Annotated in this window: 47 protein-coding genes and 1 tRNA gene (1 of these 48 only partly in view); 22 read left to right on the top strand and 26 right to left on the bottom strand. The window is 71.4% G+C overall.

Translation table 11 applies throughout. The features are described 5' to 3' along the window. Positions 1-2,573: the 5' portion of a glycoside hydrolase family 3 C-terminal domain-containing protein gene (locus ACFXOA_RS26110; RefSeq protein WP_385033305.1), read on the bottom strand. The gene continues 331 nt to the left of window position 1, outside the view; the window shows 2,573 of its 2,904 coding nt (coding positions 1-2,573); the start codon lies at positions 2,571-2,573; its stop codon lies off the left edge, out of view. Between the two features lie 412 nt (positions 2,574-2,985). On the opposite strand from ACFXOA_RS26110, the gene ACFXOA_RS26105 reads away from it, so the two are divergent. Genes ACFXOA_RS26105 through ACFXOA_RS26075 form a run of 7 tightly spaced genes read left to right on the top strand, consistent with a single transcriptional unit; the run spans position 2,986 to position 13,852 of the window. Then, positions 2,986-4,659 carry an extracellular solute-binding protein gene (locus tag ACFXOA_RS26105; RefSeq protein WP_385033302.1) on the top strand — a complete coding sequence of 558 codons (1,674 nt, stop codon included), beginning with the start codon at positions 2,986-2,988 and terminating at the stop codon, positions 4,657-4,659. A 1-nt stretch (position 4,660) separates the two neighbouring features. Then, positions 4,661-5,680, top strand: coding sequence for an ABC transporter permease (locus tag ACFXOA_RS26100; protein WP_385033299.1), 1,020 nt, complete (start codon positions 4,661-4,663; stop codon positions 5,678-5,680). Between the two features lie 5 nt (positions 5,681-5,685). Then, positions 5,686-6,621, top strand: a complete 936-nt coding sequence (locus ACFXOA_RS26095; protein WP_385033344.1) for a carbohydrate ABC transporter permease — start codon at positions 5,686-5,688, stop codon at positions 6,619-6,621. A gap of 44 nt (positions 6,622-6,665) precedes the next feature. Continuing rightward, entirely contained in the window at positions 6,666-8,903 is a 2,238-nt protein-coding gene (locus ACFXOA_RS26090) for a WD40/YVTN/BNR-like repeat-containing protein (RefSeq protein ID WP_385033296.1), read from the top strand. A gap of 15 nt (positions 8,904-8,918) precedes the next feature. Next, positions 8,919-10,895 carry a beta-galactosidase gene (locus tag ACFXOA_RS26085; protein WP_385033293.1) on the top strand — a complete coding sequence of 659 codons (1,977 nt, stop codon included), beginning with the start codon at positions 8,919-8,921 and terminating at the stop codon, positions 10,893-10,895. Further along, entirely contained in the window at positions 10,892-13,111 is a 2,220-nt protein-coding gene (locus ACFXOA_RS26080) for a glycoside hydrolase N-terminal domain-containing protein (protein ID WP_385033290.1), read from the top strand. The genes ACFXOA_RS26085 and ACFXOA_RS26080 overlap by 4 nt, the downstream gene beginning before the upstream one ends. Positions 13,112-13,144: 33 nt before the next feature. Then, the gene (locus ACFXOA_RS26075) at positions 13,145-13,852 is read left to right on the top strand and encodes a hypothetical protein (protein ID WP_385033287.1); all 708 of its coding nucleotides are present in this window, start codon (positions 13,145-13,147) and stop codon (positions 13,850-13,852) included. Between the two features lie 100 nt (positions 13,853-13,952). Here ACFXOA_RS26075 and ACFXOA_RS26070 read toward each other — a convergent pair whose 3' ends face one another. From ACFXOA_RS26070 to ACFXOA_RS26045, 6 genes are all read right to left on the bottom strand, one after another. Next, positions 13,953-14,960: a LacI family DNA-binding transcriptional regulator gene (locus ACFXOA_RS26070; protein WP_385033284.1), complete on the bottom strand. Its 1,008-nt coding sequence runs from the start codon at positions 14,958-14,960 to the stop codon at positions 13,953-13,955. A 258-nt stretch (positions 14,961-15,218) separates the two neighbouring features. Beyond that, positions 15,219-16,307 (bottom strand): pectinesterase family protein, encoded by a 1,089-nt coding sequence (locus tag ACFXOA_RS26065; RefSeq protein WP_385033281.1) that lies wholly within the window; start codon positions 16,305-16,307, stop codon positions 15,219-15,221. A gap of 261 nt (positions 16,308-16,568) precedes the next feature. Continuing rightward, entirely contained in the window at positions 16,569-18,023 is a 1,455-nt protein-coding gene (locus tag ACFXOA_RS26060; protein WP_385033278.1) for a family 43 glycosylhydrolase, read from the bottom strand. After that, on the bottom strand, positions 18,005-18,925 hold the full coding sequence (locus ACFXOA_RS26055; RefSeq protein ID WP_385033341.1) for an arabinan endo-1,5-alpha-L-arabinosidase: 921 nt from the start codon (positions 18,923-18,925) through the stop codon (positions 18,005-18,007). Before ACFXOA_RS26055 ends, ACFXOA_RS26060 begins: the two co-directional genes overlap by 19 nt. Positions 18,926-19,457: 532 nt before the next feature. Beyond that, positions 19,458-20,681, bottom strand: a complete 1,224-nt coding sequence (locus tag ACFXOA_RS26050; RefSeq protein ID WP_385033275.1) for a cytochrome P450 — start codon at positions 20,679-20,681, stop codon at positions 19,458-19,460. After that, positions 20,678-21,967, bottom strand: a complete 1,290-nt coding sequence (locus ACFXOA_RS26045; RefSeq protein ID WP_385033272.1) for a cytochrome P450 — start codon at positions 21,965-21,967, stop codon at positions 20,678-20,680. The genes ACFXOA_RS26050 and ACFXOA_RS26045 overlap by 4 nt, the downstream gene beginning before the upstream one ends. 208 nt (positions 21,968-22,175) lie before the next feature. Between ACFXOA_RS26045 and ACFXOA_RS26040 the strand changes: the two genes are divergently transcribed. Next, complete coding sequence (locus ACFXOA_RS26040; RefSeq protein WP_385033269.1) at positions 22,176-23,072, top strand: hypothetical protein; 897 nt, start codon at positions 22,176-22,178, stop codon at positions 23,070-23,072. 39 nt (positions 23,073-23,111) lie between these two features. Here the strand turns inward: ACFXOA_RS26040 and ACFXOA_RS26035 are convergent, their stop codons facing one another. Then, positions 23,112-23,492, bottom strand: a complete 381-nt coding sequence (locus ACFXOA_RS26035; RefSeq protein ID WP_385033267.1) for a hypothetical protein — start codon at positions 23,490-23,492, stop codon at positions 23,112-23,114. A gap of 120 nt (positions 23,493-23,612) precedes the next feature. Between ACFXOA_RS26035 and ACFXOA_RS26030 the strand changes: the two genes are divergently transcribed. Beyond that, the gene (locus ACFXOA_RS26030) at positions 23,613-23,972 is read left to right on the top strand and encodes a helix-turn-helix domain-containing protein (protein ID WP_385033338.1); all 360 of its coding nucleotides are present in this window, start codon (positions 23,613-23,615) and stop codon (positions 23,970-23,972) included. 107 nt (positions 23,973-24,079) lie between these two features. After that, positions 24,080-24,490, top strand: a complete 411-nt coding sequence (locus ACFXOA_RS26025) for a VOC family protein (protein ID WP_385033264.1) — start codon at positions 24,080-24,082, stop codon at positions 24,488-24,490. Between the two features lie 157 nt (positions 24,491-24,647). On the opposite strand, the gene asnB is transcribed toward ACFXOA_RS26025, so the two are convergent. Beyond that, on the bottom strand, positions 24,648-26,222 hold the full coding sequence (gene asnB / locus ACFXOA_RS26020; RefSeq protein ID WP_385033261.1) for an asparagine synthase (glutamine-hydrolyzing): 1,575 nt from the start codon (positions 26,220-26,222) through the stop codon (positions 24,648-24,650). Positions 26,223-26,299: 77 nt separating this feature from the next. Here asnB and ACFXOA_RS26015 point away from each other — a divergent pair, with 77 nt between their 5' ends. Both ACFXOA_RS26015 and ACFXOA_RS26010 read left to right on the top strand, forming a co-directional pair. Further along, positions 26,300-27,061, top strand: a complete 762-nt coding sequence (locus ACFXOA_RS26015) for an IclR family transcriptional regulator (RefSeq protein WP_385033258.1) — start codon at positions 26,300-26,302, stop codon at positions 27,059-27,061. Positions 27,062-27,247: 186 nt separating this feature from the next. After that, complete coding sequence (locus tag ACFXOA_RS26010; protein WP_385033255.1) at positions 27,248-28,510, top strand: hypothetical protein; 1,263 nt, start codon at positions 27,248-27,250, stop codon at positions 28,508-28,510. A 120-nt stretch (positions 28,511-28,630) separates the two neighbouring features. Here the strand turns inward: ACFXOA_RS26010 and ACFXOA_RS26005 are convergent, their stop codons facing one another. Next, on the bottom strand, positions 28,631-30,682 hold the full coding sequence (locus ACFXOA_RS26005) for an FG-GAP-like repeat-containing protein (protein WP_385033252.1): 2,052 nt from the start codon (positions 30,680-30,682) through the stop codon (positions 28,631-28,633). A 280-nt stretch (positions 30,683-30,962) separates the two neighbouring features. Continuing rightward, positions 30,963-31,820, bottom strand: coding sequence for a DUF6461 domain-containing protein (locus ACFXOA_RS26000; RefSeq protein WP_385033335.1), 858 nt, complete (start codon positions 31,818-31,820; stop codon positions 30,963-30,965). Positions 31,821-31,911: 91 nt separating this feature from the next. Here ACFXOA_RS26000 and ACFXOA_RS25995 point away from each other — a divergent pair, with 91 nt between their 5' ends. Continuing rightward, positions 31,912-32,247, top strand: coding sequence for a cupin domain-containing protein (locus ACFXOA_RS25995; RefSeq protein WP_385033249.1), 336 nt, complete (start codon positions 31,912-31,914; stop codon positions 32,245-32,247). A 487-nt stretch (positions 32,248-32,734) separates the two neighbouring features. Here the strand turns inward: ACFXOA_RS25995 and ACFXOA_RS25990 are convergent, their stop codons facing one another. Next, positions 32,735-33,112, bottom strand: coding sequence for a hypothetical protein (locus ACFXOA_RS25990; protein WP_385033246.1), 378 nt, complete (start codon positions 33,110-33,112; stop codon positions 32,735-32,737). Between the two features lie 167 nt (positions 33,113-33,279). Then, positions 33,280-33,783, bottom strand: a complete 504-nt coding sequence (locus ACFXOA_RS25985; protein ID WP_385033243.1) for a hypothetical protein — start codon at positions 33,781-33,783, stop codon at positions 33,280-33,282. Between the two features lie 36 nt (positions 33,784-33,819). On the opposite strand from ACFXOA_RS25985, the gene ACFXOA_RS25980 reads away from it, so the two are divergent. From ACFXOA_RS25980 to ACFXOA_RS25970, 3 genes are all read left to right on the top strand, one after another. After that, positions 33,820-33,948, top strand: coding sequence for a hypothetical protein (locus ACFXOA_RS25980; RefSeq protein ID WP_385033347.1), 129 nt, complete (start codon positions 33,820-33,822; stop codon positions 33,946-33,948). A 229-nt stretch (positions 33,949-34,177) separates the two neighbouring features. Continuing rightward, positions 34,178-34,834 carry a YceI family protein gene (locus ACFXOA_RS25975; protein WP_385033240.1) on the top strand — a complete coding sequence of 219 codons (657 nt, stop codon included), beginning with the start codon at positions 34,178-34,180 and terminating at the stop codon, positions 34,832-34,834. A 132-nt stretch (positions 34,835-34,966) separates the two neighbouring features. Then, positions 34,967-35,716, top strand: a complete 750-nt coding sequence (locus tag ACFXOA_RS25970) for a rhomboid family intramembrane serine protease (protein ID WP_385033236.1) — start codon at positions 34,967-34,969, stop codon at positions 35,714-35,716. Positions 35,717-35,853: 137 nt separating this feature from the next. On the opposite strand, the gene ACFXOA_RS25965 is transcribed toward ACFXOA_RS25970, so the two are convergent. Further along, positions 35,854-37,173 (bottom strand): aminotransferase class I/II-fold pyridoxal phosphate-dependent enzyme, encoded by a 1,320-nt coding sequence (locus tag ACFXOA_RS25965; RefSeq protein WP_385033233.1) that lies wholly within the window; start codon positions 37,171-37,173, stop codon positions 35,854-35,856. A 118-nt stretch (positions 37,174-37,291) separates the two neighbouring features. Here ACFXOA_RS25965 and ACFXOA_RS25960 point away from each other — a divergent pair, with 118 nt between their 5' ends. Continuing rightward, a complete protein-coding gene (locus ACFXOA_RS25960; protein ID WP_385033230.1) occupies positions 37,292-38,563 on the top strand; it encodes an MFS transporter in 1,272 nt (423 codons plus the stop codon). Between the two features lie 223 nt (positions 38,564-38,786). Beyond that, positions 38,787-39,587 carry an SAM-dependent methyltransferase gene (locus ACFXOA_RS25955; RefSeq protein ID WP_385033227.1) on the top strand — a complete coding sequence of 267 codons (801 nt, stop codon included), beginning with the start codon at positions 38,787-38,789 and terminating at the stop codon, positions 39,585-39,587. 103 nt (positions 39,588-39,690) lie between these two features. On the opposite strand, the gene ACFXOA_RS25950 is transcribed toward ACFXOA_RS25955, so the two are convergent. The 3 genes from ACFXOA_RS25950 to ACFXOA_RS25940 form a co-directional block, all read right to left on the bottom strand. Next, a complete protein-coding gene (locus ACFXOA_RS25950) occupies positions 39,691-40,710 on the bottom strand; it encodes an alpha/beta fold hydrolase (RefSeq protein WP_385033224.1) in 1,020 nt (339 codons plus the stop codon). A gap of 311 nt (positions 40,711-41,021) precedes the next feature. Then, positions 41,022-42,548, bottom strand: coding sequence for a hypothetical protein (locus ACFXOA_RS25945; RefSeq protein ID WP_385033221.1), 1,527 nt, complete (start codon positions 42,546-42,548; stop codon positions 41,022-41,024). A gap of 203 nt (positions 42,549-42,751) precedes the next feature. After that, positions 42,752-43,255 carry a DUF1772 domain-containing protein gene (locus tag ACFXOA_RS25940; RefSeq protein WP_385033218.1) on the bottom strand — a complete coding sequence of 168 codons (504 nt, stop codon included), beginning with the start codon at positions 43,253-43,255 and terminating at the stop codon, positions 42,752-42,754. Between the two features lie 505 nt (positions 43,256-43,760). Between ACFXOA_RS25940 and ACFXOA_RS25935 the strand changes: the two genes are divergently transcribed. From ACFXOA_RS25935 to ACFXOA_RS25925, 3 genes are all read left to right on the top strand, one after another. After that, complete coding sequence (locus ACFXOA_RS25935) at positions 43,761-44,639, top strand: septum formation family protein (RefSeq protein ID WP_385033215.1); 879 nt, start codon at positions 43,761-43,763, stop codon at positions 44,637-44,639. Positions 44,640-44,759: 120 nt separating this feature from the next. Next, positions 44,760-45,575, top strand: a complete 816-nt coding sequence (locus ACFXOA_RS25930; RefSeq protein ID WP_385033212.1) for an N-formylglutamate amidohydrolase — start codon at positions 44,760-44,762, stop codon at positions 45,573-45,575. A 598-nt stretch (positions 45,576-46,173) separates the two neighbouring features. Continuing rightward, positions 46,174-46,920: a pentapeptide repeat-containing protein gene (locus tag ACFXOA_RS25925; protein WP_385033209.1), complete on the top strand. Its 747-nt coding sequence runs from the start codon at positions 46,174-46,176 to the stop codon at positions 46,918-46,920. 143 nt (positions 46,921-47,063) lie between these two features. Here the strand turns inward: ACFXOA_RS25925 and ACFXOA_RS25920 are convergent. Next, positions 47,064-47,148, bottom strand: a tRNA-Leu gene (locus ACFXOA_RS25920). 181 nt (positions 47,149-47,329) lie between these two features. Between ACFXOA_RS25920 and ACFXOA_RS25915 the strand changes: the two genes are divergently transcribed. Beyond that, a complete protein-coding gene (locus tag ACFXOA_RS25915) occupies positions 47,330-48,631 on the top strand; it encodes a DUF2254 domain-containing protein (protein ID WP_385033206.1) in 1,302 nt (433 codons plus the stop codon). Positions 48,632-48,678: 47 nt separating this feature from the next. Here ACFXOA_RS25915 and ACFXOA_RS25910 read toward each other — a convergent pair whose 3' ends face one another. From ACFXOA_RS25910 to ACFXOA_RS25875, 8 genes are all read right to left on the bottom strand, one after another. Next, a complete protein-coding gene (locus tag ACFXOA_RS25910) occupies positions 48,679-49,764 on the bottom strand; it encodes a sugar phosphate isomerase/epimerase family protein (protein WP_385033203.1) in 1,086 nt (361 codons plus the stop codon). A gap of 2 nt (positions 49,765-49,766) precedes the next feature. Beyond that, positions 49,767-51,197 carry an alkaline phosphatase family protein gene (locus ACFXOA_RS25905; protein ID WP_385033200.1) on the bottom strand — a complete coding sequence of 477 codons (1,431 nt, stop codon included), beginning with the start codon at positions 51,195-51,197 and terminating at the stop codon, positions 49,767-49,769. Continuing rightward, positions 51,194-52,369: a metabolite traffic protein EboE gene (eboE, locus tag ACFXOA_RS25900; RefSeq protein ID WP_385033197.1), complete on the bottom strand. Its 1,176-nt coding sequence runs from the start codon at positions 52,367-52,369 to the stop codon at positions 51,194-51,196. The genes ACFXOA_RS25905 and eboE overlap by 4 nt, the downstream gene beginning before the upstream one ends. A 3-nt stretch (positions 52,370-52,372) precedes the next feature. After that, positions 52,373-53,221, bottom strand: a complete 849-nt coding sequence (locus ACFXOA_RS25895) for a TatD family hydrolase (RefSeq protein WP_385033194.1) — start codon at positions 53,219-53,221, stop codon at positions 52,373-52,375. Further along, a complete protein-coding gene (locus tag ACFXOA_RS25890) occupies positions 53,221-53,844 on the bottom strand; it encodes an EboA domain-containing protein (RefSeq protein ID WP_385033192.1) in 624 nt (207 codons plus the stop codon). The genes ACFXOA_RS25895 and ACFXOA_RS25890 overlap by 1 nt, the downstream gene beginning before the upstream one ends. Further along, positions 53,838-54,701, bottom strand: a complete 864-nt coding sequence (locus tag ACFXOA_RS25885) for a sugar phosphate isomerase/epimerase family protein (protein ID WP_385033189.1) — start codon at positions 54,699-54,701, stop codon at positions 53,838-53,840. The genes ACFXOA_RS25890 and ACFXOA_RS25885 overlap by 7 nt, the downstream gene beginning before the upstream one ends. Continuing rightward, positions 54,698-55,627, bottom strand: a complete 930-nt coding sequence (locus tag ACFXOA_RS25880) for an SCO3242 family prenyltransferase (RefSeq protein WP_385033186.1) — start codon at positions 55,625-55,627, stop codon at positions 54,698-54,700. The genes ACFXOA_RS25885 and ACFXOA_RS25880 overlap by 4 nt, the downstream gene beginning before the upstream one ends. Before the next feature lie 137 nt (positions 55,628-55,764). Beyond that, the gene (locus ACFXOA_RS25875; protein ID WP_385033183.1) at positions 55,765-56,883 is read right to left on the bottom strand and encodes an inositol-3-phosphate synthase; all 1,119 of its coding nucleotides are present in this window, start codon (positions 56,881-56,883) and stop codon (positions 55,765-55,767) included. Positions 56,884-57,036: the final 153 nt, after the last annotated feature.

Here is a 57,036-nt window from a genome sequence, read left to right as displayed (position 1 = left end):
TGCTGCAGGTCGTAGTCCGCCGCCTCCAGGCCGCGCCCGGCCACCGGGCGCGGCCCCTCGGGGCTGCCTTCGACGACCGTCGTGGCGGTGAGCCGGATGTCGGCGCTGGAGGCGCCGGCGAGGAGTTCGTACGTGCCGGGTCCGACGGTCCAGCGGCCGTGGGCCACGCTCCAGTGGCCGAGTTCCTCGGTGGGCACGAGGAGTTCGACCTCCTGCGAGGCACCGGGCGGGAGGTACAGCCTGCGGTGCCCGACGAGTTTCCGGGACGGGAGTTCCGGGTCCGGGCCGTCCGCGGCCCCGGTCCCCCCGGCGGCGGCGCGTACGTAGAGCTGGGCGACCTCGTCCGCGGCGCACGTGCCGTCGTTGGTGACGGTCAGGGTCACCCGCAGCCGGTCTCCGTCGGTCTCGGCGCGCAGTCCCGAGTAGGTGAACCGGGCGTAGCCGAGGCCGTGCCCGAACGGGAAGAGCGGGGTGCCGCCGAAGTAGAGGTAGGTCTGCCGGGACCCGATGATGTCGTAGTCGAGCAGACCGGGCAGGTCGGCGTCGCTCGCGTACCAGGTCTGCGGGAGGCGGCCGGCCGGTGAGACGTCACCGGCGAGGATCCTGGCGAGCGCCGTGCCCGCTGCCTGGCCGCCGTGAGCGGTCCAGAGCAGGGCGGGGAGCGTCTCCGCCGCCTCGGTCACCGCGTAGGGGTATGCCGAGGTCAGGGCCAGGACGGTGCGCGGGTTGGCCGTGTGCGCGGCGCGCCAGAGCCGGTCCTGCTGGGCGGGAAGGGCGAGGGTCGTGCGGTCCTCGGTCTCCCGGCCGTTGATGTGGGGGTCGTTGCCGGCGACCACGATCACGGTGTCCGCCTCAGCCGCGACCCGGGCGACGGCGTCGGCCCCGTACTCGACCGTCTCACGCACGAAGACCGTGGCGTCCGCGGGTGAAATCTTTTCGCCTGATTCGGCAACCTTCGCGCCTCCGGCGGCGACAGACACGTACCCACCGGTCCCGATGTGCAGAAGGCGGTGCCCGCCGTCATGTCCCTCCACCGCCTCCAGGCGGAAGGTCTCCTGGACGACCCAGCCTCCCGGCTCGTCCGCGGAGGCCCTGACGTAGCCGTCGTCGGCGACCGAGAGGTACAGGCCCTCCCCGGTGCGAAGGGTGAGGACTCCGTCGCCCCAGTCGACGAGTGCCAGGTCGGTGGCCTCGTCGCCGCAGGTCAGCGGCGGCAGGTCGGTGCGGCCCGCGAGGAGGGCGGGGTCGAGGGCGCCCTCGGCGCCTCGGGCCTCGCCCACGGCCGCGTCGTCCGCCGGGGGCACGTGCAGCCATCCGGCGGAGCTCCTCAGCCTGATCCGGTCGACGCCCTCGACGAAGACGACGTTCTCGGCGCCGTAGCGTTCGCGGATGCCGTCGAGGGGCGTCGAGCGGTGCATGAGGGTGCCGCTGTACCAGTCGAGCTTGCACTCGTCGGCGAGGAGGCCGACGACGGCGACGGTCCGGCCCGCTGCCGGGGCGAGGGGGAGGATGCCGTCGTTCTTCAGGAGGACGACGGCCTGTTCCGCCGCTTCGAGGGCCAGGGCGCGGTGTTCGGGCGTGTCCAGGGAGCCCGTCCGGGCGTACGGGTCGAGGTCCGGGTCGAACTCGCCGAGTGCGAAGCGCATGGCGAGCAGCCGGCGGACGGCGGTGTCGATGTCGCTCTCGTCGAGGAACCCCTTGGCGAGGGCGTCGCGGATGCGGCCGGTCATGACCGTGGAGTCGGTGCCGTGGTCGGTGAAGCTGTCGACGCCGGCCTTCAGCGAGGCGGCCGTCGCCTCCTCGTGGGTGTCGAAGTAGTGCTCGGAGTCGACCAGGTTGGAGGGTGCTCCGGCGTCGGAGCAGACCACCAGCGGCTGGTCGGTCCAGCTCCGCAGCTGCTCTCCGAGCAGGGGCGACACATGGTTGGGGCGGCCGTTGACGAGGTTGTACGCGGGCATGACTCCGGCGACCGCCCCGGCCTTGACCGCGTCGCGGAAGGCCCGCAGGTCGTACTCGTGCAGGACGCGCGGCCGGACCGAGGAGGAAGCCGTGTCGCGGTTCGTCTCGTTGTTGTGCGCGAGCCAGTGCTTGAGCACCGGGGCCGTCCGCCAGTAGCGGGGGTCGTCACCGCGCAGCCCGCGGGTGTAGGCGACGGCGATGGCGGAGGTCAGCGCGGGGTCCTCGGAGTACCCCTCCTCGCCGCGGCCCCACAGGGGGTGGCGCAGCAGATTGACCGTGGGGGCCCAGACGTTGAGGCCGACCCGGTCGTCCTGTGCGCGCTTGGCTCGCACCTCGTTGCCCACGGCTTCGCCGATCCGGCGTACCAGGGCGTCGTTCCAGGTGGCGCCGAGGCCCACGGCCTGCGGGAACACGGTGGCCGGTCCCATCCAGGCCACCCCGTGCAGGGCTTCCTGTCCGGTGCGGAAGGGGCCGATGCCCAGCCGCTCCACCGCGGGGGCGAACTGGTGCAGCATCGCGATCCGCTCGTCGAGCGTGAGCCGTCCGAGGAGGTCGTCGGTGCGCCGGGAGAAGGACAGCTGCGGGTCGCGGAAGGGAAACGGATGGTCCGTCACGTGCGGGTCCCCTTGGAGAGGTGGGAGGTTTTCCGGGCCTGTGGCGTCGAAGAGGCCTTCGATGCGAGACAGAGGATCTTCGAAGCGCTTCGATGCTCGATGGCCAACCCTGGGGGTGTCAAGGGTGCTACCGCCGCAAAGAGGTGCTTCCGGACGAACCAATGCCTCACCGGACCAGGAAACGGTTCGGAAACAGGTCGGAGGAATCTGGAAATGAACTCTTGTGTGGCCGGGACCCGTCACTTAACCTCGCTGCAACATCGAAGCGCTTCGACGAAGCAGCCCGTTGACCGCTTCAGCTCAGCCGGTGCAGTGCCACCGGCTCGGCCGGTAACGCCCCCTACCTCAGACACAGGGCCGAGCGGCAGTCGCCGCCGCGGGCCGTCCTGTTGCACCACGAAGGGTTGAAGCAATGACGCCGAACTCCCCCTCCGTTCCCAGCCGGAGACGATTCCTGGCCTCTTCCGTGGTCGTCGCGGCAGCCGTGGGAGGAGGGTTGCCCCTCCTCACCGCGTGCGGCGGCGGATCAGGCGGCTCGAAGAACGAGGGCACGACGACGGGCAAGTCGCTGAAGGACATCCTTCCGACCTTCGTGCCCTCCGAGTCGGTCACCCCGGACATCCCCAGCAAGAACGGTTCGGCGGCAGGCTTCACCACCGCTCTCCCCGCGGACCAGCTCGCCGTCTCGGTGCCCAAGAAGCTCGGCAAGGGCAGCGAGATCAAGATCATGGCGCCGCTGTGGGGAACCTCGCCGGGTGAGGGCAACCCGTACTGGACGGCGATGGACGAGGCGGCCGGCGTCAAGGTCAAGTGGCAGAACCAGGACGGAAACGTCTACGGCCAGAAGCTCGGCGCGGTGCTCGCCTCCAGCGACATCCCGGACGCGGTCGTCGTCCCCGGCTGGGAGCTGGGCGGCAAGATACCGAGCGCCATCGCCAACAAGTTCGCCGACCTCGGCCCCTACCTGTCGGGCGACAAGGTCAAGGACTACCCCAACCTGGCCGCCATCCCCACCGGCGCCTGGCAGCGGGGTGTCTTCGCCGGCAAGCTCCGCGGACTGCCGATGCCCGCGGAGTCGACCCCCAACATCACCCCCTTCTACCGCGCGGACATCTTCGAGGAGAAGGGTTACGAGGTCCCGACCACCACGCAGGAGTTCTACGACCTCTGCAAGGAGATCAACGCGCCCAGGAGCAAGGTGTGGGCGTGCAGCGACATGACCTGGTCGGCCTGGGTGTTCTTCGGAGTGCTGCCGGAGAAGCCGTACTACTGGAAGCTCGTCGACGGCAAGCTGGTCAACCGCTACGAGACCCCCGAGTACCTCGAGGCGCTGGAGTGGTCGCGCTCCCTGTACTCGGCCGGCTTCGTGCACCCGGACGCCAAGGCCGAGACGGGTGACATGCGCACCACCTTCTCGTCGGGCAACGTCCTCATGTACAACGCGGACATCTCCGACTGGTACGCGGCGACAGCGGTCCAGCGCCTGGACAAGCCGGAGTTCCGCATGGGGGCGATGGACTTCTTCGCCCACGACGGGGGCGCCCCCACCATCTACGAGGCCGCACCCTCCAACATCTGGTGCTTCGTCAACAAGAACGCGGACAAGAAGACGGTCCAGGACGTCCTCGCCCTGGCCAACTTCACCGCCGCGCCGTACGGCACCAAGGAACAGCGTCTGAAGGCCTACGGCATCGAGGGCAAGCACCACACCCTCAAGGACGGGGTCCTCGTCAAGACGGAGCTGGGCAACAACCAGGTCTTCGCCACCTACGAGTACGTGGCGTCCCCCGCCCCCTTCCGCGCCTACCCGGACTTCCCGGACGTCGCCAAGGGCGTCATCGAGTGGCAGCAGCGTCAGGGCGCGCACCTCAAGAAGCCCCTCTTCCACGGGATGCAGATCCAGGAGCCCTCGCGCTACACGGAGCTGAACGCGCAGTTCGAGGACCTGGAGAAGGACATCGTGCGCGGCCGTAAGAAGGTCAGCGACATGCAGCAGGCGGTCTCGGACTGGAAGACGAAGGGCGGCGACAAGCTTCGCGACTGGTACAAGAAGCTGCTCGACGAGACCGGCGAGTCGGCCTCCTGACATGGCACTGAGCACAGACGACCGGCGGCGCGCGAAGGACTCGGGGACGCCGCCGGTCAAGGACGGGGCGGCCGACGGCCCGCCCGTCACCAGGACCATGCCACTGCGCCACCGGCTGCGCCGCGACCGCACGCTGCTCCTGATGACCCTCCCCGCGATGCTCCTGCTGCTGGTCTTCGCGTACGTCCCCCTGGCGGGCAACGTCGTGGCCTTCCAGGACTACGACCCGTACATCGCGGACAACGCGTTCCAGGCGATCGCGCAGAGCCCGTGGGTCGGTCTCGAATGGTTCCAGCAGATGGTGCACGACCGGCTGTTCTGGTCGGCGCTGCGGAACACGCTCGTGATCTTCCTCCTCCAGCTCACCCTGTTCTTCCCGGTGCCGATCCTGCTCGCGCTGTTCATCAACAGCTTCGTGCGGCCCCGGGTGCGGGCCGTGGCGCAGGCGATCCTCTATCTGCCGCACTTCTTCTCCTGGGTCCTCGTCGTCACCGTCTTCCAGCAGATGTTCGGCGGTGCGGGACTGATCGCGCAGACGCTGCGGGAGCACGGCCACGAGGGTTTCGACCTGATGACCGACCCGGGTCTGTTCAAGTTCCTGATCACCTTCGAGATGATCTGGAAGGACGCCGGCTGGGGGGTCATCGTCTTCCTCGCCGCCCTGGCGGCGGTGAGCCCGGACCTCTACGAGGCGAGCGCCATGGACGGCGCGAACCGCTGGCGCCGGATGTGGCACATCACGCTGCCCGCCCTGCGCCCCGTGGTCGCCCTGCTGCTGGTGCTCCAGGTGGGCAACGCGCTGACCGTCGGCTTCGAGCAGATCCTGCTGCAGCGCACCGCGGTGGGCCCCGGCGCGTCCGAGGTACTGGACACCTACGTCTGGAACGTCGGCATCACCAACGGCGGGTTCAGCTACGCGGCGGCCGTCGGCATCGTCAAGGGAATCGTCGGTCTGCTGCTGGTCCTCGGGGCCAACAAGGTCACCCATCTCATGGGTGAGCAGGGGGTGTACAAGAAGTGAGCAGCCTGCTCTCCGGCCTCACCGCGATCGGCGGAGTCAAGCCGGGCACGCGTGGCCGTCTGCGCCCGGTCTGGGAGGAGGAGCCCTCGAGGGCGGGGCTCGCCACCAAGGGCGTGACGCTGGTCCTGATCTGCCTGGCGGTCCTCTTCCCTCTCTGGGTCGTGATCGTCACCAGTCTCTCCTCGGTGAAGACCATCACCGACGCGGGCGGGCTGGTGGTGATCCCCCGAGGTGTCACCTTCGTCGCCTACCAGGAACTGCTGGGCGGCGGCCAGGTCACCAGGGCCGCCCTGGTCAGCATCGGTGTGACGGTGGTCGGGACCCTCTTCAGCATGGCGGTCTCGATCCTGTGCGCCTACGGGCTGTCGCGGACCGGTTCGGTCCTCCACCGTCCCCTGCTGATCTTCATGCTGGCCACGATGTTCTTCGGGGCGGGTCTGATCCCGACCTACCTGGTGGTGCAGGGGCTCGGTCTGACCGACTCCTACCTCGCGCTGATCCTCCCGAGCGCGCTCAACGTGTTCAACATCCTGGTGCTGCGGGCGTTCTTCATGAGTACGGCCCAGGAGCTCATCGAGAGCGCCCGGATCGACGGGGCGGGCGACTTCCGCATCCTGTGGCAGATCATCATGCCGCTGTCGCGCGCGGTGATCGCCGTGATCACCCTCTTCTACGCGGTGGGTTACTGGAGTGCGTGGTTCAACGCGTCGATCTACATCAGCGACCCGGGCATGCTGCCGCTGCAGAACGTCATGAACCAGCTGGTCCTCAAGCAGGAGCGGCCCACCGGCCTGACCCAGGTCATCAACACGGGTCATCTCTCGCTGCTCGCCGTCCAGATGGCGGTCATGGTGCTGGCACTGATCCCGGTGGCGTTCCTGTCGCCGTTCGTGCAGAAGCACTTCAAGGAAGGCATGCTCACCGGCGCCGTCAAGGGCTGATCCCGCTCCGCCGTCACTGTCGCTCCCACCGGAGGATCCCCGCCATGCCCGCTTCGTCCGTGCCTCAGCCGGGCCCTGCCCCGTTCCCCCGCCGCCGGACCGTCCTGGCCGGCGCGGCCGCGGTCGCAGCGGCCGCCACCGTGCTGCCGTCCGCGGCCACGGCCTCGGCCGCCCGGGGTCCCGCGCGGACCCAGCCGCACCGCTGGCGCACCGCGGCGATCGGCGGGACGGGGTTCGTCACCGGCCTGCTGTTCCACCCGGCCGTGCGGGGCCTCGCCTACGCCCGCACCGACATCGGCGGCGCCTACCGGTGGGACGACAGACGGTCGCGCTGGACGCCGCTCAACGACGGCATCGGCTGGGACGACTGGAACCTGCTGGGCGTGGAGGCGATGGCCGTCGATCCGGCGCACCCGGACCGGCTGTACCTGGCACTGGGCACGTACGCGCAGGACTGGGCCTCCCCGGGCGCCGTGTTCAGGTCCGAGGACCGGGGCGCGACCTGGGCGCGTACGGATCTGACGGTGCGCCTGGGTGCCAACGAGGACGGCAGGGGCTGCGGCGAACGGCTCCTGGTCGATCCGCGCGACAGCGGCACGCTCTGGCTCGGGACCCGCCACGACGGGCTGCTCCGGTCCGGGGACCGGGGTGCGACCTGGGCCGCCGACACCTCCTTCCCGGCCACTCCCACGGCGGGCGGGCAGGGCGTCACCCTGCTGGTGGCAGCCGGAAGGAAGGTGTACGCGGGCTGGGGCGACGGCGGGACGGCGCTGTACCGCACGGACGGGAGGGGCGGCTGGGAGGAGGTGCCGGGCCAGCCGGCGTCCGGGGCGTCCGCGAAGGTACCCGTCCGCGCCGCGTACGACGCGCGGAGCGGTGCGCTGTACGTCACCTACGCCGACGGGCCGGGGCCGAACAACCAGTCCGACGGGTCGGTGCACCGGCTCGACACGGGGACGGGCGTCTGGACGGACGTCACCCCCGTGGCTCCCGGAGCGGGCGACGCCTTCGGGTACGGCGGCGTCGCGGTGGCGGCGGGCCGGGCCGGTACCGTCGTCGTCTCGACGAACAACCGCTGGGGCGCGGTGGACACCCTGTTCCGTTCGACGGACGGCGGCAGGAGCTGGACCTCGCTCAAGGACACGGCGGTTCTCGACGTGTCGGAGACGCCGTACCTCGAGTGGGGCGGGGAGCCCAAGTTCGGCTGGTGGATCCAGGCCGTGGCCGTCGACCCGTACGACTCCCGGCACATCGTGTACGGCACCGGCGCGACCGTCTTCGGGACGCGTGACCTGGTGCGCTGGTCGCCGGAGATCCGGGGGCTGGAGGAGTCGTCGGTGCGCCATCTCATCGCACCGCCCTCGGGAGCACCACTGCTCAGCGGCCTCGGCGACATCGGGGTCATGTACCACGACTCGCTGACCGCCTCCCCGTCGCGCGGCATGGCGTCGAACCCCGTGTTCGGCACGGCGACCGGGCTCGCCCTGGCCTCCCGGAAACCCTCGTACGTGGTGCGCACGGGGTGGCCCTCCGGCTCGCAGTCGGCGGGGGCGTACTCCGAGGACGGCGGGGCGACCTGGCAGCCGTTCGCCTCGCAGCCGGAGATCGCGCCGTCCGCACCGGGCCCGGTGGCGGTATCGGCGGACGGGGCCGTACTGCTGTGGTCGTTCGTCCACTGGGACGGCACGAAGTACCCGGCGCACCGCTCGACCGACGGCGGTGCGACCTGGGCCGAGGTGCCGACGTTCCCCAAGGGCGGCGCACCGGTCGCCGATCCGGTCGATCCGAAGCGGTTCTACGTGTACGACACCGACACCGGAACGGTCTTCGCGTCGTCCGACGGTGGCGCGACCTTCACCGGTGGCGCGTCGGGACTCCCTTCGGGGGACGTGCAGTTCCGTATCGCCGCTGCCCCCGGGCGTTCCGGCGACCTGTGGCTCTCGGCCAAGGACAACGGGCTGCTGCGCTCCACGGACGGCGGCCGCACCTTCGCCCCGGTGGCCGGCTGCCAGGCGTCGCACGCCCTCGGCTTCGGGAAGGCCGCCCCGGCCAGGGGCCGGAAGGGCTATCCGGCGGTGTTCCAGACCGGCCGGGTCTCCGCGACGTACGACGGCGTGGCCGTGCTGCGGTCCGACGACGCGGGGGCGACATGGGTCCGCATCAACGACGCGGACCACCGGTGGGGCTGGACCGGTGAGGTCATCACCGGTGACCCCCGTGTCCACGGCCGTGTCTATCTGGGCACCAACGGCCGCGGCATCCAGTACGCAGACCCGAAGTAGAGGAACGAGACGTCCATGCCGTCCCTGCACGACGCCACCCGTGGCCGGATCCTCTTCGGCGGCGACTACAACCCCGAGCAGTGGCCCGAGGAGGTGTGGGCCGACGACGTCCGGCTGATGAAGGAGGCCGGGGTCAATTCGGTGACCGTCGGCGTCTTCTCCTGGGCGACGATCGAACCTCGCCCGGGAGCAAGGGAGTTCGGCTGGCTCGACCGGCTGATGGACCTCCTCCACGCCCACGGGATCGGCGTCGTCCTGGCCACCCCGACCTCCTCGCCGCCGCCGTGGATGGGAGCGCTCCACCCGGAGACCCTGCCGCGCGCCGAGGACGGCACGGTCGTCTCGTACGGGTCACGCCAGCACTTCTGCCCCAGCTCCCCCGTCTACCGGCGTTACGCCGCCGCCCTCACCGAGGACCTGGCGGCACGGTACGCGGACCATCCCGCACTCACCGTGTGGCACATCAACAACGAGTACTGCACCCACTGCTGGTGCGACGAGACCGCCGCCCACTTCCGCCGCTGGCTGGCCGACCGGTACGCGGGGCTGGACGCGCTCAACGACGCCTGGGGCACCGCCTTCTGGAGCCAGCGCTACGACAACTGGGCGGAGATCCTGCCCCCGCGCCGCGCGCAGTACCTCCGCAACCCGGCGCAGGAGCTCGACTTCAAGCGGTTCACCTCGGACGCGCTGCTGGAGTGCTACACCGCCGAACGCGACATCGTGGCCAGGCACACCCCGCACATCCCGGTGACCACCAACTTCATGCCCCTGTGGGCCGGACAGGACGCCTGGGCCTGGGCCGAGCAGGAGGACGTCGTCTCCGTCGACGTCTATCCCGATCCCGCCGACCCGCGCGGCGGGCAGTACAACGCGATGATCGCGGACATGACCCGCTCCCAGGCCCGGGGCCCCTGGATGCTGATGGAACAGGCCGCCGGTGCCGTGAACTGGCGGCCCGTCAACCACCCCAAGCCCGCCGGTCTGAACCGTCTCTGGTCCCTGCAGTCGGTGGCGCGGGGAGCGGACGCCCTCTGCTACTTCCAGTGGCGGCAGTCCCGCCAGGGAGCGGAGAAGTTCCACTCCGGGATGCTGGGCCACGCCGGTGAGAACGGCCGCACCTTCCAGGAGGTGAAGCGGATCGGGGCCGAACTCTCCCTCATCGGTGCCGAGGTGACCGGCACCGGGGTCCTGGCCGAGGTCGCGGTGCTCCACGACTGGGACGCATGGTGGTCGGGCACCCAGGACGGCCGGCCTTCCTCACTCGTCTCGTACACGGAGCTGCTCCGGGCCTGGCACGGCGCCCTGTGGGACAGCGGCATCAGCACGGACTTCGCCCGCCCCGAGGCGGACCTCGGCGCGTACCGCATGGTGCTCGTACCGCAACTGCAGCTCCTGAAGGACGCGGCGGTCGACAACCTGGTGTCGTACGTGCGGGGCGGCGGCACCCTGGTGTGCGGGTTCTTCACCGGGGTCGTGGACGAGGACGACCGGATCAGGGAAGGCGGCATGGACGGCCGGCTGCGCGAGCTGTTCGGCATCCGCACGGTGCACGAGTGGTGGCCGCTGGACGCCGGGGCGACGGTGGAGTGCGACGGCTTCGGCGGCACCCTGTGGTCGGAGGAGCTGGAGGCCGGCGAAGGCGCCGAGACCGTCTCCGCCTACCAGGGCGGCGCACTCGACGGCCTTCCGGCGGTGCTCCGCAAGGGAACGGCCTGGTACGTGTCCACGCTCCCCGAACCGGACGCCCTGCGCTCCCTGCTCGAACGGGTGGCTTCCGGGGCGGGTGTGCGCCCCGCGCTGGAGGGCCTGCCCGCCGGTGTGGAGGCGGTACGGCGCGGAGACCTGCTCTTCCTGCTCAACCACGGTGGTCCGGCTGCCTCGGTGACACTTCCGGGCCGCTTCCGCGACCTGCTCAGCGGTGACGTCGCCGACGGCGCCTTGGAGCTCGGCCGCCACGGCGTGGCCGTACTCGGGGAAGCACTCGCATGATCCACGGCACATGGGAGCCCTCCCCCGCGTCCCGCTGGGAGGACGCGTTCCTCAGCGGCAACGGCCGGCACGGGGCCATGGTGTTCGGCGACCCGGCGGACGACCGGGTCGTCGTCACCCACCACACCCTGGTGCGTCCCAACGGCAGCGAGGACCTGAGGCCCCCGGAGCTCGCCGACCGGCTCGGACGCCTCCAGGACGCGCTGCTGTCGGGGGACACCGCGGCGGCCGAGCAGTTCGGCGCGGGGCGCGACCTCGCGTGGGTGCAGCCCTTCCATCCGGCCTTCCAGTCACGTGTACGCCGCTCCCGGGGGCTCCACGAGGCCGTGGCCGGCTTCCGGCGTGAGGTCGACTTCACCACCGGGGAGGTGTCCGCTGCGTACGAGGCCTGGCGCAGCACGGTCTTCGTGTCGCGCGCCGACGACGTCGTCGTGCAGCGGGTCACCGATCCCGGGATGGACGCCGAGATCTCGCTGGACCACTCCCTGCCCGGCGCCCCGGCGCAGTTGGCGGTGGGCCGCTCGACCGTCCTGACCGCGGACGGGGCGCATCTGGCGCTGCGCGTGGGGTATCCGGGCAGCGACCTCGGCTACACGGGGGTGACCCGGGTACGGGTGGACGGCGGCCAGGTGTCCGTGGCGGGTGACGGCGTCCGGATCGAGGGGGCCCGCGGGGTCACCCTGACCACCCGGGTCGTCCGTGGCGCCGGTCGTCCCGACCTGCCCGAGCTGTGGGCGGCCCTCCCGCAGGAGGAGTACGCCGCGCTGCTCGACCGCCACCGCCCCTTGCACCGGACGGCGTACGGGCGTGCCTCCCTCACCCTGCGGGACGCCGCTCCCGAGCGCGATCTGCCGGGCAGCGAGCTGCTGCGCGGGCCGAAGTCCCCCGCGCTGCTGGAGCGGCTCTTCGCCGCGGGCCGCTACCACCTGCTGTCGTCCTCGGGAATGCTGCCGCCGCGGCTGACCGGGCTCTGGACCGGTGACTGGGACACCGCGTGGTCGGGGGCGTTCACGACGAACGCCAACCTCAACCTCCAGGTCTCCTCCGCCGCCGCTGCCGCCCTGCCGGAGGTCTCGCAGGCCCATGGCTCGTTGGTGCAGGGCCAGTTGGAGGACTGGCGGGACAACGCCCGGGCGATCTTCGGAGCGCGGGGCGTCGTCGCGCCGTCCCACACGGACGGGATGTCCGGGCACACCAAACACTTCCAGCGCGCCTACCCCCTGCACCTGTGGACCGCGGGGGCGGACTGGCTGCTGCAGCCCCTCCTGGAGCACGCCGAGGTGTCGACGGGCGCCCCGGACGCGGCGCTGACCGCCGTCCTCGTCGAAACAGCCCTGTTCTACGAGGACTTCCTCACCCGCGAGGACCCCGACGGGAACGTGGCCGTGGTCCCCTCGTACTCTCCGGAGAACCGTCCCGCCAACGCGAGCTGGGGCACCGTCAACGCCACCATGGACATCGCCGCGGCACGTCACGCGCTGACGGTGGCCGCCGCGCACGCGCCAGGACACCCCTCGGCGGATCACTGGCGCGCCCTCGCGGCACGGCTCCCTGCCTATCTGGTGAACGAGGACGGGGCGCTCGCGGAATGGGCGTGGCCGGGGCTGCTGGAGACGTACGACCACCGCCACCTGAGCCACCTGTACCCGGTGTGGCCGCTGGACGAGATCAACCCGTACGACACCCCGGAGCCGGCCCGGGCCGCCCATCGCGCGCTGGAGCTGCGGGGCTCGGAGAACGACTCCGCGCACGGGTACCTTCACCACGCGCTGGTCGCCGCCCGGCTGCGGGATCCGGCCCGGGTGTCGGCGGCCCTGGACGCGGTGCTGGGCGGCGACTTCTTCCACGACTCGCTGATGAGCGCGCACTACCCGTCCCGGAACGTCTACAACGCCGATGCCGCCCACGCCCTGCCCGCGGTCGTGATCGAGTCGCTCGTCCAGTCGGCACCCGGCCGGCTGGTGCTGCTGCCGGCGGTTCCCGAAAGCTGTCCGGCCGGTGAACTCCGTGGCGTGCTCACCCGGTTCGGGGCGCAGCTCGACCTGCGGTGGTCGCAGGACGGCGCCACCGCGGTGCTGCGCCCCACCCGCGACGCCCGCGTCGATCTGCGTACGGGCGAAGGGTTCGCCCTCACAGAGACCTCCGCCGGAAACCCGTCGGCTCCGCTGGAGCTGACGGCCGGCGTGGACCGCGTCCTCACCCTGGGGCCGCGGTAGCAGTCCTCCATCCCCACATGGAAGGAACATCCCATGGCACGAACCACCCTGACCAGGCTGCTGCTCGCCCCCACGGCAGCGGTCGCGGCCCTGATCGGCTTCGCGGCGGCGCCCGCCCACGCGGCGGTCTGGACGTCGTCGGAGCAGTGGGGCAACTACACCACCTCCGACGGCTACATCCTCTACAACAACATCTGGGGCTCCGGGGCGGGCAGCCAGAGCATCTGGGCCAACTCGTCGTCCAACTGGGGTGTGACGGCGAACCACCCGGACACCGGTGGCATCAAGTCGTACCCGAACGCCAAGAAGGTCGTGAACAAGCCGATCACGTCGCTCTCGTCGCTCACCAGCGACTACAACGTGACGGTCCCGTCGTCCGGCGCGTACAACACCTCGTACGACATCTGGGACACGGACTACGACTACGAGGTCATGCTCTGGGTGAACTACAACGGTGCGGTCGGCCCGCTCGGCACCTCCCAGGGGACGGTCTCGCTGGGCGGCCACACCTGGGAGGTCTACAAGGGCGACAACGGCGCCAACGAGGTCTTCTCGTTCCTGCGCACCTCGGACTCCTCGTCGGGCACGGTGGACATCCTGCCCATCCTGAAGTGGATCAAGGACACCAAGGGCTGGTGGGGCAACGAGACCATCGGTGACGTGCAGTTCGGCTACGAGATCACCTCGTCGTCCGGCGGGCTGGACTTCACGACCAACGGGTTCAAGGTCTCTTCCAGCTGAGAGTCCACCTGAGTACGGCTGAGGCCGGCGGAGTGCAGCCGGCACCGGCTGAGACCTGACGTGGCGGGGCCGGGAGGACGCTCCCGGCCCCGCACCCGGTTCACACCGGCGCAGGCCCGGAGCTCGTACGCACCGTCAGGACCGGCTCCAGGAGCTCCACTTCGTCCGAGTCCCGGCCCGCGAGCTTCGCCATCACCTGTTCCACCGCACGGCGTCCCATCTCCTGGGCCGGGATGGACACGGAGGTGAGTCTCACCGACGCCTGCGTCGCGACCTGTTCGGGGCAGACGGCGACGACGGAGACGTCCTCCGGCACGGCACGGCCCTGCTGCTGGAGGAGGTTGAGGAGCGGCTCGACGGCGGCCTCGTTCTGGACGATGAAGCCCGTCGTCCCCGGCCGCTCGTCGAAGACCCTGGCCAGGGTGCCCGCCATGGCGGCGTATCCGCCCTCGCAGGGCCGGTGCAGGATGCGCACCCCGGCCTCCTGCGCCTTCGCGCGGATGCCGTCGAGGGTCCGCTCGGCGAAGCCGGTGTGCCGTTCGTAGACGGCGGCGGCCTCGCCGATGACCGCGACCTCCGTGTGTCCGAGGCCGGCGAGGTGGTCCACGCAGAGTGCACCGGTCGCCTCGAAGTCCAGGTCCACGCAGGTGACCCCTGAGGGGTCGACGGGCAGGCCGATGAGCACGGCGGTCCGGCCGGAGTCCCGCAGGAGCGGCAGGCGTTCGTCGTGGAGTTCGACGTCCATGAGGATCATGGCGTCGGCCAGCGAGCTGCCCGCGATGCGTCTGACCGCCGCCGGACCCTCCTCGCCGGTCAGGAGCAGCACGTCGTAGCCGTGGGTGCGCGCCGTGGTGGCGACGGCGATGGCGATCTCCATCATCACCGGGACGTACATGTCCGTGCGGAGCGGCACCATCAGCGCGATGATGTTGGACTTGCTGCTGGCCAGGGCGCGGGCCCCGGCGTTCGGGTGGTAGCCGAGCTGCTGGATACTCTCCTCGACGCGCTCCCGGGTGGAGGCCGAGATCGACCGCTTCCCGCTGAGGACATAGCTCACGGTGCTCGCGGACACTCCGGCGTGCTGGGCGACCTCGGCAAGCGTGACCATTCGGCTTCTCCCCTACGGATGGTGCCGCAAGGGGAAAAGCGGGTGAAGCGCTTCGACAGCGCGCCTCCGCGCTCCCCTTTGCACTCTGACATGCACAGACGCAGTCGAGCCTAGACTCGCCCACAGGCACTGTCCATAGTCGTGTCGAAGCGCTTCGACCACCCACTGCCGCCCGTCATGGCCGGCCCGCCGCGAGCGTCGGCCGACAGGGCCGGGGGCTGACGCCCCCGGTGGTCGCGCCGCGTCTCCCAGCCTGTGTCAGGACGCCGAGGGTGTCCAGCCCGCCAGCCAGTCCGCCGTCTCCTGCCCCGCGGCCTGGGAGTCACTGAGCTGCGGACGGTTGCTGCTCGCGGAGCCGGCGCCGGGACCGGTGTTCCTGTACTCCGCGAAGCGGTCGTCCTTCCAGGAGAACCCGCTCATGTCCGTCCAGGGGGCCGACTTGACCGCGGAGCTCAGCGTCGTCTCGCGGAAGGTGGCCATCGGGTCGAGCGAGGCGTCCCCGCCGGCGTGCCACGGGCGGCCGAGGTAGAAGGACGACGCCGAGACGTCGCCCTTGACGGTGGACCCGGTGATCAGGAAGCCCTTGCGGTCGGCCGCCGTGCTCGGTGCGGTGATGTAGCCGCCGGAGCTGCCGTCCCATCGCTTCTTCAGGGTGATGACGGAGGAGTCGATGACGGCGGTGGCACGTCCGAAGATGAAGTCGACGTTGCCGGTGATGGTGGCGTCGGTCATGTAGACACGGCCGAGCGTCGACTTGGACGCGGTGTCGAGCAGCAGGGTGTCCTGGTCCCCGTTGACCGCCACGGACTCGAGGAACACCTTGTCGGCGGCGGTGCGCAGCGCGACGGCCTGCCGGTCGGTCATGTTCTGGTTCGCGGCCTCGTCGAAGTCGTTGGAGATCGTGAGGTTGCGGGCCTGGAAGCCGTTGCCCTCGGCCGCGACGGTGGCGCTGCCGCCCGTCCCGTAGTTGCCGGAGCCGTCGGGCTTCTTGGTGCCGGAGGCGTTGTTGTAGACGATCACGGTGTCGCTGCGGCTGGAGCCGGTGCCCTGGATGGTGACGTTCTGCTTGTTCGACGGGATCTTGACCAGTTCCCGGTAGGTACCCGGCTTCACCGAGATGACCACCCGTGAGGTGTTGCCCGAGGGGACGGCGTTCACGGCGGCCTGCACGCCGGTGTACTGGCCGCTGCCGTCCTTGGCGACGGTGATCGTCGTCGCGGCCTCGGCGTCCGACGCCGAGCCGACGGCCCAGAGGGAGGCCGCGGCCACGATCGCCGCCGCTCCGGCGGACGTGGCCCTGCGGTGAACTCCGTGGCGGGAGGTGGTCTGTCGTCGGCTGGCTGCCATCGGCTGATCCGTTCGTCGGGAAGAGGTGGGGTTCCGTAAGTCAGTCGCCGCCGTGCCGTCGAAGGTTGCCGGTGGGGCACGTCGTCGACGCCGGAACCGCTCGTTCCGCCCCCGCGCGGCCGGGCCCGCAGCGCGCGGGAGCTCGACGGGGCGACCGCGCCCACGTCGCTGAGGCAGCCGTGCGCAGGGCAGAGCAGGGCCCTCCGGGAGCCTGGGTGGCTTCCGGAGGGCCCGTGGGAGGTCTCGCGAGGCGGGGAGACCTCAGGAGACCGGGACCAGCTTGAACTGCTGGCAGGTGTTGTTCAGCCAGGTCCACTGGCGTACGTCGGCGCCGTCGGCCGGGGAGCAGTCGGCCACGTCGGCGACCTTCCCGGTGGCCTGGTTGACGATGCGCACCCACCCTCCCGCCTCGGTGGTGACGAAGCGGAACCGCTGACAGGTGTTGTCGAGCCACGACCACTGCCGGAGGTCGGCGCCGTCGGCCGCGGAGCAGTCCGCGGTGTCGAGCACCTTGCCCGTCGCGGCGTTCACGAGGCGGCTGGTGTCGTCGCCCCGGTCCTCGACGCGCCACCGCTGCTTGGCGCTGCCGTCACACGTCCACTGCTGGACGTTCGCCCCGTCGGCGGTGGAACCGGCGCTCACGTCGAGGCACTTGCCCGACGCCCGGTTGACCACGGTGTACGCCGTGGGGGTGGCCGCGGTCTCGCCGGAGGGTCCGGCGAGGCTCTTCCCCAGCGCGACGGGGGTACCCAGGTTCGGGGTCCCGTCGGAGTTCCAGCCGAACTTCTGCGCCCGTGCCGTACGGCCGTTGTCGCACCCGTCGGACGCCGAGTCGTTGGCGTGGTAGACGATCCAGCTCTCGGTGCCGTCCGGGGAGGTGAAGAAGCCGTTGTGTCCGGGCCCGTAGACGCCTGCGGCGTCGTTCCGCTGGAAGACCGGGCTCGACTTCTTCGTCCATGAGGACGCGGAGAGCGGGTCGGTCCCGGTCAGTGTCAGCAGACCCAGCTTGTAGTCAGGGGTCCAGCACCCGCTCGCGGAGTAGACGATGAACGTCTTCCCCCCTCTCTGGAGCACCTCGGGGCCCTCGTTGACCGTGCCGCCCGACTTCTCCCAGTCCCGGGTGGGCGTCGAGATGGTCGAGAAGGAACCGCTGAGGGTGTACGGGTTCGACATGGGGGCGATGACGAGGTTCTGCGTGCCGCCGCCGCTCGCGCTGCCCAGCAGGTACATGGAGCCGTTGACCGTGAGGATGCTCGGGTCCAGCATCCAGGTGCTGCCCAGCTGGTTCCTGTACGTGTAGGGCCCCATCGGGTCCGACCCCGCGCTCTGGAGCACGTGCACACGCTGCGTCGGGTTGTAGTCGGCGATGTTCTGGCCGGCCACGTAGTACAGGTACCAGCGGCCGCCCGAGTAGTGGAGTTCGGGCGCCCAGATGTTGCAGCAGCGCGACGCCGCGTCACCCTGCCACACCTGGACACTGGGCGCGGTGGCGAGGCCGGCCAGCGTGGGTGACTTCCGCATGGTGATGACGTCGGTCCAACTCGTCGACACCAGGTAGTAGTTGCCGTCGTGGTACGAGATCCAGGGATCGGCCCCCTTCTGTGTCTTGACCGGGTTGGTGAAGGGACGGCCCTCGGCCGCCGACGCGGAGGCCGGCTGTCCCAGGGCGAGCGCCAGCAGCAGGGCGCTCAGCAGGGTCAGTAGGCGACGGGCCATCCGCTGCTCCAGTTCAGAAGGTTGACGCCGAGCTTCGGGGCGCCGTTGTCCTGGCCGTCGTAGTAGTGGTAGACGAGGAGGTCACCGTCGGAGTCCGCCAGGACCGACTGGCCGCCGGGACCGATGTAGCGGCCGTGGCTCTCCAGGACGGGTGTTCCGCCGTTGCTGAGCATGCTGACGCCGTTCTTGTCCTTGTAGGGACCCGTGACGCTGGTGGCCCTGCCCACCTTGATCTTGTACGTCGAACTCGTGCCGGCGCAGCAGGTGTCGTACGAGGCGAAGAGGTAGTAGTAGCCGTTCCTCTTCACGATGTAGGGCGCCTCGACCGCCTTGGTGCCGGTCGGCCGGGAGGCGAGGGAGCGCCTGCTGGTGTCGCCGGCGTACTGCTTGCCCGTGGAGGGGTCGATCCGGATCATCTTGATCCCGGTCCACCAGGAGCCGAACGACAGCCACCACTTCCCGTCGTCGTCCACGAACAGGTTGGGGTCGATGGCGTTGTAGTCGCTCGACGAGCTCGACGTGTAGACGGTGCCGTAGTCGGTCCAGCTGCCGGCCTGGCCCGTGGTGGACCCGGCCAGGCCGATGGCCGATGTGTTGGAGCCGAACGACGAGACGGCGTAGTACATCAGGTACTTGCCGCCGTGGTAGGAGATGTCCGGTGCCCAGGGGTCGGACGCCGATGAGTACTTCTTCCACCAGCTCGGCTTGGTGGTGAAGGCGTTCCCGGAGCGGCCGAAGGCGGTTCGGTCGGTGGAGGTGCGCAGTTGCAGTCCCTCGCCGGTCGAGTACAGGAGGTATTGGCCGGACGTGCTGCGGACCATGCTGGGGTCGTGGACGGCGATGTCGCCGTTGACGACTCCGGGGTTGGGGTAGGCGGAGGCGCTGCCCGGCGCCAGGGCCATCAGCAGCGCGACGGGGATCGTCGCGAGGGTTCTCCTCAGAGTGCGGCTCACGAGGGGACCTCCTTGAGTCGGGGGTGGGGAGTGCACCTCGCAGTCGCCGCCGGGGCGTCGTGGGGTTGCCGGACGGCCCCCACTTCTTCGAGAAACCGGACGTCGTTCGGGATCCCGGACGGCATGTTCGGGATCCCGGTCAGCGCGTGCCCGACAGCGCGTACGACGCGTGCCCCGGAGCCTGGTCCGTGTCCCGCGGCCACGGGCGCGCGGCCTCGGCGCCGGCGTCGGGATCGCAGGCCCGGCACCCCGGGGCGCGCCAGGAGCTCCGCCACCGGGCCGGTCACGTGCTCACACCGCCCGCACCCGGCCTGCCACCGGCTCGGGCACGGCCCCGGACGACCGTCGAACGGCCGGAGCCGGGACTCGCCGCCCGCCCGGGACTCACCGGACGCCCGGGCCGCACCGCCCGGGACTCGCCGCCCGCCCGGGACTCACCGGACGCTCCGGACGGGTGAGCGGTGCCCCGGCGGCCGCTTCCTCAGCCGTGGAGCAGGACCGGGAAGGACTCCATGTCGTTCTGGGTCATCACCGGCAGCTTGCGGATCTCGTCGTCCGCTATCGCGAGCCTGAGGTCCGGGAAGCGGCCGAAGAGCGCCGGCAGTGCGATGCCCGCCTCGACCCGGGACAGGGCGGCCCCGGGGCAGATGTGCGGCCCGTGACCGAAGGTCATGTGACGGATCGGGGTCTGCCGCGTGATGTCGAAACGGTCGGCGTCGTCGCCGTGCTGGGCGGTGTCACGGCCGATCGCACGGTAGGAGATGACGACGCCCTCACCCTTGGCGATCACCTGGCCCCCGACCTCGACGTCCTCCGTGGCGAACCGCATCAGCAGGTGCGTGGTCGGGGTGTCCCAGCGCAGCGTCTCCTCGATCACCGTGTCCCAGGAGATCTCCCCGTCGAGCACCTTCCGCAACTGGTCGGGGTGGGCGAGCAGCGCGCGTACGGCGTTGAGGATGAGGCCGATGGTGGTCTCGTGCCCCGCCGCCACCATGGCCTTGAGGTTGCCGACGACCTCCTCCTCGGTGAGGGGGCGGCCGCCTTCCTCGGCGAGGATCAGCGCGCTGGTGAGGTCGTCCGTGGGATGTGCGGTCTTCTCACGTACGAGCTCCGCGTAGAAGACGTCGAGCTCGGCGAGCAGGGCCAGCCGGTCCTCCTGCGGGGTGAGCATCGAGAAGAACGCCTTGTACTGCCTGGTCAGCATGGGGTGCAGCGCTTCGTCCACCCCCATGAGCAGCCCGACCACCTTCATCGGCAGAGGCTGGGCGAACACCGCCTTGAGGTCGACGACACCGTCGGCGCCCTGCGCGGCGAGCGCGTCGAGCAGTCCCTCGGTGAACTTCTCGATGTCCGGTCTGATCGCCTCCAGCCGACGGGGGGTGAGCGCCTGCGAGGTCTTGGTGCGGAGCCGGCGGTGCTCCTCGCCGTCCACCGTGAACATCGAGCGCCCCGCGTCGATCATGCCGATGAGCGGCCAGTCGTGGGTGACCTCTCCGCTCTGCCAGAGGCCCCAGGCGTCCAGGTCCTTCACGAGCCGCGGGTCGACGAGGAGCCGTCGCGCCTCGGCGTGACTCGTGACGGTCCAGGCGGGGACCCCGAGGAGCTCGATGCGGGCCAGCGGCACGGACGCGCGCAGCCGCTCGGTCTCGCCGTCGAGGTCCTGGACGAGGGGATCGATCACCACGGTCGCGTGCGGGCAGGTCACAGCAGGTCTCCTGTCGTGTGTACGGGGGTGAACCGGACGGGAAGCGCGTTCATCCCGCGCAGGAAGGGGGACGGGCGCCGCACCAGGTCCTCGACGGGCACCGACAGCTGGAGGTCCGGCAGCCGGTCGAGGATGACCTCGATGGCGGTACGGGCGATGATCTCGGCGATCTCCTGGGCCGGGAAGGGGCAGCGGTACTCCCCGTGGCTGAAGGCCAGGTGCGCTCCGTTGCCGGCCTGGTGACCGGGGGCGCCCGAGCCCGTCCCCTGGCGGACCAGCGGGTCGGTGTTGGCAGCCCCCAGCCCGAGCAGCAGCATGTCCCCGGCACGGATGGTCCGGCCACCGAGCTGGGTGTCACGGACCGCCCACCGGCCGGCGAGGATCTGGGTGGGGGTCTCCTCCCAGAGCACCTCGTTCATCGCGTCGCCGACACTGCGGTGGCCACCGGCGAGGGACTCGGCGAACTGGTCCTCGGTGAGCATCAGCCGCAGCGAGTTCCCGATCCAGTCGGCGGTCGTCAGATGCCCCGCCGCGGTGATCGCCATCAGGTCGAGGGCGTACTCCTCGTCCGTGAAGGGCGCCGGATCGGCGAGCATCCGGGAGATGACGTCGTCGCCGGGGGCGTCCCTCTTCACCGCGACCAGCCGCGCCATGTGCTCACCGAATCGCGCGTACGCCTCTTGCGCGCCCGGCCCGCCGTCGGCGAGGTCCTTCAGGACGCGGGCGATGTCCCGCCCCTCCTCGTCGGGGAATCCGACCAGCCGGGCGAGGACGAGGACGGGCAGCGGCTCGGCGAACTCCGCGACGAGGTCGGCGGAACCGCGGGCGCCGATGCCGTCGATCAGGCGGTCCGCCAACTGCTCGCAGTGGTCACGGATTTCGAAGGGGTCGACCGCTTCGAGCGCCGGCACCACCATCTCGGAGTGCCGCCGGTGCTCGGCGCCGGCGGTGAAGTAGATCGAGGGCATGGGCTGTCCGACCATCGGGAGCAGCGGCCAGTCCGCCGGTATGTGCTCCCACTGGTTCCACAGGGCGACGTCCCGGGGGAACAGCTCCCCGTCGCTGGTGACCTGGTGGAGCTCGCGGTAGCCGACGACGAGCCAGGCCGGGAAGCCCCCGTGGAGTTCGACGGGCACCACGGGGCCGTGGGACCGGCGTATTCGCCGGTACAGGGCCTGCGGCTCGGTGTGGAACTCCGGCCCGCTGAGTTTCACCGGTGCGTCGGCATGGCGTACCGGGCAGCCAACACCCCTTGCGGACGCGGCTGATAAGGGCTGGGTCGTCATCGTACGGACTCCTGAGGACGGCTTCGCGCGTTGCGGCCATACGATCAACGCGGCACCACTATAGGGAGGTTGAGTGAAGCTTTGGGCAGCGATGGAAGGATGCAGGGGGATGACCGGCTGCACCTCCGGCGGCCGGATCCTCACCTCGTCCGGATCTGCGAAGGGTTGACGCAGATGCCCTTCGTGGGCCGGTATACCCTTCGGCATCATGCCCATATCAGCGCGCAGACCCGCATTCGGCGCCGCGGTCCTCGCCCTCGCGGCCCTCACCGCCTGTTCGTCCGCCCCGGAAGAGGCCGACGGTGACTCCGAGCTGCTCTCCGGGCTCGGCACCCTCGCCGCGGACGCCGGATCGAAACAGGTCACCTTCCTGGACGCCGCGGCCGTACGCGAGCTGAGCAAGGACGCCCCGAAACGGTTCGCCGCCGTCTCGCAGCCGGCCGGGCTCCTGCTCAACGACCCGGGCTCGCTGGGAGCCGGGTTCGAGCAGGCCCAGATCGACACGGCCGTCGACACTCCCGAGGCCGGTCACTGGGACGGGTCGTTCGACGCCGCCGGGATCACCGCGGCGCTGAAGTCGAACGGCTACAGCAGGACGGAGAAGGACGGACAGGAGTTCTGGGCGCGCCCCGAGGGCGACGGGGCCTCGATCCAGGTGTCGGACGACGCTCTCTCCTACTCAGTCCGCGATTCCGACCCGATGGCTCTCGTCGACCCGCAGGAAGGCTCCTCGCTGGCCGACGACAAGGACTTCCGGCGGGCCGCCGAGTGCCTGGGCGACGTCTACCGCGCGGACTTCAACCCGCTCGAATCCTCCGGCGTCGCGCGCTTGGCCTCCCTCGGCCAGCGGGCGTCCTCCGCGTCGAAGAACACCGAGGTGCTCTGCTTCGTGGCGAAGGACGACGCGGCTGCCGCAGACCTGCAGTCCGAACTGCGGGAGATCGTCCGCACCGGGTCACCGAAGTTCGACGGCACGAAGGTGACGGTGGAGAAGGGCGAGCGGCCCGTGGTGCGGGCCGTGGTCCCGGACTCGGCCGATCAGCGCCCCGGCCGGCTGCTCGTCACCGACGTGGAGCTCTGGACGGCTCCGGCCGGGGACGGGTGAGCGCCCGGCACCCGTCCAGATGCGCGGGACCGAATCGGCTCAGTGGCCTTCCGGCTCGGCGGCGAGGTCCGTGTCGCGCATTCCCGGAAGCGCGTATCCGTCGTCCTCGTCCCACGGGATCTCCAGGTCGTCCAGGTGCACGTGCCACCGCGCGCCCGGCAGTGCACGGCGCAGCTCCGTGACCGAGTCCAGGACATGGCAGATCACCGTCAGCACGCGGCTCGGGTCGAACGGCATCTTGGTCGATCCCTCGAGGAGTCGTGAGGGTTCGCCGTCGTCGCCGTCGCAAAGGTGGAGGCTCTCCTCGTCCCCGTAGGGGAAGGAAGCCGAGTGGGCGGCGACGATGCGCTCGACGGCGGCCGACTCGGTGTTCGTGGGCCGAGCCGGCCGGGAGGCGCGGTAGTAGAGGGAGACGCTCATGTCCCCGAACCTAGCAACGGGGTACGACAGAGCCGCCCGAGCCGGAGGACGGGCATCATCAAGTCCGGTCCGTGATGGGATGTCCCGGTGAGCCGTAGCGTGGAAGAGACCAACCGCCGCATGCTCCGGGCGCGTGACGCGATGGACCGCGCGTACGCGCAGCCACTGGACGTCCCGTCCCTCGCCCGCATCGCCCACGTCTCCCCCGCGCACTTCGCCCGCACCTTCCGGGCCACGTTCGGCGAGACGCCCCACCGCTATCTGCAGCGCCGGCGCGTGGAGCGGGCGATGTACCTGCTGCGGGAGAGCGACCACAGCGTCACGGACATCTGCTACGAGGTCGGCTTCGGCAGCACCGGCACCTTCAGCCGTACGTTCCGCGACATCGTCGGCCTTCCGCCGCGGGCGTACCGCAAGGAGGCGGGCGCCGTGGACGTACCCACCTGCTTCACGAAGGCGTGGACGCGGCCGAGCGCCTGAACCCCGGCGCGGCCCTTCCGGCGGTACGCCCGCACGCCGCCGTCCGTCCGGGCGATCGAGCAGTTCTGGATAAGTTCTCGCCGGGTCCGCCGACTAGCGTGAAGCACATGTTCAACGCGATCACACACTCACAGATCTACGTCCTCGACCAGGACGAGGCCCTCGACTTCTACGTGGGGAAGCTCGGACTCGAGGTCAACGCCGATGTCGACATGGGCTTCATGCGCTGGCTGACCGTGAACGTCCCCGGTCAGCCGGACCGCCAGGTCCTGCTGGAGAAGCCCGGTCCGCCCGCCCTCTCGGAGGGGACGGCCGCGCAGGTCCGCGACCTGGTCACCAAGGGCGCGATGGGCGCGGCGCTGATCCTCACCACGGACGACTGCCGGAAGACGTACGAAGCGCTGCGGGCCAAGGGCGTCGAATTCACCGACGAGCCCACGGAACGGCCTTACGGCATCGACTGCGGGCTCCGCGACCCCTTCGGCAACCACCTCCGCTTCACCCAGCTGAAGGGCTGAGGAAGGGAACCGCGGGGCGGGCCCGACAGCCAGGTGCTCCACCGCCGTCCGCCCCGCCCGGGTCGGCCCGGGTCCGTCACGGTCCGTCCGGGTCCGTCCGCCCCGGCTTCCGCCCCGGCTTCGGCCCGGAAGCCGGGGCGCAGGCCGGGGCGGAGGCTCAGGCCGTCGCGAAGCGCGTGAGCACCGACTCCGGCCGGATGCCCGGCAGGGCCTTGCGGAAGGTGCGGTAGTAGCCGAGTTCCTCCTTGCTGCGGAGCTCCGGAGTCCCCTCACCGGACACGGCGTCGGCGAACTCCTCGTCCGCGATGCGGCTCTCCCATACCGGACTGAGCAGACCTTCCGCCCCGCTGCCCGTACCGAACTGCTCCTTGCGGCGCCACAGCAGGTGCTCGGGCAGCCGGCCCGTGAAGGCGCGGCGCAGGTGCCCCTTCTCCATGCCGTCGTCCTCCAGTCCCTTCATGTGCGCGGGCAGGGACATGGCGTGGGCCATGACGTCGTGGTCGAGGAAGGGAACCCGGGCCTCCAGCCCGTGTGCCATGGTCACCCGGTCGCAGCGCTGGAGGTTGAGGCCGTGCAGTGCGCCGACCGTGCGCCGGAGCTCCGCGTCCAGGGCGCCGGGGGCGGTGTGCTGTTCGTGGTAGTAGCCGTATCCGGCGAACAGTTCGTCTGCGCCCTCCCCGGTCAGCACCACCTTGACGTGCCGTGCGGCCAGCTCGGACAGGAACCAGTTGGGCACGGCGCTGCGGATGAGGCTGGCGTCGAAGGACTCCACGCAGGCGACGACGTCGTCGAGCGCCTTCCGCGACGCCTCGGCGTCCAGCAGGACCTCGTGGTGCTCGGTGCCGAGGAACCGGGCGGTCTCCCGGGCCGCCCGCAGATCGGGCGAGTCCTCCGTGCCGACGGAGAAGGTCTTCAGCCTGCGTCCCTGCCGGGCGTAGGTCTCGGCGGCGACCGCGGCCACGACGCCCGAGTCCAGACCTCCGGAGAGGAACACCCCGACCTCGACGTCCGCCATCAGATGCCTGCGCACGGAATCCGCGACGACCTCGAACGTCGCCTTCTCGACGGTCTCATCCGGTACCGCGCTCCAGTCCGTGGCCGCGCCGGGTGCCGGCACCGGCTCGGCGAAGCGGTTCAGTCCGTCCTGCGGCGACCACCAGTGGCCGGGCGGGAAGATCTCCGCGCTCGGCTGCACCTCGGGCGCGAAGGCGCGCAGCTCCGAGGCGAAGTGCACGGCGGTGTCCGTGTGCGCCCAGTACAGGGGCTTGATGCCGACGGCGTCGCGGGCGGCCACGAAGCCGCCGGTGGGAGTGGCGGCGCAGAGCGCCCACATCCCCCGGAGCCGGTGCAGCCCGCCGGGGCCGTCGGTGCGGAGTACGGCGAGCGCGGCCGCGGAGTCGGAGGAGGAGCCGAACGCGGTGGCAGGCATCTGTTCCCGGAGGGCCGCGTGGTTGTAGATCTCGCCGTTGCAGACGAGCGACCAGTCGTCGTCGCGCTGCGTGCCGCCCAGGGGCTGGTGTCCGCCGTCGAGGTCGACGATGGACAGTCGCCGGTGTCCCAGCCAGGTGTGGTTTCCGACTGTTCGCGTTCCGCTGTCGTCGGGGCCCCGGTGGGCGAGCCGGTCGAGCATGGCCTCCACGGCCGTCCCGGGCGCCGCGCCTCGGGCGGTCGGCGTGGAGTGGCCGGTACCGATGGACGTGTGGGCGCTGTGTATCGCTGCTATTCCGCACATGTCTCGACCGTAGAGAGGTTCGTGCACCAGCGACAATCGGAGTTGCTGTATACGCACGACGAGTGGATCATGGCCGTATGACGAGCGAGAACCTGAGCAGCGTGCACCGGGCGCTGGACGTGCTGCGTGCCCTCGGACAGGGCCCGATGGGCGTCCAGGAGGTGGCCACGGCGGTGGGCCGGGAGAAGACCCAGGTGTCCCGGACCTTGAAGGTGCTGGCCCAGGAGGGGTTCCTGGAGCGGGACCCGCGCAGCCTGCGCTACCGCATCGGCTGGCAGTTGCTGGCGCTCGCGTCGTCGGCCGGCGAGGACCGGCTGCACCGTGAGGCGCCACCGGTCCTGCGCGAGTTGGTGCACCAGGTGGGCGAGCCCGCGTACCTGACGGTGCTGTCCGGTCACGGTGTCGTGACGGTGCTGACCGAGCGGACCTCCAGGACCCTCCAGGCCCACGAGTGGGTGGGCCGCACCTCGCCGTTGAACTGCACGTCGGCCGGGCGCGCCCTGCTGTTCGGCCTCGCCGAGGAGCAGGTCGAGGCACTGCTGGTGAGCCCGGAGGGTGCGCGCCTGCCCGGCACGGACGCCGCGCCGCGTGATGTGCCCGCGGTCCTGGAACGGCTGCGTACGGAGCGGGCGCGGGGCTACGCGGTGGCCGCCGAGGAGATGGAGCCGGGGCTGATCGCCGTCGCCGCCCCCGTGCACGACCACCGGGGCGATGTCGTCGCGGCACTCAACGTCTCGGCGCCCGTCTTCCGTCTGCCGCCGGACGCGGTTCCACAGGTGGTGGACGCGGTCGTCGCAGCCGCCCACCACCTGTCGGCCCGGCTCAACGGGGCGGGGTGACGGGGCGGGGTGACGGGCCGCCGTCCCCCGCCCGGAGCCTCGTTCGGCAGGGCGTGGACAGGGCTCGCACACTGCCGGGAGCTGGCAATATTCGGACGGTATGCTTGCCGGGTTCCTCGCTGGTGACGCGTGGACCGGGAGGGGCACACTTCGGCGTGCCGGTATGGACGGCCGAAGGAGACCTCGATGCGGCACACGCCGTTCTTCCGATGGGTGGTGACGCTCGGAGCGATCCTCATAGCCGCTTCGGCCTGCGTCTACATCAGCGTCCCGGGGCCTCCGGAGCTCCGCCAGGTCGACCTGACCGTGATCGAGGAGGACGCGAACGGGCGGTGCACGGTCCGGTGGACCGATCCGTTCGAGCACCGCACTCACGAGGATCTCCACCTGTGCGACATCGAACGCGACCCGATACTGAAGGCGCCCGGCTACGACCCTGACACCGGCTTCGGATGGGACACCGGCTTCGTGGTCGCCGAGGGCCGGGACAAGGGGCAGCTCTACCAGCTGGAACAGGACGACGAGGCGTCCGAGGGACGGATGATCGAGCTTTCCGACGCACTGCTCGTCTGCGGCCTCCTCCTGACTGCAGCCGGTCTCGTCGGCGGCAACATCCGCGCGCTGGCCCGGCTCCGCGGAGTGCGGCCGGGGGTCGTCCGGCAGGCGGAACGGCTGGAGCGGGCCGCCCTGCACGTGGCGGAGGATCACGACCGGGCGGTCGAGACGCTCCGCGCGGCGTGGGAGGCGTGGCACTCGGATCAGGTCGAGCTGGAGCTGAGCCGCACGCCCGTGGCGCGGCTGCGCAGCACGCTCCGGGAGCGTCTCCGGACCGCCGAACTGGAGGACGCGGGGGTTCGGACGGTGCAGCAGGTGCTCGCCGCCGGGGTGTCCGGGCTCGAACGGCTTCCCGGCGTCGGCCGGCGGACCGCCGTGTGGTCCGTCGCCGTTGCCGCGGAGGCGGCCGCGCAGGTGAGCACCGACGTGATCCCGCGGGTCGGGACGGGCCTCCCCGACCCCCGGACGACGGCTGTGCTGGCTGCGGCCAAGGTGCTGGTGGAGGCGGGTCACGGGGCAGTCGAGGCGGCGGAGACCGGAAGGGCGCTGGCCGTGCGGCTGCGGCCCCTTCTGGAGCAGGCGGCGCCGGCCTCGGGGTACCGGGTGCGGCTGGCCGCCGGCCCGGCTGAGCGCCGCAGCGCCCGTGCGGCCGTGGTGACATTGCGTCGGGTTCTCGCCGAGGCTGAACGGGACGGGGTCGCCGACCGGTTCCGCCAGGCGTCCGTCGATCTGTTGCGCGGCCAGGACGGCGACCCTTCCGGTCTGGACGCCTGGGCCGACTTCGAGAGCCGCCCCGCCGAGTACCACCGTCTGCTGGCGGAGCTCACGAGCGGGGCCCAGGCCGCCTACGGCCCGGGGCGCGAGGATCCGCGTCACCGCTCGCCCGCTCTCTGACCCGTACGCCCGATCCTCCCCGGCCTCTCGGAACGGGCGGACCGGGCGGACCGGGCGCGGTACGGAACGGCGTCGCGCGGGGGACGTCGGCGCCGACGACCCCCGCGCCCGCTGTGGGCGTCAGGCACACCTTCCGCTGAGCCAGGACTTCAGTTCCTTCGGCCAGGTGGTGGCCATCGGCACCGAGGTGGTCGGCAGACCGTACCGGTTCAGCCTGTTCAGCCACCCCGCGTAGTTGCCGGAGGCCGCCGGGGCGGGCTCCTCCCAGCCGATCGTGTCGACCCAGCGGGGGTGGTCCGTGAGCGTGGCGCCGAGGCCCGCGGCCTTGATGCGCTTCTCGAGTTCGGCCTTCAGATCGGTGTTGTCACTTCCCGTGTAGATCATGATCTTCTGGGAGCCGACGCGTTCCTTGATGGGGTCGATGACCTCGGCCCACGCGGTCTCGCGGATGGACGCGCTGCTGTTGAGCAGGGACTGCCCTGCCTCCCCCTTGAGCTCCACGAACGCGGCCATGTTCTGGTTCCTGGCGCTTTCGAGCCACTCCCGGAAGGTGTACACGGTCTCTCCGGCGTACGGACCGTGGTCGATGGTGCGGCCCTTGAGCTGGTCGGTGCCGGTGGCCCACCAGATCTTCGTCACGTCGGCCTTCGGCCCTGTCAGGCCCCTGGTCGTGCTGTTGTGCCACATCACGCCCTTGGTGCCGTCCTTGGTGAGCTGGAGGTCGGCCTCCACACCGGCGGCTCCCCAGCTCTTCTGCTGGGCGAGCGCCTTGGGGTTGTTCGGCTGGCGGACCTGGTCGCGGTCCCATGCGTCCGCCTCGGTGGGGTAGCCGCCGTGGCCGTAGACCGTGGGGCAGACGGGGAGCCCTTCCGAGTGGCGCTCGACCAGACGCATCCTGTCGAAGGTCCAGCCCGTCTCCGTCTCCCAGCCGTGCAGGTCACCGGCGAGGGTTCCGTCCGACTGAGCGGTGAAGGTGATGGTCTTCACCGTCGGCAGCCGAAGGTCGGTGTAGCCGTAGACCGTGGCGAGATCGTCGCGGCCGTCACCGTTGTAGTCCCCGGTGACGATCTTCATACGGGACCGCTCGTACCAGCCCGCAGGCCTGTTCAGGATCTCCCGGCGGTTGCCGAACGTGCCGTCGGCGCCCAGGTCGAAGCCGATCAGGGCGTCGTGCCCGTCTGCGTAGTCGTACCAGGCGGCGATGGAGTCACGGCCGTCACCGTCGAAGTCGCCGGAGTGCACGGTCGCCCGGCTGAACGTCCAGCCGGTGGCGGACTCCCAGCCACGGACGGGCTCGGCGAATCCTCCTCCGGGCTTGCCCGCGAAGGACATCAGCGTGACGGTGCCGGACGCGTATCCGTACAGGACGCCCAGGTCGTCGCGGCCGTCACCGTCGTAGTCACCGGTGGCGAACTTCATGCGCCCGACCTCCCACCCGTCGGCGTCGGTGCGCGCGAAGGACGAGAAGGGGGTGGCGAATCCGCCGTCGGTTCGGGCCAGGAACGTGAACAGCTTGTCGTCGCCGTTGCGGTAGTCGTACCAGGCGGCGATGTCGTCGCGGCCGTCGCCGTCGAAGTCCCCGGCCTCGGCGGTGATGGCGTCGAAGGTCCAGTTGCCGGGGTCCACGGTCCAGGAGGTGAGGCGCGTGCCGAACTTCCCGTCCCCCTTGCCGAGCCAGGTGAAGAGGGAGACCTTGCCGTCGTCGTAGCCGTAGAAGGCGGCCACGTCGCCAATCCCGTCACCGTTGAAGTCGCCGGTCACGTACTTCATGTGCTCGGCCCAGTAGTTACCGTCGGCCGCTTCCCACCCCTTGAGGGGTGCGGACAGGCTGCCGTCGGACTTGGCCGCGAAGGTGTGCATGGCGTCGCTGCCGTCGGAGTAGTCGTACCAGTCCAGCAGGTCGCTTCGGCCGTCGCCGTTGTAGTCATGGCGGGCGCCTCCGGCAGCTGCCCGTACGGTGGCCACGCGTGCCCCGCCGTCGGCCGTCTGCGCCTTCGCCGGAGCGACGCCGCCGACCTGGGGAAGTTCGGCCGTCCCCTTCGACGCCGCCCCTGTCGGAGCGACCGCCGCCGCCTCGCCGCGCACCTGCGCGCTCGCACTGCCGGCACCCGCCTGCAGGCCGAGCAGGGCGCACACGACGGCGGCGCAGACTATGCCCGTGGGTCGTTTCATTCGGTTGTCCATCCCCCTTGTTGCTGCTCACTGCTTCTGCCACTCGGGGAGGAGAGCGCACCCGCGACCGCGGATGAACTGCTCGCCCAGCCGCCCGGAGGCATCCCGTCCCAACGGGAGCACTCACGTTCGATTCGACTGCCCCGGCGCTGATTTGACCATCTGTCCGCCATGAATGGCCAGTGCATCCGGTCGCGATGTCCGGACAATGGCTGAAGACCGACTGGTACCCGTGTCCGAAGGGGAGCTCGCGAGCCGCCCTGGGCGCCGACGCATCCGCTCAGCCGCCGTGCGCCCCTCCGCCATCACCTCGGCCACGAGCGGAACGATCCGTCGGGGACGGATCGTTGCAGGTGATCACGACGGGCGCGTCCGCCTCCGCCCGTGCGCGCTCGGAGGCCGCCGCGATCTCCTCGTAGGTCCATTCCTTGTACAGGCGCTGCCCGTGGGCGTCGGTGATGTCGATGACCAGGCCGGTCCACTCCTCCGCGGGCTGTTCGGGGACCAGCCCCAGTTCGTACGTGGCGTCGCGGAGGAAGGGTTCCGTGACACGGACGCCCGTGAGCCTCTCGGCGAGCGCGAAGACCGCCGCCTTCCCGTCGACGTCCGTGGCGCTCTCGTCGTGCTCTCCCTCGGGAGTCAGGGGGAAGCCGACTGCGCGCAGCAGCGGGACCAGTTCGTCGGGGGTGCTTCCGTCGCGTGCCGAGGGGCCCTCGAACGTCGTACGGAGCTCACCGTCCTCGAACCAGTGGAAGAGGTGGATGGGCTTGCCGCCGTTGCTCGAGTGCACGACGACCCGGCCGCCTTCCGACAGCGTCTCCACGCGCGGCAGCCCCAGCCCTCCGTCGAAGCCGAGGACGACCGTCCAGTCACCGTCGTCGCCCGGGGCGCTGAACGCGCCGGCGACGTAGGACTCGTCCCAGTAGTCGTAGCCGGTCCCGGCGCGGTGGGCGTCGTCCGCCTCGACCAGTCCGGCCGTGCCCTCCCCGGTCCCGCGGGGCTCCGCCTCGACCGCGCGGAACACCTCGCGGGGGCTCCGCCCCCGAACGAGCGTCAGGGTGTACCCGCTCTCCCTCATGTGCCGGAAGAGCTGCGAGGTACGGATCCAGGCATGGTCGTGCGCGGTCACCGAGTTCATACGGCGCAGTGTGCCCGAGGCCACCGACATCGATGAACTGGCTGCCGCTCTGCCGCTGTTGAACTCACGGACGTGCCCATAGGGTCCCTCCATGGAGATCATCGAGGGCGCAGGCGTGTGGGCGCCGCCCACCGAGTCGGGTGACGACTGGATCGAGCAGTTGCGGACGCCGGACCTGTCGGTGGGGACGTACTGCATCCCGGTCGACGGGACCGACACCCAGAGCCCGCACACCGAGGACGAGGTCTACATCGTCACGGCTGGACGCGCCAGGATCGAGACGCCCGGCCGGACGGCCGAGGTGGGCCCCGGGACGGTGATCTTCGTGCCGGCCGGCGAAGAGCATCGGTTCAAGGACGTCACCGAAGACCTGGTGCTGCTGGTGGTGTTCGGACCCGCGTTCAACTCGCGCTCGCCCCGGTCGTAGGGGGAGGCGGGTGCCGTTGCGCCGGAGGGCGCGGTGTGCCCGGCGGGGTGGCCGGGCGGATGATCAGCCGTGAGGAGAACGTGGACGATTGCCATCCTCGCCGCCCTGACGGGCACAACGGATCCGGTCCGGCTCGCACTTCGCCGGTTCCGTCGGCGTCGTACCGCTGAGCATCGTGAAGCAGCACATCGAGCAGCAGAATCGGCCGCTCCGAACAGGGACGAGGTGAACAGTGCGGATCCGCGCACACGGTCAAGGCCGGAGCAGCCCTCGCTTGAACCGCTCGCGGCCCTGTTCAGAACGGGACCGCGGGATCGAACACCGCGTCCGACCACATCACCGCCACCCAATTGGCACCTTGGCCCAGTAGCCGAAGGAGTACCGGCGCGGGCGCCGGGCCCTGATCCGCATCGACTCCGCGGGTGACACCAACGACTTCGCCGCCTGACTCGCCCAGCGAGGACGGTGGTTGTCCTGCTCGATGAGATTAGATGCCCCCTTGGCGATTGTGGGGGCACCGCACATCAAGACCGGGCCACGTCTCGGACTTGAAGCGACCGCCCCATTTCTGCGCGGCTTGAGCGTCCTTCATCCACGTGGCGCTGCATATGAGCTTGCCCTCGGGACCGGAGTCATCAGAAATCACGATGGTGACCCACTCTGATCCGTTGATAGTGCGGGCGTAGTCGCGGATTGCTGCTTCCGCTTCGTCGTCGGTGGCGTCAGGCAGGGCCAAGTAGGCCATGGCCGAACCATCCTTGTTGCGATCCAGGCGGACGGTGTACGACGGGTCACCACTACCGCACGCAGTGAGAGAGGCGAGCAAGCTTGCTGCGGTGATGGCAGTGATGAAGCTGGTACGCATGGGGTCCTCGGAGCGTGGTGTCAGGAGAGATCACCATGATGCCCGTGAGGGCAAGGCGAAGGTACCGATTTCGCTTCGTGATGAGGCGTGCGAGCTGCAGCGCACTGCATGTCCTAGTACTCCAACTGCACTTGAACTAGGAGCGCGAGGAAGGCTCGCAGGTTCGATCAGCCGGTTCCAGAACCAAGGACGGCATGATCCCAGAGGTCCAGCCCCGCGCGGAGGAGTTCGCGCACGGCCTCGGTCTCCTCGTCCGTCCAGGCTTCCTTGCCAGCGGTCGGTTCGAGAGCTTCGCCACCGAAGATCTTCTCGTAGGCGCTGTCGTGGATCGGTCCTTGGGCGGGGAGGGACGGGCCGGTCTTCAGGCTGCGGTGGAGGTCTTCGAGGAAGTCCCATGCTTCCAGCAGCAGGCCTGCCGTGACCAAGTCATGGTCCAGGTGCTCGACCCACTGCCGTACGACGTCCAGATCCAGAGTGGCTTCGCCCTCCCAGACGAGCTCCCACCCGTCGCGATCGCAGTATTCCTGCAGCGTCTTGCGGTCATGGAACGCAAGGAGCCGTTCGATGTCGTCAACGACGAGCTCATCAGGGGCATCGCCCTCCCCGGGTCGCCAGATCAGCCACAGGTTCCCTCTCCTGGTCGCGATTCGGTACGGATAGTAGTCGGCCATGCGGAGTCTCCCTGATGCCGAGGCGGCCCTTGCCGCGTGGGTCATCCTGCCTGCAATGAGGAGGCCGAGAACGCCGCCTTGAGGAAGAAGGTTCGCGAGCTGGAGGAGGAGCGCGAGATCCTGCGGAAAGCGGCGAAGTACTTCGCCGGGGAGACGCGCTGGTGAACCGCTCCCACTGTGTCGCCGGTCTCCAGCGCCGTCACGGCGCGACCGCTCAACTCCCTGCCACATGGATTACGTGTCGTGGTGGGGCGACCCGAGCGAGTTCCTGGTAGAGGCGGGTATCTGAGGCGTCCGACGACGGGTTTCACCGTGTGAAGGTTTGTTCGACGTTGGTCGGGTTCGTTGATCATGGGTTGTGAGGCGGCGTTACGGGCGGGTAACAACGTGCCTCATGAACCTCTTCAGCCGCACTTCTCTGCTCCGTCGCCCGGAGACCCGCCCGGAGGAGACAGCCCTTTCCCCGGCGGCCGCAGGCACCGCGGTTCTGCCGGATCCCGGCCTGGCCGCGCTCACCGGTGAGTGGATGATCGATCCCGCGCACAGCAGGATCGGGTTCTCCGTCCGGCACGCGATGGTGACGACGGTGCGGGGCGCGTTCCTGGAGTACGAGAGCCGTCTGTTCTTCGACGGCCGCGACCCGGCGCGCTCCCGCGCCGAGATCTCGCTGGCCACGGCGAGTGTCGACACGGGCGTCGAGCAGCGCGACGCGCACCTGACCGGGCGGGACTTCCTGGACGCCAGGCGCCACCCGCGCATGACGTACACGAGCAGTGCGGTGCAGCTCATCGGCAAGGACGTCTACCGCATGACGGGCGACCTCACCATCAGGGGGATCACCCGCCCCGTCGTACTGGACCTCACCTACATCGGTCACGTCACCGACCCCTTCGGGTACGAGCGCGTCGGGTTCGACGGAACCACCACCATCAACCGGTCCGACTGGGGCCTGACCTACAACGCGCGGCTGGCCGAGGGCGGCGCCATGGTGAGCGAGCGGCTCCGGCTGCAGTTCGACATCGCCGCGATCCGTATGCCCACGCAGCCTTGATGTGACGTCAGCACCGTGACCAAGACATGACGAAGCCCCCCTGACCTCGGGCGCTCCGGCGCTCGGGCGGGCTCCGCACGACTCCCATCAGGGCTACTCCGTCACCGCCGAGCGGTGCGGCACCATGACGGCATGAACACGCACACCCTGGCCCTGTACGCCTGCGCGGCCGCCGTCGTGGTCCCGGGTACGCGGATCGTCGTGGAGCAGCTGGGAGGCGACCGGATCGGCCCCCGTCGGCTGCTCGTCGCGCTGTGGCGGCCGATTCCGATGGCTGCCGCCGTGATGGTGGGGGTGATGGCGGCGATGGCCGTGGTGCAGACCGTCGTCCCAGGTGCGGTTCCCCGTCTGGAGCGGTCCCCTGACGGGGGGCCCTGGCGGGTGGTGACCGCTCTGCTGGTCCAGACGTCGGGCTGGGGACAGCTCCTCTTCAACCTGGCGGCGCTCGCGGTCGTCGCGGCGGCGGCCGAACGGAGGCTGGGCTCGCTGTGGATGCCCGTGGTCTTCCTCGTGTCCGGGGTGGCGGCCCATGTGGTGAGCACTCTGGGCTGGAGCGTGCACGGCGGTGGTGACTCGGTGGGCATCTGCGGTCTGGTCGGCGCCCTCGCGGCGTGTGACGCGCTGGGTACCCGGCAGCGGACCCACCGGATGGCCGCCCTGCTCGTCCCGGTCTCCGGCGTGGCACTGTGCCTGATGCAGAACAACCACAGCGTCGGAGTGCTGACCGGCGCGGTGCTGGGAGCCGCCCTCCACTCCGCCACCCGGGGAGACGGTCCGAGGTGGGTGGCCGCCCGGTCTCAGGAATCCGCCGAGGGCCACTCCGACGCGCGGTTCAGCGTGACCGGTCGACGGCACCGGCCTGACACCGGGCCCTACGCCTGACCGCCCTACGCCTGCCCCCCCCTCCTACGCCTGACCGCCCTACCGCCTGACCGCGGAACGCCTGACCGCGTACGCCCTGCCGTCAGCAAGGCCGAGCTCCGTCGGCCTTGCTGACGGCACACCCGACCGCCGCTCGCCTAACCCCCGTACACCGCCTGTGACTCCTCCAGCACATCGGCGAGGTCCTGCGCCAGGTGCCCGGCCTCGGCGGTGGTGAGGGCGGCGGTGGTGATCCGGACCGCGGGCGGCGAGGCGATGCGGAAGCGGGTTCCCGCGGCGGTCCACCAGCCCCTGGTGCGCAGGCCGTTGACCACGGCGGACTCGTCCCGGACCGGCACCCACACGTTGAGTCCGCTCGCACCGTGCGACGGGATGCCGTGCCCTGCGAGCGCGGCGATCAGGGCCTCGCGGCGCGTGGTGTAGGTATCGGCCGCCCCGGCCACCAGCCGGGTCACGGCCGGATCGGTCAGCAGTCCCTCGACGGTCGCCTGGAGGATGTGACTGACCCAGCCGGAGGTGAGCAGCATCCGGCCGTCGTGACGCGCCAGCGTGGCGGGGTCGCAGGCCAGGGCTGCCCAGCGCAGGTCGATACCGAGGTGCTTGGAGACCGTCCGCACGTGGGCCCAGCGGGACAGCCCGCCGGAGGCCAGGTTCACCGCGTCCGCACCGGCGATGTCCGCGTTGTGGTCGTCCTCCACGACCAGCACGTCCGTGAAGTCGCCCAGCACGGCCAGCAGTTGCTCTCTGCGGGCGGGGGTGAACCGGGCGCCGGACGGGCTCTGGCCCCGAGGACTGCACACCAGGGCACGGGCCCCCGCACGCAGTGCGACGCGTAGCGCGTCCGGGCGGATGCCTTCGTCGTCGACGGCCACCGGCGTCATACGCAGGCCCAACGCCGTCACGAGGTCGAGGAGATGATGGAACCCCGGGTCCTCCACGGCCACGGCGTCACCCGGCTTGAGCTCGGTGGACAGCAGTCTGGCGATGCAGTCCAGGGCGCCGTGGGCGAACGTCACGGAATCCGCGGGCACCTGGTCCCGGGTGAACCACGCGCGAGCGGCCTCCTCGAGCTGGGTGAGCCGTGGTGCGGCGCGGTGCGAGCCGGGCACCGGCTCCATCCGCGCCGGCGGAGTGAGCACAGGCAGGCAGGCGGGGTCCGGATGGCCGCCCGCCAGGTCGCGCAGGCCCGCCGGCACCCGTGGCGGCCGCCGCGAGGTGACGACGGGGGCTGAGGCCACGACCGTGCCGCCGCGCCCCAGGGTCACGACCACGCCTCGTCCGCGCAGCTCCTTGTACGCGGCGGCCACCGTGCCCGCGCTGACCCCGAGCGCCTCGGCGAGCCGTCGGACGGGCGGAAGCGTCGCGCCCGGCCTCAGCGTGCCGTCCGACACACGGCTTTCGACGGATGCCGAAATCTCTCTGGCTGTACCACCGGTGATCGCATATTGTTCTGCCACAGAAGAGATTCTGTACCAATACAAAAGAACCGTCAAGGGGGATCCGTTGCCGCCGAAACCACGCCGCTTGCCGCTTGCGCGGCGCCTTGCCGTCCCGGGAGGTCCCGACGGACGGCGGATGCTGGTCGTCGCCGTCGTCGACAAGATCGGGACGGGCCTGTGGACCGGTGCGGCCACGCTCTACTTCCTCTACGTCGCCCATCTGTCGATCGCTCAGATCGGCCTTCTGATGGGCCTGTCCGGTGTCCTCGGAATAGCCGGCCCCCCGCTCGGCGGCCGGCTCGCGGACCGGTTCCCCGTGACCCGGGTCCTGGTCCTCGCCCAACTGGCCCGAGGCGCGGCCCTCCTCGCCCTGCTGGCGACGGACGACTACGTGCTGCTGGTGGTGTTCTCGGCACTGGGCGCGTTGCCGGATCGTGCGTCGAGCGTGCTGACCAAGCTGTTCGCCGCCCGCGCGGCGGGTCCGGAGCGGGTTCGCTACCAGGCGATCCAGCGCACCGCGGCCAACATCGGGTGGGCCGTCGGCGCCGCGGGGGCAGCGGCCGCGCTCACCGTGGGCAGCGCGACCTCCTACCGGCTGCTGCTGCTCGCCAACGTCGCGTCCTACGCGCTGATGGCGGTACTGACCCTGCGGTGCGCGGAACCGCCGGCACCCAGCCGCGTGGTGGCCGGCACGCACCACCCCGTTGACGAGATCAGCACCAGGACTCCGTGGCGGGACCGCCGCTACCTCTCGTTCACCGCCACGGAGGTCTGGCTCTTCCTGGACGACAGCATCCTCCAGGTCGGGTTCCCGCTGTGGATCGTCCACGCCACGGACGCGCCGGTCGGCCTGGCGCCACTGGTCCTCGTGCTCAACAGCGTGCTGGTCGTCGCACTGCAGGTGCCGCTGTCCCGCTTCGGCTCGACGACGGCCGCCGCGCGGCGGCTGCTCCTGCCGATCGGCGCCGCCCTCCTCACGGGAGGCGCGGCACTCGCGGCCTCGGTCTCCGGAGGCCCCTGGTTCTCGACGGCCGCCGTGCTCGTCGCCGCGACCGCCTTCACGCTCGCCGAGATCCTGCACTCGCTCTCGTCCTGGGAACTCTCGGTCGCTCTGGCGCCCGACGAGGCGCAGGGCGCCTACCTGGGCGTACACGGTCTGGCGCAGTCGGCGCAGCGCAGCCTCGGGCCCGTCGTCGTAGGGGTGGCGGTCAGCATGGGTGCGATCGCCTGGCCGGTGCTCGGCGCCACGCTCGCGGTGACCTGTCTGGTGCAGCACCGCCTGGTCGGGCCGTCCACCCGGACGCCCCCGCGAGGCGCCCCGCCGGCCTCGCGTACCCCGGGACCGGGCAGCGGCGCGGCCGGGTTTCAGCCCGTCGGAGAACAGGCCGGCCGGTCCCGCACCCCCTGACGGCGGCGGCAGGCCGAAGGCTTCCCTCCCTGACGCGCTCCGGGCCTGCCGCCACCGGTGCGGCCGGCCGGCCGCACCGGCCGGAACCCCGCGCCGCCGAAGAGAGGGCCCCGGACCCCGGTCGCACACACGTGACTGATGGGTAATCAGATGGCGATCATCGCGGTACCGTTGTCGAACACGGGTCCGCCCGGGCCGTGCCGGTCGCACGAGGTGACGAACGATGAGCGAATTCCCGCAGCCCACCCCCCATCCCACCGACGCGCACCCCGCGCGCGTCTACAACGTGTGGCTGGGCGGCAAGGACCACTACCAGGTGGACCAGGAGGCGGCCGAGCTGGCGGCCGCCGCCAATCCGACGATCGTCCCGTCGGTCCGGGCGAACCGGGCCTTCCTCGGCCGGGCCGTACGTCACCTCGCGGCGGCCGGTGTCCGCCAGTTCCTCGACATCGGCACGGGCATCCCCGCTGCGGAGAACACGCACGAGGTGGCCCAGCGGGCCGCCCCCGAATCCCGCGTGGTGTACGTCGACAACGACCCGATCGTGCTCACCCACGCGCGGGCGCTTCTGGTCAGCGGCCCGGAGGGGCAGACGGACTACGTTCAGGCCGACGCGCGCGACGTGGACACCATCCTCGACGCGGCCTCCCGCACCCTCGACCTGGACCGGCCGGTCGGCCTCATGCTGGTGGCGATCCTCCAGTACATCAAGGACGCCGAGGATCCGTGGGACATCACCCGGCGTCTGCTGGAGCGCCTCGCCCCGGGCAGCTACCTCGTCCTCTCCCACCCGGCCGCCGACGTCACGGCGCAGGAGGTGGCGGAGTCCATGCGGATCTACAACGAGCGCGCCGCCGGCCACGCCTCCGCCACACCTCGTACGCAGAAGGAGGTCGAACGCTTCCTCGACGGCCTGGAGATCCTCGATCCGGGCGTGGTCACCCTGACCCGCTGGCGTCCGGAACCGTCCGACACCCCTGACGACACGCTCCCCATGTGGTGCGCCGTGGCGCGCAAGGCGTGACCGCCCGCCGCAGGTGAGGTGGCACATCCCGGCGAACGCACCCGCCCCCGCCGGACGGGGCGGCGGCAGCCGTTCGCCGGGAGCCGCTCGGTCCTGGACGGCATCACGTCGCGCTGCGCTCGCTCGCCTCCCGCAGGTCCCGGTCCACCGCCCGTTCGAAGGCGGCGTCGGCCGCTCCGAGCGCGCTGCCGGGGCGGCCCGCGCGGAGGTGTTCCCGCCAGCGTTCCTGGCTCCAGTCGGCGGGGGCCGTGGTGCTCATGAAGTCCTCGACCAGGGCGCGGAAGCGAACGGGGTCGGTGTGGAAGGGGAAGTGCCCCGCCCCCTCGAAGATCTCCAGCCGGCTCCCCGGCATGGCCGCGTGGGCGCCGTAGGCGTGCTCCACCGGGACCACGCTGTCCCGCGACCCCCACAGCAGGAGCGTCGGCATGCCCTGCGCCAGGTAACACCGGTCCAGCATGGTGACCACCTGGCCACGCCAGTCGACGACCGCTCTCAGGGTGCTGATGAAGGCGCTGCGGGAGGTCCCGTCGGGGAGGGCGTCGACGAGGTCGACCAGTTCACCGGCGTCCTGCCCGATGTCGGTGTCGAGCAGCCGCATCAGCCGGGTGAAGAGACCGACCTGGCTGCGCATGCCGGGCAGGCGCAGGGTCGACAGCATCAGGTCGGCACCGGGCAGCGACACGGCGCGCAGTACCGGGTTGACCTCGCGCCCCACCCCGCCCGCGCTCACCAGGATCAGCCGGTCGGTTCGTTCGGGGTACTGGTAGGCGAACTGCATGGCCACGCCGCCGCCCAGGGAGTGGCCGACCAGGGTGGCCCGTTCGATCCCGAGGACCCCCAGCAGGTCCCGGATGCCGTTGGCGTAGGCGGCCACCGAGTAGTCGGCCCTCGGTTTGTCGGAGGCCCCGTGGCCCAGGAGGTCGGGGGCGATCACCGTGTGGTTGCGCGCCAGCTCGGGGATCAGGTCCGCCCAGGTGGCGGAGGAGTCGCCGATGCCGTGGATGAGCAGGATGACGGGACCCTCCCCCGCCATCCGGTACGCGCGGCGGTAGCCGTGGATGTCCCGGTGGGACAGCCCCACACCGTGCTCGGCCTGTCGTCGCGATACTGGTGCGCCGGCCACGGCACCGCCTCCGTCTGCTGCTCCGACGATTCCCGAGTGAGGGTAGAGAGCTCCCGCGCCGAGCGGATTACCGGGACGTTTCAGGCGGCACCCGGGTGGACCGAGCCGATGGGTTCTCCGTCCCCCGGCATTGGTAGCACGCGTGCGGGCGGTCCTCGCGGAGGACGCGCCCTGTGATCATCACGGCACCCGCGGCACCGCGGCATCGTGGTGCCGGCACGGTTTCGCCGCCTCGCCGGAAGTCCAGGGGGACGTCCTCCTGGCGTGGCGGCGGGCGCAAGCCGGCCGGCGGGCTGTGAGGGGGCCCCGCGTCACCGCGCCCGTGCGACGGGCGTCCCCGCTCCTTCCCGCTCCGGGCGCGGCAGGAGACGGGCCAGGTAGGACTCGGTCCCGTGCAGGAGCCGCACCGTGCGCGAGCCGTCGGCTGAGGGGGCGACCGCCGCGTCCCCGGGCGACAGCACGGCTGTGGGCACCGTGCGCGCGAGGGCCCGGAGTTCCTCCTCGCTGATGCTCGCGTCGTGCCCTTCGGTCTGCCGCGAGGCACAGCCCGCGTAGTAGGCGATGGGGACGGCGTCCGCACCGCTGATCACGCAGGGCGGTCGCAGTCCCAGGCTGTTCAGCGCCTCGGCGACCTCGGTGAACTCCCCGCTGGTGGCCCGGCTGGTGCGGACCACGTGGCTGAGCGTGGAGAGCTGCACCGCGAGATGCGCCGCCAGTGCCAGCGTCAGCGCCGCGAGGCCGACCGGGCGGTGGGCCCGTCGTGCCCGGGCGAGGAGGTCGGTCAGGTGTTCGGCGACGGGCAGGGCGAGCAAGGCGTAGGCGGGGAGGAGGAACCGGGGTGCGGCGTACTCCACGAGGAAGAGGTACGGGATCGCGGTCGACACCCCTGTGACGGCGGCCAGGAGCGCGGCGGTCCCCCGGCCGGCACGCCGCGCCGCGCCGATTCCGCCGACGACGAGCAGGGGCAGCAACAGCCACCACACCGCGGTGCCGGGGCTCTCCCAGGAGATGTCGCAGGGCCTGCACAGGGTCCGGCCCGCGAGCGCGCGGAGGTGGTCGTCGACGGCGAGGTTCCACCCCAGGCCGCCCTGGATCTCGCCCGCGCGGTGCAGCCGGGCCTGGAGACCGCCGTAGCGGGCGTACGCCTCGGCCGTCCACGGCGCGCAGCCCGCCACCAGCCCTGCGACGAGTGCGGCGGAGGTACGCGGCCGTCGCCGGCCGGGCGCCGTCGCGGTCAGCAGCACCAGCGGCAGGGCGAGCCAGAACCCGTCGGAGGGCCGCATCAGGGCGACGAAGGCCACGGCGGTTCCCGCTCCGACCTCCTCCCGCCGCCCGGTGGCCCCGTACAGGGACCTCACGACCCAGCCGGTCGCCGCGACGGCGCCGAGGGCGCACCACAGGTTGGGCATGGCGGCCGGGCCGTAGAACAGGGTGGGCCACAGTCCGGTGAACAGGAGGCCGGCGCAGACGAGAACCGGGGTGGGAAGGGTTCTGCGCCAGACCCACAGCGCGAGGAGCAGCGCGGCGCCGGACATCAGGGCGAGGTAGATCCGCAGAGCCGCGGTGGACGCCGTGAGCATCGCGACGGGAGCCACGAGGTAGGAGATGCCGCGTGCGCGAGGGGCACTGAAGTAGGCGGGAGGGGCGTTGCCTCCGACCTGGCTGACGTACACCGTCTCGTCCCAGGCGAGCCCCGAACCCGGTACGACGAGCACCAGTTGGACGACGACGAAGGCGGTCGCGACCGCGGCCAGCGCCGGCAGCGGTTCGGCCGCCGACAGTCCCGGCCGCGCGGCAGGGCCTCTTGGACGCGCGACGGCAGGCGGGCATTCGTGCACGACCGCACCTCTCGGCTCCGGCGCCGCGGGACGCGCGCGTCGCGGGCTGGTGCCGCGGCCGGCAGGGTCCCCACGACGGATGTGGACGCCGCGTGTCCGCGGCACCGGGTCAACGAGGGAACGGCCCGCGAGTCACCGGGACACCGCCGGTCGGCAACCGGGCGTGTTCACGAGACGCACTCCGGTTCGGCCCTGACGCGCCCTCAGCCGCCCGTGCCCGCGCCGTGGAGGTGGAGGGCCCAGAGCAGTGCGCCGAGAGACAGGGTGTGGAGGACCGCGCGGACGGTGTTCCACCTGACCCAGCCCGGCTCGAACGCGTGCCGTGCCGCACGGAACTGCTCGGGGCCCGCGTCGGCCCCCACCTTGTCGAGAGCCTCGTTGAGCGGGACGTTGCGCGTCCCGGTCACCAGGAACGCGGTCCCGTAGCACACGAGCGACGCGACGATCCAGGGCAGCGCTCCCGGGCTGTGACCCCGCACCGCCAGGACCGTCGCCAGCACGAGTCCGGGCAACGGCAGCAGGAAGGGGACGAGGAACCAGCCGTTGATGATGGCCCGGTTGATGTGCTGCATGGTCCGGACGAAGGCACGGTCGTCTCCGCGTGACAGGCCCGGCATCACGGCGTAGGCGAAGGCGCAGAAGAGGCCCGCCATCAGGGCTGCGCCCGTCGTCGAGGCCACAAGTGCCGCGGTCTGAAGTGTTCTCAAGGGGTGCTCCTGATCCGGCTCATGAGGGGCGGATGGACAACGACCCCCAGGAGGACCGCAGTTCAGGCTTTCATGGCCGGCGGGCACGCGAGGCCGGTTCGAGGCACATCCCGACGCCGGATCGAGGCACGTCCCGACGCCGGTTCGGGCGCGGGAGCCCGGTATGCGCCGAGGTCACGCCGGCGGCGCGGCCACCGCGCGGCGACCGATTCCGCCTCGGCCGACGGTTCCGCGGCCGCGCACAAGGCACGCGAGCAGGACCTGGCGCGCACGAGCACGCCGGGGCCGGCCCGCCGGACTCCATCACCGCACCACCCCCAGAGTGCCATCCGTTGACTGGGTTCACAAGTCTTTCATCCATGCACTCGCCCGTGCCGAACAACCTCCCGGCCGACCTGAAGAGCCTGGAACGATCCGCAAATCACCTGCGTACAGAACTGTCACATCCATGCCATACGATGCCCACACCTGTTCACACCTCCTTACGTTTGAGGATGCCCACGTCATGTTCTTCGGTGTCACGTCCCGCTCCGCCCGCGGCATATCCGCCGCCGTCGTCCTGCTCGCCGTCGGCGCGGTCGGCTGCTCCGACGCCATCGACAGCGCCAAGGCCGGCGCCAAGAAGGTCGTCCGCCAGAGGTCGGTCTTCTCCCTCGACACGGGCGACTGCTACAACCCGAACAACGGGGTGACCGACACCGAGGAAGTCACCGTCGAGGTGCTGCCCTGCGGCGAGGCCCATGCCGGCCAGGTCGTCGGCGAGTTCAAGATCGAAGGGGAGAGCGCGTACCCGGGCGACGAAGGCGCCACCAAGATCGCCGAAGGACGCTGCCCGGTCGAGTCCGCGAAGTTCATCTCCGACACCTGGGCTGTCCCCGAAGGGGTCGGCCTCTACTACTACTACCCGACGAAGGAGAGTTGGGCGACCGGCGACCGGTCCGTGAGCTGCACCTACGCCAAGGAGTCGGGCACCTACTCCGGCTCCCTCAAGAGCACGTCGCTCAACGCCGACCAGCTCGCCTACCTGAAGGGCGCGAACGCCGTCTACGCGGCGCTCTGGGCCAACCAGCCCGAGGCGGAGCTGCCCGAGGACGACCTGCCCGGCTACAAGAAGCAGGCCAAGGCGGTGTCCACGGCGCTGGACTCGCACCTGACGAACCTGAAGGCCGTGGACAAGCCGGAGACGGTGAAGCTCCGCGCCCAGCTCGGGGAGGCCGCCGAGGCATGGGCGAAGGCCGCCTCGGCCGGCAGCTCGGACGACTTCTACATCGCCTACGACATGGCGTTCACGGGCATCGACCCGAACAAGACGGTCAAGGCCCGCAAGGAGCTGGAGCTCGCCACCACCGTCCCGGCCGACGACGCCGAGATCTGGGCGAGCTGATCCCGCCGCGCGGTCCGGCATGCTGGTACGGCCGTCCCGTGCGGCAAGGCATGCCGGCACCGCCCGGGGCACCAGGTTCCGGGCGGTCCGCCGCGGATTCGAGCAGACGAGGTGACTCCGGTGAACCACGCCCGCACCGCCCCCTTCCAGCTCGTGCCGGGCGCGCCCGACTCCCCCGTGCTCCTGCACGTCCCGCACTCGTCCCGGGTGATCCCACCCGACGTGCGCGACGGAATCCTGCTGGACGACGAGGAGTTGGAGACCGAGCTCGACCACATCACGGACTCCTACACGGCCGAGGTGGCAGCGCTGGCGTCGGCCGCCTGCCCGTCGCCGCCCTGGCAGTTCGTCAACGGCCTGTCCAGGCTGGTCGTCGACCCCGAGCGATTCCCCGACGACCGGGAGGAGATGCTGGCCGTCGGCATGGGCGCGGTCTACACCGGCACCACCCACCGGGGGCGGCTCCGCCCGTCCGGGACGGATACGGAGCCCCTGCTCGAGCGCTACTTCCACCCGTACGCCAGGGCGATGACCGCCGCCGTGGACGAACGGCTCGCCGCGACAGGGCGCGCGGTCGTCGTCGACGTCCACTCCTACCCGTCGGTCGCGCTCCCGTACGAGCTCCACCGCACCGGGCCGCGCCCTCCGGTCTGTCTGGGCACGGACGCCTTCCACACCCCGCGCCGGCTGTCGGCCCGGGCGGAGGCGGAGTTCTCGGGGTTCGGCCGCACGGGGCTCGACAGCCCCTTCAGCGGCACGTACGTCCCGCTGAAGCACTACGGGAAGGACGCCCGGGTGAGCGCGCTGATGATCGAGATCCGGCGCGATCTCTACATGACCGAGCCCGGCGGCCCCGCGGGCCCCGGACTCGACCTGACGGCCTCGGCGCTGGCGGCCCTGGTGGTGGCGCTGACGGGCGGACCGGCGGGCATCTGATCCGTGGCGTACGCGCGGCCGGTCCCCTTCTCCGCCGACCGCACCCCCGGGGCGAGCACGAGCGTCGTCCGGCGGCGGGACCGGGGGCGTGCCGGTGCCGAAGGCCGCGGCCGTCCGGCACGGCGAGCCCGTCCGCGCCCGTCTGCGAGAATCGGGAGCCACTGCCCGATCCCCTTCCGCGGGCGGTGATCGTCGCCCGGCAGGAGCAAGCACGGTGACTCGACAGCAGGGCCCCCAATCGTCGTCCGGGGGACGCAGGCGCCCCTCCGCGGGTGAGGGCAGAAAGCAGACCCCCTCCTCCGGAGAACGCGGGCGATCCTCCGGCACCGACCGGAAGAGCCGGGCGCCCCGGGCCGGCGAGGGCAGGAGGACGTCGGCAGCGGACGGCGGGCGACGCGCCACGTCCGCCGACCCCGGCCGCGATCAGGCGGAGGCGGGCGGGAACCGGGCGGGCGGACATCCCGGCAAGGACCGCCGCACCGCACGGCAGCGACCGGGCGACGCGGGCGCCGACCCTACGGCGTCCGCGGCCCCCGGTGACCCCAGGGCCCGCGCGGACCTCCGGGCCGACTGCGCCAACTGTTTCGGCCTCTGCTGCGTGGCCCTGCCCTTCGCACGCTCCGCCGACTTCCCCGCCGACAAGCCGGCCGGACGGCCGTGCGGCAACCTGGGGCAGGACTTCCGCTGCGGCATCCACGCCCGGCTACGAGAGACGGGCTACCAGGGCTGCACCGTCTTCGACTGCTTCGGCGCCGGACAGAAGGTCTCCCAGATCACTTTCGGCGGCACCGACTGGCGGCAGGCGCCCGATACGGCTCGCTCCATGTTCGAGGTCTTCCCCGTCATGCGGCAGCTGCAGGAACTCGTCCGGTACATCGCCGAGGCCCTCGACATGCCTGCGGCCCGCCCCGTCCACCAAGAGCTACGACGGGCCCTGGACCACGTCGAGGGGCTGACCCGCGGCAGTGCCGAGTCGCTCGCCGGGCTGGACGTGAACGCCCTGCGCGGCGAGGTCAACGTGCTGCTGCTCAGGGCCGGCGAGCTGGTCCGGGCCCGGATGCCCGGCCGCCGCAAGAACCACCGCGGGGCGGATCTGATGGGGGCGAAGCTGGCCGGCGCGGACCTGAGGGGCGCGAGCCTGCGCGGCGCGCTCCTCGTCGCCGCGGACCTCAGCGGCGCCGATCTGCGCGTCGCCGACCTGATCGGGGCCGATCTGCGGGACGCGGACCTCAGGGGCGCCGATCTCACCGGCGCACTGTTCCTGACCCAGGCCCAGCTCAACGCGGCCAGGGGCGACGCGGCCACCCTGGTGTCCCCGTCTCTCAGCCGGCCTGCCCACTGGTGACGCGGGGCGCGTGGGGGATCATGACCAGCCCGTCCACGCCCTGGCGAGAAGGGGCCCGGAACGCGGAACACCCGCACCGGCTGGAAGCCGATGCGGGTGCCGTTCCCCGACCCGGAAACCGGGCCACTAGGGGCGATTCTCTGTGTCCGAGGGGGGACTTGAACCCCCACGCCCGATAAAGGGCACTAGCACCTCAAGCTAGCGCGTCTGCCATTCCGCCACCCGGACAAGGTGTCTGTCGTTCGCGGGGCGTTCCCCCCGCGGCGACAAGAGAAACAATACCAGGGGTTCGGGGTGGCTCTCACCTGCGTTTCCGATGGTCAGTGCGGTGCGGATACCCCCGGGCGACCACGCCCACGCTCCGTGGCGCTTCGCGTACACCGTGTGGTTCCGGGCTACCTTCGCGGGCATGAGTGGCAAGAGTGAGGGCGCCGGAAGGCGGCTGCGGGAGGACCTGCGCGACAGCTTCTGGTTCGTGCCGGCGGCAGGGCTCCTGGCCGCCTTCGTGGTCTGGGTGGTTCTGTCCGAGGTCGACACCATGATCGTCACCTACCTCCAGGAGGAAGGGGCGTACGAGGAGCTCGGAGACCTGCTGTCGTTCGCCGAGGACACCAGGACGGTCGTCACCACGGTCAGCTCGGCCATGATGACCTTCATCGGCGTCGTGTTCAGCATCTCCCTGGTCGCCGTGCAGATGGCGAGCGGCCAGCTCACCCCGCGCGTGGTGCGGATCTTCGTGCGCAGCAGGATCAGCAAACTGACGCTGACGGTGTTCCTCGCGACGTTCGCCTTCTCGCTGCTGGTGCTGACCTCGTACGAGGGCGGCGGCGATCCCGACCCCCGGCGGGTCACGTCGGTGCCGCTGCTGCAGAGCCTGGTGACCCTGGGGCTGGTCGGGCTGAGCCTGCTCCTCTTCGTCGCGTACGTCTCGTCGACCCTGCGGCTGATGCAGGTGGGCCCCGTGCTGGACCACATCGCGCGCGAGTCGCTGCGGGAACTGGAGCGGCAGCCGGTCACGCCGGAGGAGGAGCTGCCCCTGGGGCCGGTGACCGCACGGGTCGAGCACCGGGGGCGGGCGGGGGTACTGCGCGGCGTCAGGTCGGCCCCGCTGGTGCGGGAGGCCCGGCGGCAGGGTGTCGTACTGCGGCTGGTGCCCCGCGTCGGGGACTTCGTGGTGCCGGGTACACCGCTGCTGACCGTGCACGGGGGTGCCGCCGACCCGGCGCGGGCGCTGAGGCGCACCGCCGTGGTCGGGGTGGAGCGCACCCCGCATCAGGATCCGGCCTTCGGCCTGCGTCAGTTGTCGGACATCGCACTGCGTGCCCTGTCACCCGCGGTGAACGATCCGACGACCGCGGTGCAGTGCGTGGACCGGATGGTGCAGCTCCTCGCGGTCGCGGTGCGGCTGCCGCTCGGCCCGGTGCACCACCGGGACCGGGCCGGGGAGGTGCGTCTCGTGCAGGGCGCGCCCGGGTGGACGGACCTGGTGGATCTCGCGTTCGAGGAGATCCGCGGCTGTGCCGCGGGGAGCCCGCAGGTGTCACGGCGGCTGGTCGCCGCCCTCGACGATCTTCTGGCGCAGGCGTCCGGAGAGCGCGCGCGGCCCCTGCGACGGCATCGTGCCTTGCTGGTGGAGGCGGTGGAGCGAACGGTTCCGGAGGCCGCGGGCCGGGCGTTCGCCCTGCGCCCGGACCGCCAGGGAATCGGCTGACGGTCCGGGCGCGGTGGCACGGGGCGGGGTCTCCCCGGTGGTACGGGTCAGTCCCCGCAGCGGCCCGTGCGCAGCGAGTGGAGGTGCTCGCTCGACTTGCGGGCGAAGGCGAAGGACTCGACCGGGTTGTCGTGCTCGGTCTGCCAGTGGTGGTAGGTGCGGCCCTGGCGGGTGCGGGTGGTGACCCGGTTGAGGAAGTTCTCGTAGTCGATGTCGCCGTCGCCGACGTCCGTCATGTCGTAGCCGTCGCGGGCGGCGTCGTTACGGGTGCCGTCCTTGACGTGGAAGAGGGGGTACCGGTGGGGCTGCTTCAGTACGTAGTCGATGGGGTTGAACGGCGCGGGGGTGCCGTCCGCCCGCTTGCCGAAGCGGAACTGCGCGCAGAACGCCCAGTAGATGTCCATCTCCAGGTAAACCAGGTCGGGGTCGGTCTCGGCGAGGAGGACGTCGTACAGGCGTACCTTCGGCTGGTCGGTCGCGAAGGAGAACTCCTCGGCGTGGTTGTGCTGGTAGAACTTCATGCCCCGCTTGCGGGCCTCCGCGCCGTAGGTGTTGAAGTCCTCGGCGGCCCGCTTCCAGCCGTCCACCGTGGAGCCGTAGCGGAAGGGGCCCGAGGCGGTGCCGATGTGCTTGAGGCCGAGCGCTTCGGCGTCGTCGAGGACCTTGGTGAGGTTCTGCGCGAAGGTGTACGCGCCGGGGTTGTTGTCGTCGTAGTAGCCGACGTGGCTGCCGATCGGGTTCAGGCCGTGGTCCCGGGCCAGCTTCTTGAGCTGGGCGAGGGTGATGGCCCCGGCGGAGCCCTGGGTGTATCCGGCGAACTCGATCTCGTCGTAGCCGTACTCCTCCAGTTCGGCGAAGACCGGGGCGAAGCCGAGTGTGGAGACCTTGTCGCGGAGGCTGTAGAGCTGGATGCCGAGCCGGCCGGCGGGCAGGACGGGGCGGCCCTTCCCGTGGCCGTGTCCCTGGCCGTGGTCGTCGTCGTGCCGGCCGTGTCCGTGTCCGCCGTGCGGGCCGGAGGCCTGTGCGGCGGCGCCGCTGAGCAGGGTCGCCGCCGTGGCTCCGGCGGCGACGCCCAGGATGTCGCGGCGGCTGAGTCTGCGCGCGAGCTCGGGGTCCTTCGGGGTGCGGCTCATGATCAGACATCTCCTTGTGAAGGTGCGGGCGGGGCGGATCGTCGGTGCAGTCCGGCGAGCCGGAGGAGCAGTGACTTCACTTCGGTGGCCTGGACCCGGCCGTCGAAGGCGTCGGGGGCGGAGCAGAGGATGAGCGGGCCCTCGTCGTCGCTCGCCGGGAGGCGGCCGTGGCTGCCGCGGATGGGCGAGGGGTCGAGCGGGACGACCGCCATGCGGTAGCGCATCCCCAGCTTCTTGCGGGCCACGGCGGACGCGGCCCTGACCCGCACATAGGGGTCCTGGGGGTCCATGAAGAGTTCCACGGGGTCGTAGCCCGGTTTGCGGTGGATCTCGACGAGCTGGGCGAAGTCGGGCGCGCGGGCGTCGTCGAGCCAGTAGTAGTACGTGAACCAGGCGTCCTCCTCCGCAACGGCGACCAGTTCGCCGGAGCGGGGGTGGTCCAGGTGGTGCACCTTCTTGCCCTCGTCGTCGAGGAGTTCCGCGATCCCGGGCAAGCCGGCCAGGGCCTCCCGGGTCGCCTCCAGGTCCTCCGGGCGGCGTACGTAGACGTGGGCGAGCTGGTGGTCGGCGACGGCGAAGGCACGTGAGGCCATCGGGTCGAGGTATTCCATGCCGTCCTGGGTGTGGACCTCGAGCAGGCCGGCGCGGCGCAGGGCCCGGTTGATGTCGACGGGCCGGTCGACCCGGGTGATGCCGTACTCGGAGAGGGCGACGACGGTGCGTCCCTGTGCGCGGGCGTCGGCCAGCAGTGGGGCCGTCGCACGGTCCAGGTCGGCGGCGGCACGGTGCGACCGCGGGTCGTCGGGGCCGTAGCGCTGGAGGTCGTAGTCGAGGTGGGGCAGGTAGCAGAGGGCCAGGTCGGGGTCGCGGGTGGCCATGACGTGCCGGGTGGCGTCGATGATCCACTGCGAGGAGACGAGGTCGGCGCCGGGGCCCCAGAAGTGGAAGAGGGGGAAGGTGCCCAGCTTCTCGGTGAGTTCGTCGTGCAGTGCCGGGGGCCGGGTGTAGCAGTCGGGTTCCTTGCGGCCGTCGGCGTAGTAGACGGGGCGCGGGGTCACGGTCCAGTCGGTGTCGGCGCCCATGGCGTACCACCAGCAGATGTTGGCGACGGTGTAGCCGGGGTGGGTGCGCCGGGCGGCGTCCCAGAGTTTGTCGCCCTCGACGAGGCCGTTGTGCTGGCGCCACAGGAGGATGTCGCCGAGCTCCCTGAAGTACCAGCCGTTGGCGACGATCCCGTGCTCCGAGGGGGTCGTGCCGGTCAGGAACGTGGACTGGGCGGCGCAGGTGACGGCGGGCAGGACGGTGCTCAGGGGCGCCTGCGAGCCGGCCATGGCACGGAGGTTCGGCATGTGCTGGAGCAGTTGGGGGGTGAGGCCGACGACGTCGAGGACGAGGAGGGGGGTGGGGCGCGGGGTGGTGTCCTGTGGGGTCAAGGGAGCTCCTTCAGTCCGAGGTCGACGAGGAGGTCGCGGGCGAGGGTGAGTTCGGCGGCGATGCCGTCGGCGAGCTGGGTGCGGGTGCGGGGGCGCAGTTCGGGGGGAAGGGCCTGCCAGGTGTACGTCTCGACCTCGAGGTGCCGGGTGAGGGGCGCGGGGCCGCCCACGAGCCGGGTCAGCACCTGCTGGAGCACGTGCATCGTGGAGGTGAGGGGCGGTGCGGGCGGGGCGTGCAGCGGTACGTGGAAGTGGGAGCGCCAGGGGGTGCTGTCCGGCAGGGCGCGGCCGGAGACCGCTTCGCCGAGGTCGTCGGTCCCCCGGAGGCCGGAGGCGGTGAGGGTGCGCGTCTGGTGCAGGAAGCGGGGCTCGGCGAAGGCGCCCAGGGCGGCGCGGACCTCGGGCAGGTGGGGGTGTTCGGCGTGCAGGGCGGCGGAGAGCTGGGTCTTGGCGACAGGGATGCGGGCGGCGTCCAGGGCGTCGAGGGCGGTGTCCGGGTCCTCGAAGGAGGTGGCGAGGTGGCAGGTGTCGACGCAGATCCCGATGCGGTCGTGGCCGATCGCCGTGAGGGGGGCGAGGGCGTCCGCCGTGGTCTCCACGGTGCAGCCGGGCTCCGGTTCGAGTCCGACCCTGATGGACTTGCCGGTGAGTTCGTGCAGGGCGTCCAGGCGCCGGCCGAGGTGGGCGAGCGCCCGGTGTGCGGTGGCGGCCGCCGTGGGGTCGTTGTCGTAGGGGGTGCGCCAGGCGATCGGCAGGGTGGAGACCGTGCCGTCGGTGACGTCGTCGGGGAGCAGCGCGGCGAGCAGTCTGGCCAGGTCCGTGGTGTGGGCCAGGCGTTCGGGGTCCGTCCAGTCCGGTTTGTAGACCCGGTACTTGACCTCCTGGGCACCGAATCCCTCGTAGGGGAAGCCGTTGAGGGTGACGACCTCGAGGCCGCGGCTCTCCAGCTCCCCTCGTAGCGAGCGCTGGGCGGCGGGGTCGTCGGTCAGGGCCCTGGCGGCCTTCCTGGCGAGCCACAGCCCGATGCCGAGGCGGTCGCGGCCGAGTCGCCGGCGTACGGGCTCGCAGTGGTCGCGCAGTTGGGCGCGCACTCCTTCGAGGGTTTCCGCGGGGTGGACGTTGGTGCAGTAGGAGAGGTGGACCGTGGAGCCGTCGGGGTGCCGGAAGCGCATGTCTCACTCCCCGCCGCGGAGGATGGAGTTGCCCTCGTGGAGCGGGCCGGTGGCGGTGGTGTCGAGCTGGAGCCGGCCGCTCTGCCCGTAGAAGGCGACGGGGTTGCGCCAGAGCACCTTGTCGACGTCGTCCTCGTCGAACCCGGCCTTCAGCATGGTGTCGGCGACCGCACGGGTCTTCAGCGGGTCGCTCCTGCCCCAGTCCGCGGCCGAGTTGACGAGGATCCGGTCGGTGCCGTGGTTCCGCAGGACGGCGACCATGCGGTCCTCGTCCATCTTGGTGTCCGGGTAGATGGAGAAGCCGGCCCAGCATCCGCTGTCGAGTGCGGGCTTCACGGTGGTCTCGTTGAGGTGGTCCAGCAGGACGAGTTCCGGGGCGAGGTCCGACTCGCGGACGACGTCGATGGTGCGGTGGAGTCCGGCGAGCTTGTCGCGGTGCGGGGTGTGTACGAGGGCGGGCAGCCCGTGTTCGGCGGCAAGTCGGAGCTGGGTGCTGAGGGCGTGGTCCTCGGCCGGGGTCATCGAGTCGTAGCCGATCTCGCCGACGGCGACGACGGAGTCCTTGACGAGGTAGCGGGGCAGGGCGTCCAGGACGGGGGTGCAGCGGGGGTCGTTCGCCTCCTTGGGGTTGAGGGCGAGTGTGCAGTGGTGGGCGATGCCGTACTGGGAGGCGCGGAAGGGCTCCCAGCCCAGCAGTGCGTCGAAGTAGTCGTAGAAGCTGGCGGGTGAGGTGCGTGGCTGGCCGAGCCAGAAGGAGGGTTCGACCAGGGCACGGACCCCGGCCTCGTACATCGCCCGGTAGTCGTCGGTGGTGCGGGAGGTCATGTGGATGTGGGGGTCGAAGATGCGCATCAGGAGTCCTCCGTGGGGGCGGGCGCCGGGGCCGTGAGGGCGAGTACCTTCGGCAGGCCGGCGGGGACCACGCGTCCCGCCGCGGTGCGTTCGGCTGCGAAGTCGGTGAGCATGCGGCCGAGTTCGGCGTCTCCTCGGGCGCGCTCGGCGAGGCGGTGGAGGGCTTCGACGGGGACCTCGGTGAAGAGGCACTTGAGGACGGCGTGGCGCCAGCCGTGCGCGTCGAGGTGGCGGGCGCCGTACGGTCCCACCGCGGCCGCGACCAGCCTGGTGTCGTTGGTCCGGAGTGCGTCCTCGACGAGTGGGAGCGCGTCGGCGCCGAGCCCGAGCCGGTGCAGGGCGAGCAGGACGGCACGGCGCTCGGCGGCGGTGCCCTGTTCGTAGAGTCTGGTCACGGCGGGCAGCCCGGCCGCTGCCTCGATGAGCAGCAGGACGCGTACGGCGTCGGCGTGTTCGGGCCCGCAGTGGCGTCCGGCGGAGGCAAAGCGCAGTTCCCAGGGCGGGTTGCCGGTGTTCGCCCCTGGGTGGTCCGCGGCGTGTGCCGCCTCGGCGAGGGCTTCGTCGAGCCAGGCTCTCGCGGCGCCCGGGAGCAGGCCGTCGAGTTCGTCTCGGCCGGTCAGCATGCACCGGCTCCGTTCGCCGGGCCGTGGGCGTGCCGAAGGAAGTCGATCGAGGAACGGGCGAGTTCGGGGCCGGCGTGGGAGTGGCGGGGCAGCTCGACGACGGTCAGACCGGTGTAGCCGGTGGCGGCGAGTGCGTCGAGGACGGGCGGGAAGTCGATCTCGCCGTCGCCGAAGGGGAGGTGTTCGTGGACTCCGCGGCGCATGTCCTCGATCTGGACGTGGCGCAGCCAGGGAGCCGCTTCCTTCACGCAGTCGGTGGGTGACGTCGGTTCCAGGCAGTGGCAGTGGCCGATGTCGAGGGTGAGACCGAGGGGTTCGGGGTCGCCGAGCAGTGCGCGCAGGTGGTGGAAGTCGGCGAGGGTGGCGAGGAGGTGTCCTGGTTCCGGCTCGATCGCGAGGGGGACGCCGGCGCTTCGGCAGGCGTCGAGGACGGGGGTGAGTGAGTGGGCCAGCCGGTCCCAGGCGGTGTCCTCGGTGGTGTGTGCCGGGAGGATTCCGCTGAAGCAGTGCACCGCGTGGGCGCCGAGGTCGGCGGCCACCTGTACGGCGGTCAGGAGGAGGGCGACGCGGTCCGCGCGGGCGTCAGGGTCGGGGTCCAGCAGGGAGGGGCCGTGCTTGCGCCGTGGGTCGAGGACGTAGCGGGCTCCCGTCTCGACGGTGGCGCCGAGCCCGAGGGAGGTGAGCCTGCGGGCCAGTTCGCGGGTGCGGGCGGGGAGGCCTGGGGTGATCGGGTCGAGGTGCATGTGGTCGAGGGTCAGACCGACGCCGTCGTAGCCCAGGTCGGCGAGGAGGCCGAGGGCGTCGTCGAGGCGGAGGTCGGTCAGGCCGTTGGTGCCGTATCCGAGGCGGAGGGTCATGTGGGGCTCACCTTCCGTGCGAGGGCGCGGGCCAGGGGGACGAGTCCGGTGACGGCGAGTGCGCTGAGGGGCGCCCCGGCTCTCGTCGCCAGCGCGGCCTGCAGCGGGATCATGGCCCGGATCCCGCCTCCGACGGCCCGCTGGGTGAGGGGTGGGGAGGGGTTGAGCGCGGCGTGCAGGAGGGGGATCGCCGATGTGCGGAGGTAGCTGCCGGTGAGGGCGGCCAGCAGGACGTCCGCCGGGCGCGGGCGGGGCCCGCCGTTGCCCGGTGGGGGCGGGCGGTGCAGTACGGCGGTCCCGAGCGCCGTCACGCCGGCCAGTGCCGCCAGCGGGGCGGTGGTGGAGCCTCCCTGTGCCTCGTGCCGGGAGACGGCGGTGACGGCGTAGGTGTGCGCGCCGAGGGTGAGGGCGGCGGGCAGCGCTGCGGCTGCGGGCCGTGCGGCCGGGGTCGTCGCGCTCGTCCGGGCCCCTCCCCGGGAAGGTGCCGGGCCGCCGGCCGTGGCGCCGAGGAGTACGTCCAGGGCGCGGGCGGAAGCCATCGCAGCGGGCCCCAGCCCCGTGTGCTTGAGCCGCAGGTCGTAGGCCCAGACGGTGGCCGCCAGCCCTGCGGCGACGGCGAGGGCGGGGCGGCCTGCCCGGGCGGCGAGGGCGAGTCCGGCGGCGGTCAGACCGCCTGCTGCTGCCAGGGCGGCGCCTGGTGTGACGCGGCCCGAGGGAATGGGCCGGTGCGGGCGGTCGACGGCGTCCTCGTCACGGTCGGCCCAGTCGTTGAGGGCCATGCCGGCCTCGTACAGGCACAGGGACGCCCCGGCGGCCAGGAGGGTGCCCCGGCCTGGTGTCCGGCCGCGCGCGGCGGCGCCGGCGAGTGCGTCTCCGGGGACGGTGAACAGCGCGGAGACCCGCAGCAGTTCCGCCCAGGCCCGCACCCGCGCGAGGGGCCTGTCCGGTGCGGGCGCAGTCCCGCCCGCACCGGACAGACCGGCTGAGGGGGCCGGGGCGTCGGCGGGGCCGGTGCCGGCCGGTCGTGGAGCGCCGGTCAGGACGGTGAGGAGCCGGAGGGGCCTCACCGGGCGGCCCGCAGGCGTTCGGCGAAGGCGAGCAGCTGCGCGTACTGCTCGGGCAGTGCGGCCGGGCCACCGTCCGGGTCCTTGAAGTAGAAGCCGAGTTCGGGGCGCGGGCCGGTCAGCCCGGCCTCGTGGGAGCGGGCCAGGAGCCTGGCCAGGTCGAGGACGAGGGGGGCGGCGAGGGCGGAGTCGCACCCTTGCCAGATGGTCTGGAGGATCATCCGTGAGCCGAGGAACCCGTCGAAGGCGATGTGGTCCCATGCCGTCTTCCAGTCCCCCATCGCCGGTACGTCGTCGATGTGGACCTCTCCCTCGGGCGCGGACCCCAGGGTGTCGGCGAGCACCCGTTCCTTTCCCGCGTTCTTCGCGGCGGCGGCGGCCGGGTCGGCGAGGGCCGCACCGTCGCCTCCGCCCAGCAGGTTGGTGCCGGACCAGGCCCGCACCGGCAGGGCGCGCTGGACGAACATCGGTGCGAGTACGGAGCGCAGGAGTGTCTGGCCCGTCTTGCCGTCGCGTCCGGCGTACGGCAGTGCGCAGGAGTCCACGGCCTCCCGCAGGCGGGGGGTGCGCAGTCCGGTGGACGGGGTGAAGTTGGCGTACGCGCAGCCGGCGCGTAGTGCGGCCGCCGCGTAGAGGGAGCTGGCCGGCAGCCTGGGGTGGCCCTCCCTCGGCGCCGGTTCGGTCGAGGCGACGTTGATGACGACGGTGCGCGCGAGCCTGTGGCGGCGGGTGAAGTCCTCGATGTCGGCGGCGAAGGCGGTGATGAGCTGCTCGTCGCTGCGGGTGTCTCCGGGGAGCGGTCCACCGGCGCGTATCTCCCGCTCCACGGCTGCGAGTTCGGCCTGGACGGCGGACGGCAGTCCGTGCGGGAGCACTCCGCCTTCGGCGAGTGCCTCGGCCCGCTTCGGGAGGGGGCAGTCGACGGTGTCGTGGCCGCCGAGTACCAGGGATGCCAGTGGTGGGAGGCCCGCGCCCTGGAAGGGGGGCGTCTCGGTGACCATGCCGGTCGGCGGGTGCAGCCCGGCCGCGATGGCCGCGCACCCCGCGGCGGCGGTGGTGGCGACGGAGCCTCGTGCTCCGATGAACCAGACTCCGGTACGGACGGCATGTGCGGTCACGGGCTGCCTCCCTGTGGGGATGAAGAGGGGTGGTGGGGCGGTGGGCGGGGGTGCGCTTCACCCCCCACCCCCCGCGGCAGGGGTGGGCGCCCAACGGCGGGGGGAACACCAAAAGCAGGATTTAAACGTAAGTAACCAGGTGGAGGGCCCCCT

Source organism: Streptomyces sp. NPDC059166 (assembly GCF_042755185.1).
GTDB lineage: Bacteria > Actinomycetota > Actinomycetes > Streptomycetales > Streptomycetaceae > Streptomyces.
This window is presented reverse-complemented; position numbering and strand designations above follow the sequence as displayed.

Bases quoted from the DNA above. Each gene is read 5' to 3' on its own strand.
- ACFXOA_RS25895 (WP_385033194.1), bottom strand. From the start codon at position 53,221: ATGCGCATCTTCGACCCCCACATCCACATGACCTCCCGCACCACCGAC.
- ACFXOA_RS25935 (WP_385033215.1), top strand. From the start codon at position 43,761: ATGTTCTTCGGTGTCACGTCCCGCTCCGCCCGCGGCATATCCGCCGCC.
- ACFXOA_RS26105 (WP_385033302.1), top strand. From the start codon at position 2,986: ATGACGCCGAACTCCCCCTCCGTTCCCAGCCGGAGACGATTCCTGGCC.
- ACFXOA_RS26080 (WP_385033290.1), top strand. From the start codon at position 10,892: ATGATCCACGGCACATGGGAGCCCTCCCCCGCGTCCCGCTGGGAGGAC.
- ACFXOA_RS26075 (WP_385033287.1), top strand. From the start codon at position 13,145: ATGGCACGAACCACCCTGACCAGGCTGCTGCTCGCCCCCACGGCAGCG.
- ACFXOA_RS25885 (WP_385033189.1), bottom strand. From the start codon at position 54,701: ATGACCCTCCGCCTCGGATACGGCACCAACGGCCTGACCGACCTCCGC.
- ACFXOA_RS26030 (WP_385033338.1), top strand. From the start codon at position 23,613: ATGCTCCGGGCGCGTGACGCGATGGACCGCGCGTACGCGCAGCCACTG.
- ACFXOA_RS26060 (WP_385033278.1), bottom strand. From the start codon at position 18,023: ATGGCCCGTCGCCTACTGACCCTGCTGAGCGCCCTGCTGCTGGCGCTC.
- ACFXOA_RS25975 (WP_385033240.1), top strand. From the start codon at position 34,178: ATGAACCTCTTCAGCCGCACTTCTCTGCTCCGTCGCCCGGAGACCCGC.
- ACFXOA_RS26015 (WP_385033258.1), top strand. From the start codon at position 26,300: ATGACGAGCGAGAACCTGAGCAGCGTGCACCGGGCGCTGGACGTGCTG.
- ACFXOA_RS25890 (WP_385033192.1), bottom strand. From the start codon at position 53,844: ATGCTGACCGGCCGAGACGAACTCGACGGCCTGCTCCCGGGCGCCGCG.
- asnB (WP_385033261.1), bottom strand. From the start codon at position 26,222: ATGTGCGGAATAGCAGCGATACACAGCGCCCACACGTCCATCGGTACC.
- ACFXOA_RS25915 (WP_385033206.1), top strand. From the start codon at position 47,330: ATGAGTGGCAAGAGTGAGGGCGCCGGAAGGCGGCTGCGGGAGGACCTG.
- ACFXOA_RS25955 (WP_385033227.1), top strand. From the start codon at position 38,787: ATGAGCGAATTCCCGCAGCCCACCCCCCATCCCACCGACGCGCACCCC.
- ACFXOA_RS26010 (WP_385033255.1), top strand. From the start codon at position 27,248: ATGCGGCACACGCCGTTCTTCCGATGGGTGGTGACGCTCGGAGCGATC.
- ACFXOA_RS26035 (WP_385033267.1), bottom strand. From the start codon at position 23,492: ATGAGCGTCTCCCTCTACTACCGCGCCTCCCGGCCGGCTCGGCCCACG.
- eboE (WP_385033197.1), bottom strand. From the start codon at position 52,369: ATGCGCTTCCGGCACCCCGACGGCTCCACGGTCCACCTCTCCTACTGC.
- ACFXOA_RS25990 (WP_385033246.1), bottom strand. From the start codon at position 33,112: ATGCGTACCAGCTTCATCACTGCCATCACCGCAGCAAGCTTGCTCGCC.
- ACFXOA_RS25985 (WP_385033243.1), bottom strand. From the start codon at position 33,783: ATGGCCGACTACTATCCGTACCGAATCGCGACCAGGAGAGGGAACCTG.
- ACFXOA_RS26000 (WP_385033335.1), bottom strand. From the start codon at position 31,820: ATGAACTCGGTGACCGCGCACGACCATGCCTGGATCCGTACCTCGCAG.
- ACFXOA_RS26005 (WP_385033252.1), bottom strand. From the start codon at position 30,682: ATGAAACGACCCACGGGCATAGTCTGCGCCGCCGTCGTGTGCGCCCTG.
- ACFXOA_RS26065 (WP_385033281.1), bottom strand. From the start codon at position 16,307: ATGGCAGCCAGCCGACGACAGACCACCTCCCGCCACGGAGTTCACCGC.
- ACFXOA_RS26055 (WP_385033341.1), bottom strand. From the start codon at position 18,925: ATGGCCCTGGCGCCGGGCAGCGCCTCCGCCTACCCCAACCCCGGAGTC.
- ACFXOA_RS26025 (WP_385033264.1), top strand. From the start codon at position 24,080: ATGTTCAACGCGATCACACACTCACAGATCTACGTCCTCGACCAGGAC.
- ACFXOA_RS25970 (WP_385033236.1), top strand. From the start codon at position 34,967: ATGAACACGCACACCCTGGCCCTGTACGCCTGCGCGGCCGCCGTCGTG.
- ACFXOA_RS26045 (WP_385033272.1), bottom strand. From the start codon at position 21,967: ATGACGACCCAGCCCTTATCAGCCGCGTCCGCAAGGGGTGTTGGCTGC.
- ACFXOA_RS25910 (WP_385033203.1), bottom strand. From the start codon at position 49,764: ATGAGCCGCACCCCGAAGGACCCCGAGCTCGCGCGCAGACTCAGCCGC.
- ACFXOA_RS26040 (WP_385033269.1), top strand. From the start codon at position 22,176: ATGCCCATATCAGCGCGCAGACCCGCATTCGGCGCCGCGGTCCTCGCC.
- ACFXOA_RS26090 (WP_385033296.1), top strand. From the start codon at position 6,666: ATGCCCGCTTCGTCCGTGCCTCAGCCGGGCCCTGCCCCGTTCCCCCGC.
- ACFXOA_RS25995 (WP_385033249.1), top strand. From the start codon at position 31,912: ATGGAGATCATCGAGGGCGCAGGCGTGTGGGCGCCGCCCACCGAGTCG.
- ACFXOA_RS26070 (WP_385033284.1), bottom strand. From the start codon at position 14,960: ATGGTCACGCTTGCCGAGGTCGCCCAGCACGCCGGAGTGTCCGCGAGC.
- ACFXOA_RS26100 (WP_385033299.1), top strand. From the start codon at position 4,661: ATGGCACTGAGCACAGACGACCGGCGGCGCGCGAAGGACTCGGGGACG.
- ACFXOA_RS26085 (WP_385033293.1), top strand. From the start codon at position 8,919: ATGCCGTCCCTGCACGACGCCACCCGTGGCCGGATCCTCTTCGGCGGC.
- ACFXOA_RS25960 (WP_385033230.1), top strand. From the start codon at position 37,292: ATGCTGGTCGTCGCCGTCGTCGACAAGATCGGGACGGGCCTGTGGACC.